This is a genomic window from Streptomyces sp. NBC_00207 (genome assembly GCF_045160965.1).
Taxonomy (GTDB): Bacteria; Actinomycetota; Actinomycetes; order Streptomycetales; family Streptomycetaceae; genus Streptomyces.
Genome location: NZ_CP130715.1, coordinates 8,649,329 through 8,705,193 on the forward strand (window position 1 = coordinate 8,649,329; position 55,865 = coordinate 8,705,193).

54 protein-coding genes and 1 pseudogene (1 of these 55 cut by a window edge) are annotated in these 55,865 nt (G+C 73.1%); 35 read left to right on the top strand and 20 right to left on the bottom strand.

All coding sequences use genetic code 11. From position 1 onward, the window contains the following. The 6 genes from OG472_RS39925 to OG472_RS39950 all read left to right on the top strand — a co-directional run. Positions 1–801, top strand: the 3' portion of a protein-coding gene (locus tag OG472_RS39925) for a hypothetical protein (RefSeq protein WP_401610721.1). 93 nt of this gene lie to the left of the window's left edge; the window shows 801 of its 894 coding nt (coding positions 94–894); its start codon lies beyond the left edge, outside the window; the stop codon is at positions 799–801. 128 nt (positions 802–929) lie between these two features. Further along, complete coding sequence (locus tag OG472_RS39930; protein ID WP_361768580.1) at positions 930–1,196, top strand: GlsB/YeaQ/YmgE family stress response membrane protein; 267 nt, start codon at positions 930–932, stop codon at positions 1,194–1,196. A 174-nt stretch (positions 1,197–1,370) separates the two neighbouring features. Next, a complete protein-coding gene (rraA, locus tag OG472_RS39935; RefSeq protein WP_405834079.1) occupies positions 1,371–1,850 on the top strand; it encodes a ribonuclease E activity regulator RraA in 480 nt (159 codons plus the stop codon). Positions 1,851–1,922: 72 nt separating this feature from the next. Continuing rightward, the gene (locus OG472_RS39940; protein ID WP_405942854.1) at positions 1,923–3,578 is read left to right on the top strand and encodes a peptide-N4-asparagine amidase; all 1,656 of its coding nucleotides are present in this window, start codon (positions 1,923–1,925) and stop codon (positions 3,576–3,578) included. 27 nt (positions 3,579–3,605) lie between these two features. Beyond that, on the top strand, positions 3,606–5,306 hold the full coding sequence (locus tag OG472_RS39945) for a protein kinase domain-containing protein (protein WP_401610727.1): 1,701 nt from the start codon (positions 3,606–3,608) through the stop codon (positions 5,304–5,306). Between the two features lie 97 nt (positions 5,307–5,403). Further along, positions 5,404–6,342, top strand: coding sequence for a phytoene/squalene synthase family protein (locus OG472_RS39950; protein ID WP_405834084.1), 939 nt, complete (start codon positions 5,404–5,406; stop codon positions 6,340–6,342). Here the strand turns inward: OG472_RS39950 and OG472_RS39955 are convergent. Continuing rightward, the gene (locus OG472_RS39955; protein WP_401610730.1) at positions 6,326–7,078 is read right to left on the bottom strand and encodes a transglycosylase SLT domain-containing protein; all 753 of its coding nucleotides are present in this window, start codon (positions 7,076–7,078) and stop codon (positions 6,326–6,328) included. The genes OG472_RS39950 and OG472_RS39955 overlap by 17 nt on opposite strands. Positions 7,079–7,434: 356 nt before the next feature. After that, on the bottom strand, positions 7,435–8,412 hold the full coding sequence (locus OG472_RS39960) for a dihydrodipicolinate synthase family protein (RefSeq protein WP_405834087.1): 978 nt from the start codon (positions 8,410–8,412) through the stop codon (positions 7,435–7,437). A 71-nt stretch (positions 8,413–8,483) separates the two neighbouring features. On the opposite strand from OG472_RS39960, the gene OG472_RS39965 reads away from it, so the two are divergent. The 5 genes from OG472_RS39965 to OG472_RS39985 all read left to right on the top strand — a co-directional run bounded on the left by OG472_RS39965 (position 8,484) and on the right by OG472_RS39985 (position 13,807). Continuing rightward, positions 8,484–9,416: a LysR family transcriptional regulator gene (locus tag OG472_RS39965; RefSeq protein WP_401610733.1), complete on the top strand. Its 933-nt coding sequence runs from the start codon at positions 8,484–8,486 to the stop codon at positions 9,414–9,416. A gap of 73 nt (positions 9,417–9,489) precedes the next feature. After that, positions 9,490–10,575, top strand: coding sequence for an S-(hydroxymethyl)mycothiol dehydrogenase (locus OG472_RS39970; RefSeq protein WP_383577714.1), 1,086 nt, complete (start codon positions 9,490–9,492; stop codon positions 10,573–10,575). Between the two features lie 153 nt (positions 10,576–10,728). Next, complete coding sequence (locus OG472_RS39975; RefSeq protein WP_405943244.1) at positions 10,729–12,033, top strand: alpha/beta fold hydrolase; 1,305 nt, start codon at positions 10,729–10,731, stop codon at positions 12,031–12,033. Positions 12,034–12,148: 115 nt separating this feature from the next. Beyond that, entirely contained in the window at positions 12,149–12,910 is a 762-nt protein-coding gene (locus OG472_RS39980; RefSeq protein ID WP_401610736.1) for a PIG-L deacetylase family protein, read from the top strand. Between the two features lie 63 nt (positions 12,911–12,973). Next, a complete protein-coding gene (locus OG472_RS39985; RefSeq protein ID WP_405942855.1) occupies positions 12,974–13,807 on the top strand; it encodes an enoyl-CoA hydratase/isomerase family protein in 834 nt (277 codons plus the stop codon). On the opposite strand, the gene OG472_RS39990 is transcribed toward OG472_RS39985, so the two are convergent. Genes OG472_RS39990 through OG472_RS40000 form a run of 3 tightly spaced genes read right to left on the bottom strand, consistent with a single transcriptional unit; the run spans position 13,794 to position 16,730 of the window. After that, positions 13,794–14,597 (bottom strand): hypothetical protein, encoded by an 804-nt coding sequence (locus tag OG472_RS39990; protein ID WP_401610739.1) that lies wholly within the window; start codon positions 14,595–14,597, stop codon positions 13,794–13,796. The two genes, OG472_RS39985 and OG472_RS39990, sit on opposite strands and share 14 nt — an antisense overlap. A gap of 35 nt (positions 14,598–14,632) precedes the next feature. Beyond that, positions 14,633–15,532: an SDR family oxidoreductase gene (locus OG472_RS39995; protein ID WP_405942856.1), complete on the bottom strand. Its 900-nt coding sequence runs from the start codon at positions 15,530–15,532 to the stop codon at positions 14,633–14,635. 49 nt (positions 15,533–15,581) lie between these two features. Next, positions 15,582–16,730, bottom strand: a complete 1,149-nt coding sequence (locus tag OG472_RS40000; protein ID WP_405942857.1) for a hypothetical protein — start codon at positions 16,728–16,730, stop codon at positions 15,582–15,584. Positions 16,731–16,953: 223 nt separating this feature from the next. On the opposite strand from OG472_RS40000, the gene OG472_RS40005 reads away from it, so the two are divergent. The 10 genes from OG472_RS40005 to OG472_RS40050 all read left to right on the top strand — a co-directional run bounded on the left by OG472_RS40005 (position 16,954) and on the right by OG472_RS40050 (position 25,568). Continuing rightward, entirely contained in the window at positions 16,954–17,928 is a 975-nt protein-coding gene (locus OG472_RS40005; protein ID WP_405942858.1) for an NADPH:quinone oxidoreductase family protein, read from the top strand. Further along, the gene (locus OG472_RS40010; RefSeq protein WP_405942859.1) at positions 17,925–19,127 is read left to right on the top strand and encodes an acyl-CoA dehydrogenase family protein; all 1,203 of its coding nucleotides are present in this window, start codon (positions 17,925–17,927) and stop codon (positions 19,125–19,127) included. The genes OG472_RS40005 and OG472_RS40010 overlap by 4 nt, the downstream gene beginning before the upstream one ends. Beyond that, on the top strand, positions 19,124–20,278 hold the full coding sequence (locus tag OG472_RS40015; protein ID WP_405834102.1) for an acyl-CoA dehydrogenase family protein: 1,155 nt from the start codon (positions 19,124–19,126) through the stop codon (positions 20,276–20,278). Before OG472_RS40010 ends, OG472_RS40015 begins: the two co-directional genes overlap by 4 nt. 212 nt (positions 20,279–20,490) lie before the next feature. Further along, on the top strand, positions 20,491–21,114 hold the full coding sequence (locus OG472_RS40020) for a hypothetical protein (RefSeq protein ID WP_405834104.1): 624 nt from the start codon (positions 20,491–20,493) through the stop codon (positions 21,112–21,114). Positions 21,115–21,189: 75 nt separating this feature from the next. Further along, positions 21,190–22,212, top strand: a complete 1,023-nt coding sequence (locus OG472_RS40025; protein WP_405942860.1) for an alpha/beta fold hydrolase — start codon at positions 21,190–21,192, stop codon at positions 22,210–22,212. Between the two features lie 169 nt (positions 22,213–22,381). Continuing rightward, entirely contained in the window at positions 22,382–22,978 is a 597-nt protein-coding gene (locus OG472_RS40030; RefSeq protein ID WP_405942861.1) for a trimeric intracellular cation channel family protein, read from the top strand. 16 nt (positions 22,979–22,994) lie between these two features. Further along, positions 22,995–23,534, top strand: a complete 540-nt coding sequence (locus tag OG472_RS40035; RefSeq protein WP_405942862.1) for a GNAT family N-acetyltransferase — start codon at positions 22,995–22,997, stop codon at positions 23,532–23,534. Between the two features lie 59 nt (positions 23,535–23,593). Further along, entirely contained in the window at positions 23,594–23,965 is a 372-nt protein-coding gene (locus OG472_RS40040; protein ID WP_401610756.1) for a tyrosinase family oxidase copper chaperone, read from the top strand. 30 nt (positions 23,966–23,995) lie between these two features. Beyond that, a complete protein-coding gene (locus OG472_RS40045; protein WP_405942863.1) occupies positions 23,996–24,859 on the top strand; it encodes a tyrosinase family protein in 864 nt (287 codons plus the stop codon). A gap of 88 nt (positions 24,860–24,947) precedes the next feature. Further along, the gene (locus OG472_RS40050) at positions 24,948–25,568 is read left to right on the top strand and encodes an HAD family hydrolase (protein ID WP_405942864.1); all 621 of its coding nucleotides are present in this window, start codon (positions 24,948–24,950) and stop codon (positions 25,566–25,568) included. Positions 25,569–25,622: 54 nt separating this feature from the next. Here the strand turns inward: OG472_RS40050 and OG472_RS40055 are convergent, their stop codons facing one another. Together OG472_RS40055 and OG472_RS40060 are read right to left on the bottom strand one after the other, a co-directional pair. Beyond that, the gene (locus OG472_RS40055; RefSeq protein WP_405942865.1) at positions 25,623–25,910 is read right to left on the bottom strand and encodes a chaplin; all 288 of its coding nucleotides are present in this window, start codon (positions 25,908–25,910) and stop codon (positions 25,623–25,625) included. A gap of 95 nt (positions 25,911–26,005) precedes the next feature. Next, positions 26,006–26,332, bottom strand: coding sequence for a hypothetical protein (locus OG472_RS40060; RefSeq protein WP_401610761.1), 327 nt, complete (start codon positions 26,330–26,332; stop codon positions 26,006–26,008). Positions 26,333–26,430: 98 nt separating this feature from the next. On the opposite strand from OG472_RS40060, the gene OG472_RS40065 reads away from it, so the two are divergent. Beyond that, positions 26,431–27,930, top strand: coding sequence for a carboxylesterase/lipase family protein (locus tag OG472_RS40065; protein WP_405942866.1), 1,500 nt, complete (start codon positions 26,431–26,433; stop codon positions 27,928–27,930). Here the strand turns inward: OG472_RS40065 and OG472_RS40070 are convergent. Then, entirely contained in the window at positions 27,908–29,194 is a 1,287-nt protein-coding gene (locus OG472_RS40070; RefSeq protein ID WP_405834117.1) for an alpha/beta hydrolase, read from the bottom strand. The genes OG472_RS40065 and OG472_RS40070 overlap by 23 nt on opposite strands. A gap of 265 nt (positions 29,195–29,459) precedes the next feature. Between OG472_RS40070 and OG472_RS40075 the strand changes: the two genes are divergently transcribed. After that, on the top strand, positions 29,460–30,488 hold the full coding sequence (locus OG472_RS40075) for a TolB family protein (RefSeq protein ID WP_405942867.1): 1,029 nt from the start codon (positions 29,460–29,462) through the stop codon (positions 30,486–30,488). A 108-nt stretch (positions 30,489–30,596) separates the two neighbouring features. Here OG472_RS40075 and OG472_RS40080 read toward each other — a convergent pair whose 3' ends face one another. After that, entirely contained in the window at positions 30,597–31,283 is a 687-nt protein-coding gene (locus OG472_RS40080; RefSeq protein ID WP_326478024.1) for a GNAT family protein, read from the bottom strand. A gap of 140 nt (positions 31,284–31,423) precedes the next feature. Between OG472_RS40080 and OG472_RS40085 the strand changes: the two genes are divergently transcribed. From OG472_RS40085 to OG472_RS40095, 3 genes are all read left to right on the top strand, one after another. Continuing rightward, positions 31,424–32,224, top strand: coding sequence for an alpha/beta fold hydrolase (locus OG472_RS40085; RefSeq protein ID WP_405834121.1), 801 nt, complete (start codon positions 31,424–31,426; stop codon positions 32,222–32,224). Positions 32,225–32,302: 78 nt separating this feature from the next. Beyond that, positions 32,303–32,971 (top strand): (2Fe-2S)-binding protein, encoded by a 669-nt coding sequence (locus OG472_RS40090; RefSeq protein WP_405942868.1) that lies wholly within the window; start codon positions 32,303–32,305, stop codon positions 32,969–32,971. A 74-nt stretch (positions 32,972–33,045) separates the two neighbouring features. Continuing rightward, positions 33,046–34,458 (top strand): alpha/beta hydrolase family protein, encoded by a 1,413-nt coding sequence (locus OG472_RS40095; protein WP_405834125.1) that lies wholly within the window; start codon positions 33,046–33,048, stop codon positions 34,456–34,458. A gap of 10 nt (positions 34,459–34,468) precedes the next feature. Here OG472_RS40095 and OG472_RS40100 read toward each other — a convergent pair whose 3' ends face one another. Together OG472_RS40100 and OG472_RS40105 are read right to left on the bottom strand one after the other, a co-directional pair. Next, entirely contained in the window at positions 34,469–36,241 is a 1,773-nt protein-coding gene (locus OG472_RS40100) for a S8 family peptidase (protein WP_401610770.1), read from the bottom strand. 265 nt (positions 36,242–36,506) lie between these two features. Then, positions 36,507–37,883, bottom strand: a complete 1,377-nt coding sequence (locus OG472_RS40105; protein ID WP_405942869.1) for a cation:dicarboxylate symporter family transporter — start codon at positions 37,881–37,883, stop codon at positions 36,507–36,509. 156 nt (positions 37,884–38,039) lie between these two features. Here OG472_RS40105 and OG472_RS40110 point away from each other — a divergent pair, with 156 nt between their 5' ends. Beyond that, positions 38,040–39,704: an ATP-binding protein gene (locus OG472_RS40110; RefSeq protein WP_405835019.1), complete on the top strand. Its 1,665-nt coding sequence runs from the start codon at positions 38,040–38,042 to the stop codon at positions 39,702–39,704. Next, a complete protein-coding gene (locus OG472_RS40115; RefSeq protein WP_327411939.1) occupies positions 39,701–40,402 on the top strand; it encodes a response regulator in 702 nt (233 codons plus the stop codon). Before OG472_RS40110 ends, OG472_RS40115 begins: the two co-directional genes overlap by 4 nt. On the opposite strand, the gene melC2 is transcribed toward OG472_RS40115, so the two are convergent. Next, entirely contained in the window at positions 40,360–41,205 is an 846-nt protein-coding gene (gene melC2, locus OG472_RS40120; RefSeq protein WP_401610773.1) for a tyrosinase MelC2, read from the bottom strand. The genes OG472_RS40115 and melC2 overlap by 43 nt on opposite strands. Next, complete coding sequence (melC1, locus tag OG472_RS40125) at positions 41,202–41,591, bottom strand: apotyrosinase chaperone MelC1 (RefSeq protein WP_383577963.1); 390 nt, start codon at positions 41,589–41,591, stop codon at positions 41,202–41,204. The genes melC2 and melC1 overlap by 4 nt, the downstream gene beginning before the upstream one ends. Positions 41,592–41,878: 287 nt before the next feature. Here melC1 and OG472_RS40130 point away from each other — a divergent pair, with 287 nt between their 5' ends. From OG472_RS40130 to OG472_RS40145, 4 genes are all read left to right on the top strand, one after another. Next, positions 41,879–43,270 (top strand): glutamate decarboxylase, encoded by a 1,392-nt coding sequence (locus tag OG472_RS40130; RefSeq protein WP_405942870.1) that lies wholly within the window; start codon positions 41,879–41,881, stop codon positions 43,268–43,270. A 7-nt stretch (positions 43,271–43,277) separates the two neighbouring features. Then, positions 43,278–44,075 (top strand): class I SAM-dependent methyltransferase, encoded by a 798-nt coding sequence (locus OG472_RS40135; protein ID WP_405942871.1) that lies wholly within the window; start codon positions 43,278–43,280, stop codon positions 44,073–44,075. A gap of 88 nt (positions 44,076–44,163) precedes the next feature. Next, positions 44,164–45,072 carry an NAD-dependent epimerase/dehydratase family protein gene (locus OG472_RS40140; RefSeq protein ID WP_405942872.1) on the top strand — a complete coding sequence of 303 codons (909 nt, stop codon included), beginning with the start codon at positions 44,164–44,166 and terminating at the stop codon, positions 45,070–45,072. A 42-nt stretch (positions 45,073–45,114) separates the two neighbouring features. Next, positions 45,115–45,975, top strand: coding sequence for an RNA polymerase sigma-70 factor (locus OG472_RS40145; protein ID WP_405942873.1), 861 nt, complete (start codon positions 45,115–45,117; stop codon positions 45,973–45,975). Positions 45,976–46,037: 62 nt separating this feature from the next. Here OG472_RS40145 and OG472_RS40150 read toward each other — a convergent pair whose 3' ends face one another. The 3 genes from OG472_RS40150 to OG472_RS40160 form a co-directional block, all read right to left on the bottom strand. Next, complete coding sequence (locus tag OG472_RS40150) at positions 46,038–47,666, bottom strand: sigma-70 family RNA polymerase sigma factor (RefSeq protein WP_401610782.1); 1,629 nt, start codon at positions 47,664–47,666, stop codon at positions 46,038–46,040. Between the two features lie 273 nt (positions 47,667–47,939). Next, positions 47,940–48,212 carry a hypothetical protein gene (locus OG472_RS40155; RefSeq protein ID WP_401610784.1) on the bottom strand — a complete coding sequence of 91 codons (273 nt, stop codon included), beginning with the start codon at positions 48,210–48,212 and terminating at the stop codon, positions 47,940–47,942. Positions 48,213–48,468: 256 nt separating this feature from the next. After that, on the bottom strand, positions 48,469–49,257 hold the full coding sequence (locus OG472_RS40160) for an IclR family transcriptional regulator (RefSeq protein WP_405942874.1): 789 nt from the start codon (positions 49,255–49,257) through the stop codon (positions 48,469–48,471). Between the two features lie 89 nt (positions 49,258–49,346). On the opposite strand from OG472_RS40160, the gene OG472_RS40165 reads away from it, so the two are divergent. The 3 genes from OG472_RS40165 (at position 49,347) to OG472_RS40175 (ending at position 51,676) form a co-directional block, all read left to right on the top strand. Further along, positions 49,347–50,042, top strand: a complete 696-nt coding sequence (locus OG472_RS40165) for a bifunctional 4-hydroxy-2-oxoglutarate aldolase/2-dehydro-3-deoxy-phosphogluconate aldolase (protein WP_401610786.1) — start codon at positions 49,347–49,349, stop codon at positions 50,040–50,042. Positions 50,043–50,044: 2 nt separating this feature from the next. Further along, on the top strand, positions 50,045–51,022 hold the full coding sequence (locus OG472_RS40170; protein WP_405942875.1) for a PfkB family carbohydrate kinase: 978 nt from the start codon (positions 50,045–50,047) through the stop codon (positions 51,020–51,022). Positions 51,023–51,178: 156 nt separating this feature from the next. After that, complete coding sequence (locus tag OG472_RS40175; RefSeq protein ID WP_405942876.1) at positions 51,179–51,676, top strand: GNAT family N-acetyltransferase; 498 nt, start codon at positions 51,179–51,181, stop codon at positions 51,674–51,676. A gap of 57 nt (positions 51,677–51,733) precedes the next feature. Here the strand turns inward: OG472_RS40175 and OG472_RS40180 are convergent. The 4 genes and pseudogenes from OG472_RS40180 to OG472_RS40195 all read right to left on the bottom strand — a co-directional run. Further along, positions 51,734–52,516 (bottom strand): annotated as a pseudogene (locus OG472_RS40180) (helix-turn-helix domain-containing protein); the annotation flags it as partial. A gap of 76 nt (positions 52,517–52,592) precedes the next feature. Next, entirely contained in the window at positions 52,593–53,102 is a 510-nt protein-coding gene (locus tag OG472_RS40185; protein WP_405942877.1) for a GNAT family N-acetyltransferase, read from the bottom strand. Between the two features lie 82 nt (positions 53,103–53,184). Beyond that, positions 53,185–54,360, bottom strand: a complete 1,176-nt coding sequence (locus tag OG472_RS40190; protein ID WP_405942878.1) for a serpin family protein — start codon at positions 54,358–54,360, stop codon at positions 53,185–53,187. 116 nt (positions 54,361–54,476) lie between these two features. Next, entirely contained in the window at positions 54,477–55,814 is a 1,338-nt protein-coding gene (locus tag OG472_RS40195; protein ID WP_405942879.1) for a glycoside hydrolase family 18 protein, read from the bottom strand. Positions 55,815–55,865: the final 51 nt, after the last annotated feature.

Genomic DNA, 55,865 nt, shown 5'->3' on the forward strand with positions numbered 1-55,865 from the left:
GCCGTCGCGCGCAGTGCCAAGGCCCTGATGGGCTCCGGCGCCTGGTGGTGGTCGGCCGGGCTGAACGCGTCCGCCGCACTCCTGCACGCGGCCGCCCTGCGGTACGGCCCCCTCACCCTGGTGCAGCCGCTCGGCGCGCTCACCCTGGTCGCCGCCGTCCCGCTGGGCGCGCGCCGGGCCGGACGCCGGGTGGCGGCCACCGAATGGCGGGGCACCCTGGCCACCGTCGCCGGGCTCGGCCTGCTGCTCCTGCCCGCCTCCGGGCCGGCCCCCGACGACACCCTCACCCTGGCCGAGGCGCTGGCCGTCTCCGGGGCGACGGCCGCGGTGATCCTGGTGCTGACCGCGGCCAAGGACCCGCGCTCGGGGCTGCGGCACGCGACGGCCTCCGGGCTGGCCTCCGCTGCGGCCTCCGCACTGACCCAGACCGTGGCCGTGGCGGGCGGCCGCGGCGGGGCCCTGCTCAGCTTCCGGGTCGTCGCGGTGGCCCTGCTCGTCATGTTCTTCGCGGTCGGCGGGATGCTCCTGTCGCAGCGGGCCTACCGCGGCGGGCTCGGCGCCCCGCTCGCCGTGGTGAACCTGGCCAACCCGCTCGCCGCGGCCGCCATCGGGATGGTCCTGCTCGGCGAACGCCTCCAGGGCGGAGCGCCGGGGATGCTGCTGGCCGCGGCCGGAGCCCTCCTGGCGGCCCGCGGGGTGGTCCTGCTGACCCGGACGCCCGCCTCCGGGGCGGTTCCCCCGCGGGCGGTGCCCGGCGCGGCTCCGGCCGCCGCCGAGCCCGTCGGCCGCGTGGCGGTCTGAGCGGGAGAGAACCGTTTCGCCCGCGGCCGCGTCCTCCCTGGTGAACGTCCGGGCGCACGGAACGACCGGACGGCGACCGAACGACCGAAGCACCGAACGACCGAACCACCGAAGCGGAGTGACTGGGCATGGGGATCGTCAGCTGGATCATCCTGGGACTGCTGGCCGGCGGCATCGCCAAGGTCCTGTTGCCCGGCCGGGACCCCGGCGGCCTGATCGGCACCACCCTCATCGGCGTCGCCGGAGCCTTCATCGGCGGCTGGCTCTCGGCGAAGGTCCTGGACAAGCCGATCCAGACGGAGTTCTTCGACCTGGCGACCTGGGGCTCCGCCATCGCGGGCTCGCTGGTCCTGCTCGTCGGCTACCGCATCCTGTTCGGCAACTCCCGGGACTGACCCGGCTCCGCGGGCCGGCGCCCGCACCACGACCCGTCAGGTTCCGGCCGATGTCCGGGGTCCGGGCCGGGCCGGCACCCGCAAGGGGCGGCCCGCCGCGTCGGACGAGGGCCCCACTACCCTGGCCGGACCAGGCGATGTGCGCGAACGAGCAGCGAGGAAACCGGTACCGGCATGAGCGTCACCCCCGTCCCCACGGCCGACCTGTACGACGAGTACGGCGAATCCCTCGGCATCTGTGCCACCGCGTTCCGCCAGTTCGGCGGCCGCCGCCTGTTCGCCGGTCCCGTACGGACCGTCCGCTGCCACGAGGACAACGCCCTGCTGCGCGCCCTCGTCCACACACCCGGCGAAGGCGCCGTGCTCGTCGTGGACGGTGGCGGCTCGCCCCGGACCGCCCTGGTCGGCGACCTGCTCGCCGGCGCGGCCGAGAGCAACGGCTGGGCGGGCCTGATCATCAACGGCTCGGTCCGCGACAGCGTCGCCCTCGGCGGGCTCGACCTCGGCATCAAGGCGCTGGGAACGGTCCCGCGCAAGAGCGGCAAGACCGGCGAGGGCGCGGTGGACGAACCCGTCACCATCGGGGACGTCACCTTCCGCCCCGGGGACACGGTCCACGCGGACGACGACGGCGTGGTCGTCCTGCGCGGCTGACGGCGAGAACAGGCCAGGGCCCGCGCACCGGCCCTGGCACGGCCGGGCCGGCCCGGGTTTCACTGCGGGTCCATGAGACGACACAGGATCACGGGCCTGCTCGGCGCGATCGCGCTGGCCGCCGGCACCCTGGCCGCCGCGGGACCCGCGCACGGCCTCACCCCGGCCGACGCGCCGCCCGCGCACGGCCTCACCCCGGCCGACCCGCCGCCCGCCGAGTTCGGCACCGACTGGCACGACCCGCTCACCCCCGCCCCGCCCGTCACCCGGCCCGCGACCCGGTCCTGCGAGGTGACCCTCGCCGAGGCGCAGTTCCGCGACTTCACCCCGTACAAGGGCAGCTATGCGCCGCCCGCCGGCTGTGGCACCGGCCCCTGGGCGAAGGTGGTCCTCCGCCTCGACGGCAAGGTCAAGGGCCGCCAGTACGACCGGCTCGGCCACCTCTCCCTCGGCGGCGTCGAGATCCTGCGCACCTCCACCCCGCAGCCCTCGCCCGACGGCATCACCTGGTCCGTGGAGAAGGACGTCACCCGCTACCGCGACACCCTCGCCCGCCCGCAGCCGGTCGAGATGCTCATCGGCAACGTCGTGAACGACACGTACACCGGTGTCATCGACGTCAAGGTGACCCTGACCTTCTACGCCGCCGACGGCCGCAACCCGGCCCCGGACACCCCCGACCGGGTCCTGCCCCTCACCTCCCCCTCGGTCACCACCCCGCGCAACACGGAGCGCCTCCTCGCCGAGGTGTACGCCACCGGCTCGGGCGGCGGCTGCGAGGAGTACTGGTACATGACCACCCCGGACGCGGCCCCGTACTCCTGCAAGGCCGCCGACGGCCCGTACCGCGAGGTTCAGGTCTCGGTCGACGGACAGCTCGCCGGCATCGCCGCGCCGTTCCCCACCGTCTGGACGGGAGGCTGGTCCAACCCCTTCCTCTGGTATGTCACCCCAGGCCCGCGCGCCTTCGACGTGCAGCCGATCCGCTACGACCTGACCCCCTACGCCGCCCTCCTCAACGACGGCCGCCCGCACCGCATCGAGGTGTCCGTCGCCGGGGTGCCGGCAGGCCAGAGCGGCTGGAGCACCCCCACCAACCTGCTGCTGTGGCAGGACGAGGCCCGGCAGGTCGTCACCGGCGCCCTGACCCGGCACGAGCAGAGCGCTCCGGCGGGCCACTCCCGCTGGACTCCCGCCGAACCCGGCGGACAGCACCGCCTCGACACCGAGGGAGGCCGCCGGCTGACCGTCGCCGGGTACCTGAACACCTCCCACGGCCGCGTGGCCACCACCGTCACACGCGCCGTACGGGGCACCTCCGTGCACCGCTGGACCGACGGCGAGAACCAGGACGCGCTCACCGCCACCTGGACCGACGAGGAGAGCGTGACGCGAGGGCCGGCCACCACGCGGACCGAACGCACCTACACGATGGACGGCGAGACCACCCTCGGCGCCGGCGACCGGCTGCGTACCGTCATCTCCCTCGGCGACCGCGCCGAGACCGTCACCCTGCGCGGCGGCAAGGCCGTCGACCGCTCCCGGCTCGACGACCGGTACACGGGCGACGCCACCTACACCGCGAACGTCCCCCGCGACCAGCGGCACGCGGTCGCCACCACCTCCGCCCACTACCGGCTGTACGGGTCGCAAGCACCCGGCGGGTGCTACGACCGTGCGGTGGACACCGTCCAGGGAACGGTCACGGTGGACCGCCGACACTGCTGACGGTGGCGGCGCCTACGATGATCCGCCATGGACACGAGTGAGGCCGGCAGACAGCTGATCGACGGGCGCTTCGAATTGGTCGCGCCCCTGGGCAGCGGCGGCATGGGTACCGTTTGGCGGGCGCGCGACATCGCCCTGCACCGAGAGGTGGCGCTCAAGGAGGTGCGCCCGCCGGACCCGGCGACCGCCGCAGCCCAGCCCGGCCTCGCGGACCAGATGCGCGAACGCGCCGTCCGCGAGGCACGCGCCCTCGCCCGTCTCGCCCACCCCCACGTCGTGACCATCCACCACATCGTCGAGCCCGCGGAGGGCACGGACGGGCACCCGTGGATCGTCATGGAGATGGTCCGGGGCGGCTCCCTGTACGACCGCCTGGAGTCCGGCCCCATGCCTCCCGCAGAGGTGGTGCGGCTCGGCCTCGACGTGCTGTCCGCGCTGCGCGCTGCGCACGCCGAGGGGATCCTCCACCGTGACGTGAAGCCGGCCAACGTGCTGCTGCGCCCCGACGGGTCGGCCGTCCTGACCGACTTCGGCATCGCCGCGCTGCACGACTCCACCGGGCTCACCGCGACCGGAGTGCTGATCGGCTCACCGGAGTACATCGCACCCGAGCGGGTCCGCGGGGAGGAGGGGCTGGCCGCCTCGGACCTGTGGTCGCTCGGCATGCTCCTGTACGTGGCCGCCGAGGGAGCCAATCCGCTGCGCCGGGCCACGAGCCTCGCCACGGTCGTCGCCGTGCTCGACGAGCCGATCCCGGCGCCGGTTCGCTCCGGCCCGCTGGGGCCCGTACTGGAACGGCTGCTCGTACGGGACCCGGCCGCGCGGCCCGACGGAGCGCAACTGGAACAACTGCTCCGCGACGCGAGCGCTGCTCTCGGTTCCGGTACCGGCCCCGGCCCCGCGCCCGTCGTCCCGCCGCCCGTCGCCTCCCCGGTCGTCCCGGGCCCGTACGGGCAGTTCGGTCCGTACGCGCCGGCCGGCACCCCGCACACCCCACCGCCGTACAGCTCCGGTGGCTCCCCTTACGCGGCGGCCACGACGCACGTTCCGGTGGCATCCGCCCCGCGCAGGCGCCCGGCCCTGATCGGCGCCGCGATCACCGCGGTCCTGGCGGCCGGCATCGTCGGCATCGTGCAGCTGCTGCCCGACGGGAACTCCGGCGACGACGACGCGAAGGGCGGCGCCGCGACCCGCCCGGCCGTCGCCAGCTCCGTCACCCCGCCCGGGCGGGACGCCTCCTCCGTCCCGGCCCCCAAGGCGAGCGCGCAGAAGGCGGACGCCCCCAAGGGCAGCATGATGACGCCGGAGAACGTCCGCACCGCCCTGGAGGCGTTCAAGAAGGAGACGGGGACGACCACCTTCGTCGACATGACGCTCTACGACGGCTACATCCTCGCCTCCATCCCCACCGCCGCCGGCGCCGAGACCGTCGACTCCTGGCAGTACCGGGACGGCGCGGCCTCGCGCACGGGCCCGGACGGCACGGTCGAGGAGGGGAAGCCGCTCATCGACATGGCCACGGTCAACTGGGACGCGCTGCCCGGCATGCTGGAGCAGTCCAAGAAGGACCTGAAGGTCGAGAAGCCGACCTCGCGCCACGTCATCATCGACCCGTGGATGATGGACCAGGTCCCCTCCATCCGCACCTACCTCAGCGACGAGTACGGGCGCGGCGGCTACATCCTGTGGAAGACCGACGGCAGCCTCAGGAAGGTCACCGTCACCTGACCCCGTGCGCCTGCACAGGGCCGTACGGAGCCGAGCGAGGGCGCTCACGCGCGCGCCCTCCCATCCACCCACGCGTACACCGAGGAGTCCGACCACCATGCCCAGCTGGCGCACCACCCTCAAGGGGGCCGGCATATCCGGCCCCCGGCTGCGCGACGACTACACCCACGCCGCCCGCCGGGTGCTCCGCCGCGAGCCCGCCCCGTACCTGGCGCTGCGGCTGCTCGCCGCGCCGCCGCTGGTGCCCGCCCTCGCCGCGGGACTCGCCTTCATGAACCTGGTCGACGACGTCGCCGAGACCGGTACCCCGCAGCAGCGGGCCGCCGGTCTGGCCGCGTTGTCCGAGCGGGTGGAGGCGGCCCTGGCGTCCGGGGACAGCCCCGACCCCCTGCTGCGGGCCTACGCGCACGCGGTGAACTCCCGCGGCCTGCCCGTGCACTGGGTCTCCCGCTTCCTTGAGGGCGCCGCCACCGCCGAGGCCGGCTTCGACGGCTTCGCCGCGGAGGAGGACTTCCAGGCGTACCTCGACGCCTACGCGTGGCCCGGGGTCCTGGTCTTCACCGGACTGCAGTACCAGGGCGGCCCCGACCCCGAACAGGCCGCCGGCTGGCGGCGGTTCGTCGACGCCGCCCAGCGCGTGGACTTCCTCGCCGACCTCTGCGGGGACCTCGCGGACGGCCGGCTCTGCATCCCGCGCGCCCGGCTCGACGAGCACTCCGTGACCCGCGCCGACCTGGAACAGGCCCGCGACACCCCGGCCGTGCGCGCCCTCCTCGCCGCCGAGAGCCGGCGTGCGCGCACGGCCCTCGACGCCACCCACGGCATCCTCGGTCTCGCCGAACCCGGACTGCGTCCTGTCGTCGAGACCATGAGGGAGCTCATGGAGCACCAGCTGACCCGCGTGGAGCGGGCGGGCGTGGGTGCCCTGCGCCGGGACGTCGGCTACGGCCTGGCGGCGCCCCTGCGGATCCTCGTCCGCGCCGCCCGTCGGTCCGCGCCGCCCGTCACCGAAGCGGGTTCTAGTAGGGCCCGTTGACGTTGTCGATCGAGCCGTAGCGGGCTGCCGCGTAGTTGCAGGCGGCGGTGATGTTGGCGACCGGGTCGTAGGAGTTCAGCGAGGTGCCGGGCACGTGGTAGGCCTTGAAGGTCGGGTCGATGACCTGGAGCAGGCCCTTGGACGGGATCCCGTTCTGGGCGTTGATGTCCCAGTTGTTGATCGCCAGCGGGTTGCCGGAGGACTCCCGCATCACATTGCGGTGAATTCCGTTGTAGCTGCCGGGAATACCGTGCTTGGCCATCACGTCGAGGGACTCGCGGATCCACCCGTCGAGGTTGTTCGGGTAGGCGGTGACGGGCTTCGCGGCGGGCTTGGCGGCGGGCTTGAGGGCGGTCCGGGCGGCGGACCTGCTCGCACGCTCGGTCTCCGCCTGGGCGCCGAGCTGCAGTTTGATGCCGGGCCGGATGATCGACGGGTTGTCGCCGATGACGCTCCGGTTCGCCGCATAGAGCTGCTTCCAGCCGCCGCTCACGGAATGCTCCGCCGCGATCTCGGAAAGAGTGTCGCCGGCGACCACGGAATACGTCGTGGGAGTGGCGGCGAGGGCCGCGGGGGCGGCGGTCTGAGCCGCGGGGGCGGTGACCGTCTGCACCGCCCCGGCGGTGGTCGCGCTGATCAGAGGCAGAGTGAGGGCCGCCCCACCGGTGCCGGCCAGGGCCAGCTTGCGGGTGATCGGGTGGTGCTTCGGCCGGCGGTGCTTACCCTTTGCAGGCATGGCGGAATTCCTCGCGTGGGGGGACGGGAGAGCCCGGGCGGCGGCCTATTCGGCGAGCGGACCACCTGGAGTGAGGTGACCGTAAGTGAGCCCCGAGGGCGGGAACAAGCCCCGAATTCCACCCATAGATCGACATCCCGCTATCGGCCCGTTAAATGACCATGAAGGCCCCTCGATGAAATAGCCGATTCCCTTTCCGGGAAAAGGGAACCGGCTGTTCTGTGGAAATGATGTTGGCCTCTCCGGCGTGACTCACATCACGGGCCGGACCCCTTTGCTCAATACGGGCAAGTCCGGCCTCCATCCTGCCTATTCGGGCTACAGGAGCTTAGGCGGCGAATCGCCCATCACGGACTTTATCCGGCATGCGCCGCCTGCTGCGGAGAGCCGGCGGGGAGCTCGCCCAGCCGCTCCAGGGTGGCCGTCACCGCCGCCTCCGAAGCGGGCAGCAGCGGGAGCCGTACGCAGGGGCTCGGAATGCGGCCCTGCGCGTGGAGCACGCCCTTGACGACCGCCGGATTGGGCTCGGCGAAGGCCGCGGCCGACATCCGGGCCAGCGCGTGCCCCAGTGGCCGCGCCAGGGCGACGTCACCGGACCGCCAGGCCGCCACGAGCTCCGTGAACCGCTCCGTCGCCAGATGCGCCGAGGCGAGGATCCCGCCCGCCGCGCCCAGCGCCAGCAGCGGAGACAGGTACGCGTCGTCGCCCGCCAGCACCTCGAACCCGGCCGGCAGGTCCCCGAGCAGATCCACCGCGTCCTGGTCGATGCCGCCGCCCGCGTACTTCATCCCGGCCACCCCGGGGAGTGCCCCGAGGGCCCGCAGTGCGGCCGCATCCAGCGGCTGCCCGGTGCGATAGGGGATGTGGTAGACGATCAGCGGTACGGGACTCACCTGCGCCAGCCGCTCGAAGTGCGCCAACACCCCCGGCGCCGAAGGCCGTACGAACGCGGGCACCGTCACCAGCGCCGCCCGCGCCTGAGGCCACCGGGCCAGCCGGGTCAGCGAGGCCTCGGCGGCCCGGGTGCCGCCCGCCCCGGCGCCCACCGTCAGCAGCACCCCCCGCTCCCGGCAGACCTCGGCGCACACTCCGGTGACGAGGTCGCGCTCCGCCTCGTCGAGGGAGGCCGTCTCCGCGGTGGTGCCGAGCGCGACGATCCCGGTGGCGCCCGCGTCGAGCACCTCGTGGGCGAGCGCCTCCAGGGCCCCGGCGTCGATGTCCCCGGCGGGGGTGAAAGGGGTGACGAGCGGTACGTGGATCCCGTGCAGGGGGAGGTCCTCCGCGATGTGCAGTGTCGTGTCCGGTGTCGCGTGCTGTGCCGTGTCCTGTCGCATGACGAAGAGCCTCACCCGCCCGGAGCGTCAAATCCAGTTCGCGTTTCTTACTCGAACCGTAAGCTGAGCCGATGCTCGATGTACGACGCCTGCGCCTGCTGCGCGAACTCGCCCGCCGCGGCACCATCGCCGCCGTGGCCGAAGCCCTCGCCTTCAGCCCTTCGGCGGTCTCCCAGCAGCTCAGCGTGCTGGAACGGGAGGCCGGACTGCCCCTGCTGGAGCGCACCGGCCGCCGGGTGCGGCTCACTCCGGCGGGGGAGAACCTGGTCCGGCACGCCGAGGCCGTCCTCGAACGGCTCGAACAGGCCGACGCCGACCTCGCCCGGGCTCGCGGCGGCCTGGCCGGAGCCCTGCGGATCGGCGCCTTCCCCACCGCCACCCGGGCCATCGTCCCGGCCGCCCTGGCCGCCCTCGCCCGGCACCACCCCGCCCTGGAACCGATGGTCTCCGAGACCGACCCGGCCGCGGTGGCGCACGCCCTGCGGGCAGGCGACCTGGACGTGGCCCTGGTCCACGAGTACGACTTCGTCCCCGCCCCGCAGGAGCCGGGCCTGGCCGTCGAGCCCCTCTTCGCCGAGGCGATGTACCTGGCCGCGCCCGCCGCGGAGGCCCCCGAGCCGTCCGGGGGGCACGACCAGGGTGCGTCCCTGCGCACCCACGCACGGGCGCCCTGGATCACCGCCACGCCCGGGACCCTCTGCCACGCCATGACCGTACGGGCGTGCCAGGCCGCCGGTTTCACGCCGCGGGTCCGCCACCAGGTCGACGAGTTCGCCACCGTGCTCGCGCTGGTCGCGGCCGGCCAGGGCGTGGCCCTCGTACCGCAGCTCGGGGTCACCGGCCCCGCGGATCCGGCCGTGCGCCTCACCCGTCTTCCCGTGCGGCGCCGTACCGGCCTCGCCTTCCGCAGCGGGGCCGGCGCCCATCCCGCCGTGGCCGCCTTCGGCGCGGCGCTCCGGGCCGCCGTACCACCGGATCTGGTCGGGTCGCGTGCCGAAACGTGACACAACTCCCGTACCGCGTGCCGCCCGTGTACGTTCGTTGATCCAGACCGATTCGATCAGAGCGGGGTACGACGTGACGCATCGCGTACGAGGGGTCATCGCCCGGAGCAAGGGCGCACCGGTGGAGACGACGACGATCCTCGTGCCCGACCCGGGGCCCGGCGAGGCGCTCGTCAGAGTCCAGGCCTGCGGGGTCTGCCACACCGACCTGCACTACCGCGAGGGCGGGATCAACGACGAGTTCCCCTTCCTGCTCGGCCACGAGGCCGCCGGGATCGTCGAATCCGTCGGCCCGGACGTCACCTCCGTGGCGCCCGGAGACTTCGTCGTCCTCAACTGGCGCGCGGTGTGCGGCACCTGCCGCGCCTGCAAGCGCGGACGCCCCTGGTACTGCTTCGCCACCCACAACGCCACCCAGCCCATGACCCTGGAGGACGGCACCCCGCTGTCCCCGGCCCTGGGTATCGGCGCCTTCGCCGAGAAGACCCTGGTGGCGGCCGGCCAGTGCACCAAGGTGGACCCGGCCGCGGCCCCGGCCGCCGCCGGACTCCTCGGCTGCGGGGTGATGGCCGGCCTCGGCGCCGCCCTGAACACCGGCAACGTGGGCCGGGGCGACTCCGTCGCCGTCATCGGCTGCGGGGGAGTGGGCAACGCGGCCGTGGCCGGTGCCCGGCTCGCGGGTGCGTCGAAGATCATCGCGGTGGACCTGGACGACCGGAAGCTGGAGTGGGCGCGCGGCCTGGGCGCCACCCACACCGTCAACGGCCGTACGGAGGACGTGGTCAAGGCCGTCCAGGGCCTGACCGAAGGAAACGGCGCGGACGTGGTCATCGACGCCGTGGGCCGCCCCGAGACCTACCGGCAGGCCTTCTACGCGCGCGACCTCGCCGGGACCGTGGTCCTGGTCGGCGTGCCGACCCCGGAGATGAAGCTCGAACTCCCGCTCCTCGACGTCTTCGGCCGCGGCGGCGCCCTCAAGTCCTCCTGGTACGGGGACTGTCTGCCCGAGCGCGACTTCCCGCTGCTCATCGACCTCTACCTGCAGGGCCGGCTCGACCTGGACGCCTTCGTCTCCGAGACCATCCCGCTCGACGGGGTCGAGGACGCCTTCGCCCGGATGGAACGCGGCGAGGTGCTCCGCTCGGTCGTCGAGTTCTGACACCCCGCCCTGCCGCCGGGCCGGGTCCACCGGGCCCGGCCCGGCCGGCAGGGCACCCCATAGACTCGGCGGACCGCCACCACCGCGCCCCCGCCGCCACTCGGCCGGGGCGCGGAATTCCGCACCTCGTACCCCAGGGGGCCGCCCGTGACCATCGCCCACAGCTACCGCCAGCCCGGCACGGTCCTCACCGACCACCGGTTCACCGTCCCCCTGGACCACGCCCGCCCGGACGGGGAGCGGATCGAGCTGTACGCCCGCGAGGTCGTCGCCACCGGCAAGGACCCCGAGACGCTTCCGTGGCTGCTGTACCTGGAGGGCGGTCCGGGCTTCGGCGCCCGCCGCTTCATCGGCCGGCAGGCCTGGCTGGCGCGGGCCCTCACCGAGTACCGGGTGCTCCTTCTCGACCAGCGCGGAACCGGCCGGTCCACCCCGGTGAACCGGCAGACCCTGCCCCTGCGCGGCACCCCCGCCCAGCAGGCGGAGTACCTCTCCCACTTCCGCTCCGACTCCATCGTGCGCGACGCCGAGACCATCCGCCCCGGCCTGACCGGCGGCGCGCCCTGGACCGTGCTCGGCCAGAGCTTCGGCGGCTTCTGCGCGACCCACTACCTCTCCACCGCGCCCGAGGGCCTCAGCGCCGCCCTGATCACGGGCGGCCTGCCGTCGCTGACCGCCACCGCCGACGAGGTGTACGAGGCCGCGTTCCCCCGCATCGAGCGCAAGAACCTGGCCCACTACGCCCGTTACCCCATGGACGTCGAGCGCGCCCGCCGGATCGCCGCCCACCTCGCGGACCACCCGGCCGAACTCCCCGGCGGACACACCCTCACCGTCGAGGGCTTCCAGTCCCTCGGCATCCTCCTCGGCGGCGGCGACGGCAGCCACCAGCTCCACTACCTGCTGGAGGACGCCTTCGTGCCGACCCCGGCAGGCCCCGCCCTCTCCGACGCCTTCCTGGAGGGCGCCCGCGCCCTGCTCTCCTTCGCCGGCCACCCCCTCTACGCGCTGGTCCACGAGGCGATCTACGCCCAGGACCCGGCCACGCCCACCGCATGGGCCGCCGAGCGGGTCCGCGCGGGCCACCCCCGTTTCGACGCGGCCAAGGCCCTCGCGGGCGACGAGCCCGTGCTCTTCAGCGGCGAGACCATCCACCCCTGGCACTTCACCACGGACCCGTCCCTCGTCCCGCTCCGCGAGACCGCCGAGCTGCTCGCCGCGCGTACCGGCTGGCAGCCGCTCTACGACCCGGCGCGCCTCGCCGCCAACGAGGTACCGGTGGCGGCCGCCGTCTACCACGACGACATGTACGTGGACACCGCCGACTCCCTGGCCACCGCCCGCGCCGTACGCGGCCTGCGGACCTGGGTGACGGACGAGTTCGAGCACGACGGCGTCCGCGCGGGCGGCCCCCGCGTCCTGGACCGACTGCTGTCCCTCGTACGCGACGAGGCCTGAGACCGCCCCGGCGCCGCCGTCCGCGGGATCGGGCGCCGCCTCGACGGGCGGCGCCGCATCGCTGTCCGCGGCGCCGTCACCTGCGCATGCGGGCCGGGTCGCTTAGGGTGCCCTCATGACCGAACAACCTGATCAGCAGCCCGCATTGCAGCCCATGCCCACCGACTGGACGCGTGCACTCGCGGTGGTCGCGCACCCCGACGACCTGGAGTACGGGTGCGCGGCGGCCATCGCGGACTGGACGGACGGGGGCCGGGAGGTCGTCTATCTCCTCGCCACGCGCGGCGAGGCCGGCATCGACAGCCTCGCCCCCGCCGACTGCGGTCCCCTGCGGGAGGCGGAGCAGCGGGCCAGTGCCGCGGTCGTCGGCGTGTCCGAGGTGGAGTTCCTGGACTACCGCGACGGCGTCGTCGAGTACGGCCTCGATCTGCGCCGGGACATCGCCGCGGCCGTCCGGCGGCACCGGCCCGAGCTGATCGTCACCCTCAACCACCGTGACACGTGGGGCGGCGCGCAGGGCGGCGGCTTCTGGAACACCCCCGACCACAAGGCCGTCGGCCGGGCGGTCCTGGACGCGGCCGGGGACGCCGGGAACCGCTGGATCTTCCCCGAGCTCATCGAGCAGGGCCTGGAGCCGTGGAACGGCGTGCGCTGGGTCGCGGTGGCCGGATCCACCACGCCGACGCACGCGGCCGACGCCGGTCCCGGGCTGGAGCGCTCCGTGAAGTCCCTGCTGGAGCACAAGGCGTACATCGAAGTGCTCACGGACCAGGACCCGGAGGAGTACGTCCGTACCTTCCTCACGGGGAACGCCCAGCAGGCTGCGGCCCGCTTCGGCGGCCGTCCGGCCGTGCCGTTCGAGGTCTTCCCCCGCTGACGGGCCACCCCTAGTCTGACGGTTCGTCAATTCACGGGCCATCGGGCGGGGGTGCGGGACACGGTGATCGACACCATCTCCACGGAGATCGCGGAGGGTGAGGAGCGGATCCGGCTGCAGGTCGCGGACGGCCTCGCGGTCCTCACCCTGTGCCGCCCGGACAAGCTCAACGGCTGGAGCTGGGAGTCCACCCGCCAGCTCGGCCTGCTCGCGGACCGGATCCGCTTCGACGCGTCCGTCCGGGCGGTGCTGCTGAAGGCCGAGGGCCGGGCCTTCTGCGCGGGCATCGACGTGACCGCCCCCGGCGGCGGCATCACGGGGGGATCCGCCGCCGAGCGCACCCGCAACTACTACGAGGGCATCCGCTGGGTGCACGAGCGCTTCGCGGTCCTCGCCCGCCTCCCGCAGCCGGTGGTGGCCGCCGTCCAGGGCTACTGCCTCGGCTTCGGCTTCGAGCTGGCCCTGATGGCCGATGTCCGGGTCGCGGCGGAGGACGCCATCTTCGCCCTGCCGGAAGCCGGGTTGGGCGTGGCGGTGGACGCGGGCGGCGACCTCCGCATCGCCCGCGAGGCGGGCGCGGGCTGGGCCAAGTACCTGGCCCTCACGGGCCGCCGCATCGACGCCGCGACGGCGCAGCGACTCAACCTGGTCCAGCTCGTCGTCCCCGGCGAGGACCTGGACCGCGCCTCCCGAGCCGTGGCACGGGAGATCGCCGCGAACGCACCCCTCGCGGTCCAGGGCATCAAGCGGGCGGTCGACGCCTACGCCGACGCCGCCCTTCCCGCGGCCCTCGACCGGGTGGCGATGACCGCGGCCCTCACCCTCACCTCGGAGGACTGCCGGGAGGGCTACACGGCCAAGGCGGCCCGCCGCCCCCCGCGCTTCAGTGGAGGCTGAGCACGGGCCGGGTCGAGAACTCCTCGTACATGCCCTCGCCCTCCGGCCCGTACACGAACTCGGCCATGTACGGGTTGCGGTTGGAGGTGGCCAGCGGCAGCCAGGCGAGCAGGTCGCCGTATCCACCGCAGACGGCCTCGCCGCCGTCGCCGCCGTGCACCGCGGTCGGGTCCCCGCTCAGCTCCGTGGCGTAGCTGTCGTAGGCGATGTGCAGCCCGAAGGCGTTCGGTTCGTGCCGCACGCCGCCGCTGCGCCCGTACGGCGCCTCGTCCAGGGGGCACTCGTTCCCCCACCGGAACAGGGTGGCCGCCCCGGCCCCGCACGCGTGCTCCCACTCGTCGGCGCCGGGCATCCGCAGCCCGCGAGCCGCGAGGGCGTCCGGCATGTCGGCCGGGTCGTCGCTCAGGGCCTCGTTCTCCACGGCCATCAGGACGGTGGGCAGATCCGCGGTGCGCCGAGGGCTGAGCACGTCGGCGAGATAGGCCTTGAGGTCCTCGTGCCCGTACCCGTACCCCTCGTCCACGCTCGCCGCGTAGTCGGCGGCCTGGGCGGGGGTCGGAGCCCAGGCGTCCAGGTCGAACCCCAGCCGCACCGTCCCGCCGGGTATGAGGGCGAACTCCTGCCCCGCGCGCTGGATGCGGACGCGGTGCAGGGGCCCGCCCAGGTGCCGGGCGGTGTCGAGCAGCACCACCCGGCCGCCCACCTGCGCGGCGGCCTCGTGTGCGATGCGTCCGGCGGCGGCCGGGTCGAGCGCACGCCAGCGGTCAAGGGTCAGATCGGCGAGAGACATGGTGCGATCCTCGCACCGGCCACTGACAACCGGCCTCAGGGGATGAACGGGCCCCGGCCCAGCTGGGTGCGGACCGGGACCACTTCGGGGTTGACCAGCGACCGGCGCTGCCAGTTCGCCCCGTCGACCACGAGGGTGTGGCCGGTGACGAAGCGGGCGTAGGGCGAGGCCAGGAAGGTGGCGGCCCAGCCCAGTTCACGCGGAGCGCCGACCCGCAGGGCGGGCTGCCGGGCGTCCTTGGAGTCGGGCGCGGCATGCTCCAGGCCGCCACGGATGTCCTCGGTCATGTCGGCGTGCGGGAACAGCCCGGGCACCAGCCCGTTGATCTGGATGCCGTAGGGGCCCCACTCGACGGCGAGCGTCTCCACCAGGTTCTTCACCCCGGCCTTGGCGGCGGCGCTGTGGGCGAAGCCGGGCCCGCCCGTCCAGGCGTACGAGGCGCCGATGTTCACGATCGAGCCGGGGGTGCCCGCGGCGAGGTGGCGGCGCCCGAACTCGCGCGTCACGAACCAGGTCCCGGTCAGCGTGATGTCGACGACCGCCCGCCAGGCGTTCGGCGACAGGTCCTCCGCGGGGGAGGGGAAGTTCGCGGCCGCGTTGTTGACCAGGACGTCCGGGAGCCCGAGCGCCGCCCCGGCCGCGTCGAAGACCTCCGCGACCCGCTCGGGATCCCTGATGTCGCAGACCGCGGCCGTCACCCGGCCCGCGCCGGGTACGGCCGCCAGCTCCTCCTGCGCCGCCTTGAGCTGCTCGCAGCGCCGGCCGGCGATCACCAGATCGGCGCCGAGCCGTGCGAACTCGGCGGCGATGGCCTTGCCCAGCCCGGTGCCGCCGCCGGTCACGAGGACCACCTGCCCCGTGTACGTACCGGGGGGCAGGGCGGCGGCGCCGAGCGGCGGGGGCGCGGGCAGGCCGCGCGGAATCTCGTCCGTCATGGGGCATCGATAGCGCGCGGGCGCCGAGATCGCCATGCCCCGGACGGGATCAGCCCTTCGGCGCGTACGCCTGCTTGCTCGCGCAGGTCCAGATCACGGCGCTGTTCGCCCCGGTCTCACGGTCGCTCACGGTGCCGCCGACCCGGTCGTCGTCGGTGGCGGCGAAGGCGCGGCTGAGCGGCACGGCGCCCGGGGCGCCCGCCGGGAAGGGGAGCGCCAGCGGAGCGCCCTTCCCGGGCCAGTAGACGGCCTGGAAGTAGCTGGGCCAGCTCTCCTCGAAGTTGGTGGCGGTGCCGACGGCCACGTTCGTGGTGGGGCTGGTACCCGAGAGCTCCAGGTCGTGGTAGCCGTTCAGCCGGCCCGGGTCGGCGGGCAGGGCGTCGTACGGCTTCTTCCAGACGGCCGGGGTCAGCTTCGGGTCGTTGCGGTAGTAGTAGTCCTCCAGGCCGACGACGCGGCCGCGGTCGTCGATGTCCCTGCCGATCGTGGAGAACGAGTGGTGGTAGCCGTTCCACACCTGGAGGCTGTAGGGCGGGTAGCCGCCGCCGGCGGGCCAGACCACCGGGAAGGTCTTGGTGACCTGGATGTCGTTGTCGGCGTCGAAGTAGGAGCCGGTGGCCGTGCCGACGATGTCGCCGCGCTTGTTGATGCCGTTCAGCGAGGTGATCCTGGTGCCGGGGATCTCGCCCGCGGGAACCGGCAGTTCGCGCACGACCTTGCCGTTCACCCACTCCTTGGCGACGCCGTTGTCCACGGCGACGACCCGGCCCGACGCGTTGACGTCGACGCCGACGTCCTGCCACTCGGGCAGGGGCGCGGACAGCGCCTCGGAGGTCGCGGCGCCCAGCTGGTGGGTGAAGGCGATGCCGGCCCGGTCCGAGTCGCGGGTGGCCGTGCCCACCATCAGTCCCGTGGCGCTGACGGCCTTGACGCGGCCCCGGTCGAAGCCGGCGGGCAGCGGGACGGCGTGGACCGTGTGCTCCGCGCCGGTCCAGTAGGCGGGCCGGCTGCCGCTCTCGCCCACCACGAGCCCGCCGGTGCCGAAGCCCGCCACGGTGCCCCCGCTCAGCCCCGGCAGGGCGGGCAGCAGCTCGATGGCGGGGCTGCACGCCGCGGCGGCGGCCGAGGCCGGTCCGGCGGCGGTGATCAGCCCTGCGAGGACGGCGGCGGCCCCCGCCGCGGCCGTCACGCTTCTCATCCCGATTCCGTTCACGATGTGAGTCCCCCCGATGGTGCGGGTCATATGCCCTTCGGCATCTGCTTGTTGACCGATGTCGATCACTGTTGATCTACGGGACACATGCTGCACGACAAACAGGCCCTCTGCACACACCTTCGGAGGCGATGGGTTCACAGAAGGGCAAGCGACCGCTTAGTATGCGCGCGGAGCGTGAATCCTCGACGGCGGCTGGAGGCCCCGGATGCAGGCATGGCGAGTACATACCCCCGGTGAGCCCCGTGAGGCCATGCGCCTCGAAGAGGTTCCCGAGCCGGTGCCCGGCGAGGGCGAGGTGAGGCTCAAAGTGCTCGCGGCGAACGTCAACTTCCCCGACGCGCTGCTCGTCCGCGGGCAGTACCAGATCCGGCCCCCGCTGCCCTTCACCCCCGGCGTCGAGATCTGCGGCGAGACCGAGGACGGCCGCCGCGTCATCGCCAACCCGAGCCTGCCGCACGGCGGTTTCGCCGAGTACGTCACCGCGCCGGCGCGGGCCCTGCTCCCGGCGCCGGACACCCTCGACGACGCCGAGGCCGCCGCCCTGCACATCGGCTACCAGACCGGCTGGTTCGGCCTGCACCGCCGCGCCCGCCTCCAGAGCGGCGAGACCCTCCTCGTGCACGCGGCCGCCGGCGGCGTCGGCAGCGCCGCCGTCCAGCTCGGCAAGGCCGCCGGGGCCACCGTCATCGGGGTCGTCGGAGGCAAGGCCAAGGCGCGCACCGCCGAGGAGCTCGGCTGCGACCTGGTGATCGACCGTACGACGGAGGACCTCGTCTCCCGCGTCAAGGAGTTCACCGGCGGGCGCGGCGCCGACGTCGTCTACGACCCGGTAGGCGGCGACTCCTACACGGCCTCCGCCAAGTGCGTGGCCTTCGAGGGCCGGATCGTCGTCGTCGGCTTCGCGAGCGGCACCATCCCGGCCCCCGCCCTCAACCACGCACTGGTGAAGAACTACGCCATCCTCGGCCTGCACTGGGGGCTCTACGCCGCCAAGGAGCCCGCCGCCATCCTCGCCTGCCACACCGAGCTCACCCGGCTCGCCGCCGGAGGCGCCGTCAAACCGCTGGTCAGCGAACGGGTCCCGCTCGCCGCGGCCGCCGACGCCGTGCAGCGCCTCGCCGACGGGACCACCACCGGCCGGCTGGTCGTCGTACCGGCACAGGACGGAGGCCCGCGATGACCGCCACCGCCGCCACCACCGCCGAGGAGCTGCGCGCCCGGGTACGGGAGCTGCTCGCCGCGCACCCGCCGCGGGACACCGCCCGCACCGACTTCCTGCGCGCCCGCTTCGACGCCGGACTCGCCTGGGTCCACTACCCCGAGGGCCTCGGCGGACTCGGCGCGTCCCGCACCCTCCAGGCCGTCGTCGACGCCGAGCTGGAGGCCGCCGGCGCCCCCGACAACGACCCGCGCCGCATCGGCATCGGCCTCGGCATGGCCGCGCCCACGATCCTCGCCTACGGCACCGAGGAGCAGAAGAACCGCTTCCTGCGCCCCCTGTGGGTCGGCGAGGAGGTCTGGTGCCAGCTCTTCAGCGAGCCCGGCGCCGGATCCGACCTCGCCGCGCTCGGCACCCGCGCGGTCCGCGAGACGGGCTCCGGCGACTGGATCGTGGACGGCCAGAAGGTGTGGACCTCCAGCGCACACACCGCCCGCTGGGCCATCCTGATCGCCCGCACCGACCCCGGACTCCCCAAACACCAGGGCATCACCTACTTCCTCTGCGACATGCACGCCCCCGGCGTCGAGGTCCGGCCGCTGCGCCAGATCACCGGCGAGGCCGAGTTCAACGAGGTCTTCCTCACCGGCGTCCGCATCCCCGACAGCCACCGCCTGGGCGCGGTGGGCGAGGGCTGGGCGGTCGCCCGCACCACCCTGATGAACGAGCGGGTCTCCATCGGCGGCATGCGCATCCCGCGCGAGGGCGGCATGATCGCGCCGGTCGCCGCCGCCTGGCGCGAGCGCCCCGAGCTGCGCACCCACGCCCTCCACCAGCGGCTGCTGGAACTGTGGGTCGAGGCCGAGGTCGCCCGCCTCACCGGGGAACGGCTGCGCCAGCAGCTCGCCGCCGGCCAGCCCGGCCCCGAGGGATCGGGCATGAAGCTCACCTTCGCCCGGCTCAACCAGGAGATCAGCGGACTGGAGGTCGAACTCCTCGCCGAGGAGGGCCTCCTGTACGAGGACTGGACGATGCGCCGGCCCGAACTGGTCGACTTCACCGGCCGCGACGCCGGCTACCGCTACCTGCGCGCCAAGGGCAACAGCATCGAGGGCGGCACCAGCGAAATCCTCCTCAACATCGTCGCCGAACGGGTCCTCGGCCTGCCCCCCGAGCCGCGTGACGACAAGGACCTCGCGTGGAAGGACCTCTCCCGATGACAGCACGGACAGCACGGACAGCGCCGACGACACCGCCGACCCTGCCGACGGCACCGACCGACCTGCTCTACTCCGAAACCGAGGAGGAGCTCCGCTCCGCCGTACGCGCCCTCCTCGCCGACCGCTGCGACGCGAAGAGCGTCCTCGCCCGGGCCGAGACCGGCCGGCCGCACGACCCGGCGCTGTGGCGCACCCTCGCCGTCGAGATCGGCGCCGCCGGTCTCCTCGTACCCGAGAAGCTCGGGGGACAGGGCGCGAGCCACCGCGAGGCCGCCGTGGTCCTGGAGGAGCTGGGCCGGGCGGTGGCGCCCGTCCCCTACCTGACCAGTGCCGTGCTGGCCACGGAGATCCTGCTCGGCTGCGACACCCCGGAAGCCGCCCCACTGCTGCGGGAGCTGGCCTCCGGCCACACGGTGTGCGCACCTGCCGTGCCGCTGACCCTCGCGCCCGGGGCACCCCTCCCGCCCGCGGTCCGGGACTCCGGTGACGGGGCGCTGACCGGCACCGTCACCTCCGTCGCGGACGCGGTGGCCGCCGACGTCCTGCTCGTCCTCGCCGACACCGGGCTGTACGCCGTCCCGGCCGCCTCCGCCGAGCTGACCCCGCAGGTCCCGCTGGACCTGACCCGCCCGCTCGCCACCGTCACCCTGCGGGCCGCCGCCGGCACCCGCCTCGCCGACCCCGCGACAGCCCGGGCGGCCGTGGCCGGAGCCCTGCTCTCCGGGGCCGGACTGCTCGCCTCCGAGCAGCTCGGGCTCGCCGAATGGTGCCTGACGGAGACCGTCGGGCACGTCCGCACCCGTCACCAGTTCAACCGGCCCGTCGGATCCTTCCAGGCCCTCAAGCACCGCCTCGCCCGGCTCTGGCTCGACGTGGCCTCCGCGCGTGCGGCGGCCAGGGCCGCGGCCGACGCCCTCGCCACCGAGGCCCCCGACGCGCCGCTCACGGTCGCCGTCGCCCAGGCCTACTGCTCGGGCGTGGCCGTCCGAGCCGCAGAGGAGTGCGTACAGCTCCACGGCGGCATCGGCATGACCTGGGAGCATCCCGCCCACCTCTACCTCAAGCGGGCCAAGGCCGACTCCCTGGCCCTCGGCACGGCGGGCCACCACCGCGGCCTGGTCGCGGACTTCGCCGAGCTTCCGGCGCCCTAGACCCACCAGAGGCGGCGTACGGGTGCGCCCGACCGGGGGCGCCTGCCGGAGGGAAAGGTTCCCTGTTGGGGTGTTTGTCTTTTCCGGACAGTCCGGCGGGAATTCAGGTCATCGTCGCCGAAGGGCCTCCGTGACCGGGGCGGCCTTGCGCAGGCTGGGCGTATCCGCGTCCCGGCCGGGGCGGGGACACCGGTAGGCACAGGGGGAACGTGATGGGAGTACGTGCGGGGATGCGCGGATCGGCCGCCGCGGCGGCGGCCGCGGTGCTGGCCTTCGTGACGTCGGGGCCCGCCGCGGGCGCCGAGCAGTGGCGGCCGCGGCCGGGGACCCTGTACATCTCGGACATCCGCCTCGGGGACGGCGTCGGGTGGTCCGCCCCGCCGGTCCAGCGGGGCTGGGGCTCGCGGTACAACTGCCTGCAGGACTGGACGTGGCAGCCGCCCGAGGTGAACGTCTGGCACCGGGACTTCTCCACCGCGGAGACCGCCTCGGCCCAGCAGAAGGTGGTGGTCTTCACGACCGAGGCCGAGGCGGCCGAGTTCGCGGACGCGGCCCGGCGGAACTTCGCCGACTGCCCGCGCCGCCAGAACGAGCGGCCCGGCATCACCGCGACGGGATACGACCACGGCGCGGTGAACGTCGAGGAGGGAGCCACCCTCCAGGGGATGGGGACCGTCGACAGCGGTGCCCACGAGCGCCCCTACTTCAACTACCTGTGGGGCGTGGGCCGCGACGGGGACACCGTCACCCTCGTCGAATGGTCCAGCTACTGGGGCGCCCCGCCGGTGGAGCCGTGGAAGAACGTCCTGCGCACCGCGGTGAACAAGCTGTACTGACCGGGGGAGGAGAGGCCGGCCGGCCCGGGGACCGCTGCCGCTGCGCGCCCGATACACGGGTGCCAGACTGGACGCATGCCCTCACGACGCGGGCCCCTGGCACCGCGCATCGCGGCACGTCGACCCCGCCGGCTCGCCGTTTCCCTCGTGGTCGTGGTCGTGGTCGTGTTCGGCCTCTCGCCGGCCGTCACGGCGTCGGCCTCTGCCGGCCCGCCCGTGGCCCCCGGTGGAACGGCGGCACCCACCGGTGAGCCCACCCCCGGGGACTTCGCGGGCACGGTGACCCTGGAGGGTGGCCGCCGCGTCTACGTGGAGTGCCGGGGAAGCGGCTCGCCGACGGTCGTGCTCGTGTCCGGGACGGGAGGCGCCGCGGACGAGTGGACCCACGCGGTCGACCCCGCCGATCCGGCCGCCGCCCCGGTGCCGAGCGCTTCGGCGGTGCTCCCGACCGTCGCCACCTTCACGAGGGTGTGCGCCTACGACCGTCCCGGTACCACGCGCCTCGACGACAGGCCGAGTCCGTCGACCCCGGTGCCGCAGCCCACGACGGCGGCGGAAGGCGCAGCCGATCTGCGGGCCGTGCTCTCGGCGGCGGGCGAACACGGCCCCTATGTGCTGGTCGGGGCCTCATGGGGTGCGATGATCACCGCCCTGGCCGCGCGCACGGGCGTCCCCAGGGCCGCCGCTCTGGTCACCGTCGACGGCGCCTCGACCCACCTGCGGGACACGCTGACACCGGCTCAGTGGTCGGACTGGATGCACAAAATCGACGGGATGAAGGGGCCGAACGGGCTGGAGGTACCCGACTACACGGCCAGTGTCGCCGAGATCCGGGCCGCACCCCCGCCGTCCGTCCCCCTGCCGGCCGTCGTGCTCACCTCCGACAAGCCGTGGGACCTGCAGGTGGGAGACAGCGGTTCGACCTGGCCGGCCTGGCTGGCCGCCCAGAACCGCCTCGCCGCCGAACTGCACGCCCGGCACGTCACCGACACCGACAGCGGACACGCGATCGCCGTGGAGCAGCCTCAAGTGGTGTCGCAGGCCGTCCGTGACGTGGTCGGCCACGTGCGGAACGGGATGCGCAACCAGTCGCGTTGACCCGGCCGCACCACCGCACGCCGCCGAACCGCACGCCGCCGAAGGGGCACGCGATGCGTACCTTCGGCGAACGTGGGCCACGGCTGAACGGCCGATGCGGCCGCAGCACAAGGTGCGGCAGGCTCGACGGGTCTCCCCGACGCCCCGCCCGCCCCGTGAAGGAGGCGTCATGCTGCACGCCCTCTACCTCCTCGGCACAGCCTCCTTCGCCGCCTCCGGCGTGCTCGCCGCGCACCGCGCCCGCATGGACCCCTTCGGCGGGCTGGTCCTCGCCTTCGCGGCGGCCGTCTCCGGCGGCACCCCGCGCGACCTCGTCCTCGACCGGCACCCGCTCTACTGGACGCACGACCGGGTGCTGCTCGTCCTCATCGCCACCGTGGCAGTCCTGACCATGGTCTACCTGCGCTGCCGGGAGCTCCCGCACCGTGCCCTCATGGCCGTCGACGCCGTCGGGCTCGCCGTCGTCACCGTCATCGGAGCCCGCGCCGCCATGGACGCCCAGGTCACCCCCGTCGCCGTCCTCACCGGAGTCACCGGCGAGGTCGTCCGCGACGTGCTCCGCGGGGAGTTCCCGCCGCTGCTGCTGCGCGAGGAGGTGTACGCGACAGCCGCCCTCGCCGGCGCCGCCGCCCACCTCGGCCTGCACCGGGCCGGAGCCCCGGACACGGCCAACACCGCCGTCTGCGCCGCCCTCGTGTTCGCCCTGCGCCTGGCCGCGGTCTTCCGCGACCTCGACCTGCCCCGCCTGCAGGGCGCCCCCAGGTGATCCCTACGCTCACCGCATGACGAAGACCATCACCGCGCTCGACGCGGCCGGACTCCGCGCCCACCGCGACGAACTCGCCGCCCTCCTCCTCGAGGTGGTCGAGGACGGCTCCTCGCTCGGCTTCCTCGCCGGCCTCGACCACGAAGGCGCCGCCGCCTGGTGGGACTCCCTGTTGCCCGCCGTCGAGGAGGGTTCCCTCGCCCTGTGGGTCTCCCGCACGGGCGACGACGGCCGCATCGACGGCACGGTCAGCTGGTACCGGGAGTCCAAGCCCAACGGCCGCCACCGCGCCGAGCTGCGCAAGCTCATGGTCCACCCGGCTGCCCGCGGCCGGGGCACCGCCCGCTCGCTGCTCGCCGAGGCCGAGACCGCCGCCGCCCGCGCCGGGGTGGTGCTGCTGTTCCTGGACACCGAGACCGGCAGCGGAGCCGAGCGCGTCTACCGCGCCGCGGGCTGGACGGAGGTCGGCACCATCCCCGACTACGCCACCGATCCGGCCGGCCGCCTGCACCCCACCACCCTGTACTACAAGCGGCCGTGTAGCACTCACGGGTGACCTCGTCCGCCGCGCGGCGTTAGACCCGTAGCCGCCTGCCACCGAGCGAGGGAGACCGTATGTCCGCTGCATCCGCCGCCGCACCACTGACCCGCCGCGCGGTCCTCCGTACGGCCTTCACCGCGGCCGTGCTCGCCGGTACGGCCGCGGCGCTGGCCCCCGTCCTGCGCGCCCGGCGCCCCCGGCAGACGCTCACCCCGGCGCCGCTCGCCGAGGAGGAGACGTACCGCGGCCGGCACATCGCCGTCGACGTCGCCGGGGTCCGCATCGACGGCCGCCCGCTGCACGTCATGCGCCGGGCCGACGGCAGCTACCTCAGCGGGATCAACCACTTCCAGTCCTATGCGACGCCGCTGGAGCTGGCCCGTGCCGCCGTCGACGAACTCGGCACGGCGCAGCTGGCGTTCGCGGCCGCGCCGCACCACGGCTGACACACCCACGGGAACGGGAGGAGCCCCGCATTGCACACCCGGCAGAACCAGAAGAACCTGACCAGTGCCCAGAAGAAGCGGTTCACGACGGCGGTGCTGGAGCTCAAACGCAACGGCGCCTACGACGCGCTGGTGCGCACGCACGACAAGTACTTCGTGCCCGACCGCGACCGCAAGCTGCGCGTCGGGCACATGTCACCCTCCTTCTTCCCGTGGCACCGGCTGTACCTGCTCGAATTCGAGCGCAAGCTGCAGGAGATCGACCCGGCCGTGTCCATCCCGTACTGGGACTGGACCACCGACACCAGCCCGGTCTCCTCCCTCTGGGCCGACGACTTCCTCGGCGGCACCGGCCGGGCGAGCGACCGCAAGGTGATGACCGGGCCGTTCGCCTACGACAAGGGCAACTGGACGGTGACCGTGGGCATCACGGAGTCCGCTTTCCTCACCCGCAACCTCGGCCGGCCGCAGAACCCGATCAAGCTGCCCACCGCGGCCGAACTGCAGTGGGCGATCGACGACCCGGTCTACGACAGCTCGCCGTGGGACTCCACCGCCGGCGCGGGCGGCTTCCGCAACAAGCTGGAGGGCTGGGCCGCGCCCAAGAGCGAGCGCTGGCGCAACCACAACAAGGTCCACCAGTGGATCGGCGGCCACATGACGGGCGGCACGGCACCCAACGACCCGGCCTTCTGGCTGCACCACGCCTTCGTGGACCTGGTCTGGGACCGCTGGCAGCAGAAGCACCCCACCGCCGGCTACCTGCCCGCCACCCCCCTCGCCCGCGGCGACCTCCAGCAGGGCCGGGTGATCTCCCTCGACGAGCCCATGCCGCCGTGGAACATCCCCCCGCGCGAGATCCTCGGCCACCAGAACCTCTACCGCTACGAGTGAGACGACGGGGGGCGGCCTGCGAGGATGCCTTGGGCACCTGACCCGTGGCGATCCGCCACGGGCGGAACACCACCAAGGAGTCCCGATCATGACGGTCCGCCCCTACGACGCCGTGCTCTGCGACATCGACGGCGTGCTCCGGCACTGGCCCGCTCCCGGCCCCACCGACCTCGACCACGTGCACGGACTTCCCGCGGGCACGATCGCGGCGGCCGCCTTCGCGCCGTCCCGCCTGCAGCCCGCGATCACGGGGGAGGTCACCGATGAGCAGTGGCGCGCCGCGGTGGCCGTGGACCTCGCCGACGTATGCGGATCGGCGGACCGCGCCCGACGCATCGTCACCGCGTGGTCCGAACTCGTGCCACGTATCGATCAGAAGGTCGTCTCTCTCCTCACCCGGGTCCGCGAAGTCGTGGCCGTCGCCCTGGTTTCCAACGCGACCACTCGATTGGAGTCGGATCTCGCCCGGCAGGGCCTTGACGGCCTCGCCGACGCCGTGGTGAACACCTCCCGCATCGGTGTCGCGAAGCCCGATGCGCGGGTCTACCGGATGGCCGCCGAACGGGTCGGAGTCCCGCTCCACCGCTGCCTGTTCATCGACGACACCGCCGACAACGTCGCCGCGGCCCGCGCAGTGGGGATGGCCGCCGTCCAATACCGCCGGATAGAAGACCTCGAGGACGCGCTGTCCGCTCTCCTCCGCACGTGAAGGGGCCCCCGCCGGTGCGGCGGGGGCCCCTTCGTCGATCAGCTGATCAGGTGATCAGTGGCCGTAGCCCTCGCCGTCGGTGTGGTGCTTGTCGCCGTGGCCCGACGCGTTGACGCAGGTGTTGCCGAACGCGGGGTTCAGCAGACCGACAATGTTCACCGTGTTGCCGCAGACGTTGACCGGGACGTGCACCGGGACCTGGAGCAGGTTGCCCGACAGGACACCGGGGGAGCCGACCGCCGCACCGTGCGCTCCGGCATCGGCGACGGCCAGACCGGCACCGGCGACTACGGCGCTACCGGTGACAGCGGTGATGGCGAATGCCTTCGCGATACGCGACATCAAGATCTCCTCGTGAGATAAGGGGCGCCGCAGAATCTGCGGCATTTGACATGGCATACAACGCAGGGGCGGCCGAGGGGTCACGGCCGCTGGGCCTACCCGGTGACGGGAAAACGCACCGAGGCGAAGTACGGCCGTACCTGACTGATGTCGCCGGGCCGCAGCACCCCGACCACCCGGCCCGAGCAGCCCGGGTCCCGGTAGAGGGTCGCCGAGCCCCGGGTCCCGTTCGTGACCGGCCGGGCGCCGCCGCCCTCTGCCTCTACGCAGCCCTTCGGCGAGGTGAGCCCGTGGACCCGGTCGTCCTGGCCGACGTACTGGAAGTCCGGCCCGGTGGCGGCCAGGGCCGGGCCGCCGAGGAGCGTGGCGCCCGCGAGCAGCAAGGCGGGCACCGTGGTGTGGTGGATACGCACGAATCGCATGCCCGTCCAACCTGGGCGGGCCCGGGCACGGTCACGCCTTGTCACCCGTTGGACGGCTGTGCGACCGTGCGCCCAGCACCAGGGTTCAGGAGGACGGGATGAGCACAGTGGGCGACGCCGGAGCCGCAGTCGGCGGCCGGCCGAGGGTCAGGACCGCGGCCGGCGTGGTCGAGGGCCGCGGCGCCGCCGACGGCACCGCCGTCTTCCGGGGCATCCCGTACGCCGCCCCGCCCGTCGGCGCCCTCCGCTTCGCTGCGCCCCGGCCCCCGGCCGCCTGGGACGGCGTGCGCGACGCCACCGCCTTCGGCCCGACCGCGCCCAAGGTTCCGTACCCGGACACCTTCGCGGCCCTGCTGCCCGACCCTGAGATCCCCGGGGACGACTGCCTGAGCGTGAACGTGTGGACCCCCGATCCGACCCCCGGAGCCCGGCTGCCCGTCATGGTGTGGATCCACGGCGGGGCGCACACCCGCGGCTCCTCGGCCGTCCCCGTGTACGACGGCTCGGCCTTCGCCCGCGACGGGGTCGTGCTCGTCTCCTGCAACTTCCGCCTCGGCGTCCTCGGCTACGGACCCTTCCCCGACGCCCCCGCCAACCGCGGCCTGCTCGACCAGATCGCCGTCCTGGAGTGGGTCCGCGACAACATCGGGGCCTTCGGCGGGGACCCCGCCCGCGTCACGGTCTTCGGCGAATCCGCCGGAGCCATCAGCATCGGCGCCCTCCTGGCCGCCCCGCGCGCGGCCGGCCTCTTCGCCCGGGCCGTGCTGCAGAGCGGAGCCCCCGAGATCCTGCCGCGGGACAAGGCGCGCACGATGGTCCGGCGGATGGCCTCGCTGCTCAAGGTGGACGCCACCGCCGAGGCCTTCGCGGCCACCGCCCTGCCCACCCTGCTCGCCGCCCAGGCGGCCGTGCTGCGCCGCTCGGGTCCGCTCCTCGGCGGCCCGGCCTTCGGCCTGGTCGCCGATCCCGCCACCGTCCCGGGGGACCCGCTCGACGCCCTGGTCGGCTCCGGAGCCTCCGGCGACGTGCCCCTGCTCCTCGGATGGACCAGTGACGAGTACCGGCTCTGGCTCGCCCCCACCGGCGGGATGCGGCTGCTGGACCGGATGGGCCCGCTCGCCGTGGTGCTGGCCCGGGCCCGCGCCGGCAAGGGCCGGGCGGACGTACGGGCGCTGCGCGCCGCGCTGCCCGCGGCGGGCCCGGCCGAACTCGCCGGCCAGCTGATCACCGACCGGCTGCTGCGCGACCCGCTGCGCAGGCTTGCCGGGGCGCGGCGGGCGGCGCCGAGCTACCTGTACGAGTTCGGCTGGCCCTCCGGGGTCCCGGGCCTCGGCGCCTGCCACGCCCTGGAGATCGGCTTCGTGTTCGACACGCTCGGGGCGCCGGAGGCCTCCTGGCTGGCCGGGCCGGACGCCCCGCAGGCCCTGGCCGACGAGATGCACGCGGCCTGGGTGCGGTTCGCGGTGACGGGCGACCCGGGCTGGGCGGCCTGGGACGGCAACGGCCCGCCGAAGGTCTTCGGCGGGCCGGAGCCGGAACCGGAGTCGGTGCCGGAAGGGACGAGGGCGGCGACGCTTACTCGACGGGTCCTTCCATGACCTTGCTGATGAACTGGACCGGTCCTTCACCCATGTTGGGGACGTAGGTCTTGGCGTTGTGCTGGCCGCCCTTGATGACCCTCAACTCGGCGTGGACGGGGCCCTTGTTGCCGTAGGTGGCGATGAACTTCTGCACGTCCGGCAGGGTCTTCTTGTTGTTCTCGCTGTCGCCGACCTGGAAGGCGAGGTAGACGTCCGGACCCTTGCTGTCGATGAGCTGCTTCGCCAGCACCTCCGGGTTGTTCTCGGCCTTCTCCTTCTCGTGGCCCTTCCACAGGGAGGAGTCCGGGACGACGTCCGGGCCGGACGCGATCACGGCCTTGAACTTGTCCGGGTGCTTCAGGACGGCCTTCAGACCCGCGAACCCGCCGGTGGAGGAGCCCATGAAGGCCCAGCCGTCACGGGACTTGACGGTGCGGAAGTTCGCCTTCATCAGGTCCGGGACGTCCTCGGTCAGCCAGGTGCCCATCTTGGGCTGGCCGGGTATGTCGGAGCCGTCCCAGTAGATGCCCTTGTCGTCCGGCGCCGGGTTCAGCACCGGCATGGCCAGGATGAAGGGCTTGCTCTTCCCCTCGGCGTACCACTTGCTGATGCTGGTCTGCAGACCGAGGTCGGTGCCCATCCAGTAGTTGCTGGGGTAACCGGCACCGCCCGGGAGGGCGATCATGACCGGGAAGCCGCTCTTGGCGAACTTCGGGTCGTTGTACTCCTTGGGCGCCCAGACCCAGACCTTGCCCTTGAAGCCGGACTTCTTGCCGTCCAGCGTGGTGACGGCCACGTGGGTGCCGTCGGGCAGGGTCATCGAATTCTTGAAGTCGGCGGCCGGGCCGGTCGGCATCAGCATCTTGGAGTTCGCCGGCTGCTGCGGTGCGTCGTTCTTCTTGCCGCCCCCGCCCGCGGGCTGCTGCCCGAAGGACACGGCGGAGCCCTTGTCGGTGAAGGGGGGTATCTCGAAGTGGTTCATCACGAGCGCGGCTATGCCCGCGAGCGCGAGGACGGTGGCCCCCGCGATCACCCAGCGCCGGCCCCGTGACTTCCGGCGCGGGGGCTCGGGCTGCTCGTGGTGGTCCTGCGGTTCGTACTCGTACTGCGGCTGTTGCCCGTACGGAGGCTGCGGCCGGCCGTGGGGCGGCTGCTGCGCGCCGCCGGCCTCGTACGGCTGCTGTCCGTACGGCTGGCCGTACTGGTCGCCGTAGGGCGGCTGCGGGGTCTGCCCTTGCGGCCGGTACGGCTGGTACTGCTGCCCGTCGGGTGCGTACGACATGTGCGGTGGCTCTCCGGCTGGTGCTGCCCCAGAGGGGCGGGGTGGTCTGGAAGCTGGATCCTTCCGTTCGAAGGATGAACGAAAGCATGTCAGGGTTCCGCATTTTGACTTTTCTTGGGGTGCCCTGGGGGAGGCCATTGCCTGCCGCGCGTACGACACATGGAGTTCCCCTGCCCGCCGCCGTACATCCCTGGCTCATGCAGGGGCCGCTGGGTAAGGTGCCCCCGCCCAGCCCCCGGACCCCCACCCCGCCCGGAGTCCCTCCATGACCTTCCAGCGCCGGATCCTGCTGCTCGCCACCGCTGTGCTCCTGCTCACCGCCGTGGGCGTGCTCGCCGTCGTGCGGGCGTCGTCCCGGGCCGAGGAGAAGGACCACGCGCAGGCGGGCGGACCGCCGGTCTCCGAGGGCGCGGTCTCACTGGACCCGGACCGGGGCGGGCGCCGGATCGTGTTCCGGAACATGGCGTGGGGCCCGCACCGCGACGAGCTCGCCACCGTCCCGGCGGGCGCGCCGGAAGGGGCCCGCACCGCGTCCGGGGTGAGCTGCCTGCGCTTCCACGCGGCCGGGGGCACCGGGATCTGCCTCCAGGCCGACCGCAGCGGGGTCCGGGACGGCTACAAGGCCGTGGTCCTCGACGCCCGCCTGAAGGAGGTGTCCGCGCATCCGCTCGACGGCGTCCCCACCCGCGCCAGGGTCTCGCCCGGCGGACACCTCGCCGCATGGACCGTCTTCGTCGGCGGGGACTCGTACGCAGGTACGAATTTCTCGACGCGCACCTCGGTGCTCGACCTGCGCACCGGCAGGCTCGACGCCTCGCTCGAGGACTTCGAGATCATCAAGGACGGCAAGCCGTACCGCGCCGCCGACGTGAATTTCTGGGGTGTCACCTTCGCCGCCGACGAGCGGACCTTCTACGCGACGCTGGCGACCGGCGGCCTGACCCATCTGGTCCGGGGGGACCTGGCCGGGCGCACGGTGACCACCCTGCGCGAGAACGTCGAGTGCCCGTCGCTGTCGCCCGACGGGACCCGGCTGGTGTTCAAGAAGCGGGTGCCGGGCCTGCCGGCCGAGGCGCCGTGGCGGCTCTACGCGCTGGACCTGGCCTCCGGGGCGCAGACCCCGCTCGGCGAGGAGCGGAGCGTGGACGACCAGGTGGTGTGGACGGACGACCGGACCGTCGTCTACGCCCTGCCGGGGGATTTCGGAGCGGACCTGTACTCCGTACCGGCCGACGGGAGCGGCGCCCCCACCCGTCTCATGGCCTCGGCCCTCGCCCCGGCCCTCCTCGGATGAGGATGCCGCGGCGAGGGCCGGGAACGCCCGCCCCCGGCGTCCGGCCGAGGGCAGGCCGGAGCCGGGGAGGACCGTTTTTCCGTTTGTCGTTTCCGGTGCCGGTTCCGGCTAGGCCGGGATCAGCGTCTTGCGGCGCCGCTTGCGCTGCGCGCCGGCCGACAGCCTCAGCTCGATGATCGACCGCACGGCCGGCCACTCCTCGTCGAGGATCGAGTAGAAGGCGGTACTGCGGACGGCGCCGTCCAGCCCCCGCGAATGGGCCCGGCGGACCCCCTCGCAGGTGAAGCCGAGACGTTCCATCGCGGCTCGCGACCGGCCGTTGCGCGCATCGGCGCGCAACGAGATGCGCCTCACACCCCAGGTCTCGAAGGCATGGCGGAGCATGAGCAGCTTCGCCTCGGTGTTGATGCCGGTTCCCTGGGCGGCGGGGGACAGCCAGGTATTGCCGATCTCGGCGGCATCGGGGATCGCCGTCGCCGGATCGCCGAACGGGACGCCCGGCACGGCGGGCCACACCAGTGGCCCCTGCCAGTAGTCGAGTTCCAGGAACCGGGTCGAACCGACGACACGCCCGTCAGTGGCTCTGACGATGGCGAAGGGGAGCGATCGACCCGCCGCCTGATCGGCGAGGGCACGGTCGATGTACTCGTGGGACGCCTGCACCCCATGGGGTACGGGGGTGAAGGCGTAAGTCGTACGATCCTCGGCCCCGGCCACGGCCAGAGCCTCGGTGTGGTGGGGGGCGAGGGGCTCGAGCCGCACGGTGCGGCCCGCGAGGTGTACGGGTACGGGCACGGAGCCTTCGGTCCTTCTGGGCGGTGGGGTGGTTGCACAGTCTGCGTCCATGACGTCGCCCCCCGTGCAAAACACGAGTGAAAGGCAACCGGCTGTCAGGTGAACGCGAGTGGCTCAATGTAGCCCCTTAATGTCCTCTCATGAACCCCCAATTTGGCAATGGTGTGACGCTGATTTTCGATGACTTGGGTCCCCGCGGCGGAGCGCCCGTAATCCTCATCCACGGACATCCCTTCAACCGCACGATGTGGGCCCCCCAGACGGCCGCGCTCACGGCCGCCGGATACCGTGTGATCGCCCCTGACCTGCGGGGATACGGGGAGAGCCCGGTACTGCCGGGCAAGGCCCTGCTCGCCGATCTCGCGGACGATCTCGCCTCCCTCCTCGCCTCGCTGGGCGTCGAACAGGTGGTCGTCGGTGGTGTGTCCATGGGCGGTCAGATCGCGATGGAGCTGCGACTGCGCCACCCGGGTCTGGTACGGGCCCTCGTGCTCTCCGACACCTCCCCGGTTCCGGAGACCGACGACGGCAGGAAGCTCCGCTTGGAGACGGCCGAACGGCTGATCGCCGAGGGCCTGCGGCCCTACGCCGAGGAGGTCATTGACAAGATGCTGGCGCCCTACAACGTGACCGGCATGCCGGAGACCGCCGCACGGGTGAGCGCCATGATGTGCGCGACCGACCCGCAGGGCGCGGCCGCCGCACTGCGCGGCCGGGCCGAGCGCCCCGACTACCGGCCCGTGCTCGCCGAGACCACGGAGCCCTGCCTGGTGCTGGTCGGCGCGGACGACGTCTACACCCCGGTCGCCGAGGCCGAGGCCCTGCACGCGCTGCTGCCGAACGCGGTGCTCACCGTCATCGAGGGAGCCGGGCACCTGCCCGGGGTGGAGCAGCCGGAAGCCTTCAACCGGGCGCTGCTGGAGTTCCTCGCCGGGCTCTGAGCCGTCCGCCGCAGTACGGCCGCACGCGGCCGGGCCCGGCCGGGGGATCCCCCGGCCGGGCCTGAGATCATTGCCGCCATGGACGACGTACTGCGGCGACTGGCCGCCGTGGGGCCCTTCTTCACCGTCCCGTACGGGACGGAGCCGCCAGGGCCCGGCTTCCGGCCGCTGACGGCGCTGTACGGGGAGCGGCTCGGGCCGTACGTGACCGAGGTGGGCCGGCGGATCGGCAGCGGCCCGGGCCGGGTGGCCGCCTCGACCGCGCAGCTCGGCATCGCCTCCCGGCTGTGGTCGCTCGGGCTGGGGTGCGCGGCGCTGGCCGGGCGGGTGCCGGACCTGGCCGCCGACCGGGTGTGGTGGCGGCTGCCGGCCGCTGGATCGCTGGAGCTGTGGCTGCCCGAGCCCGCGGACCTGCCGGCCGAGACGCTCGGGGAGACGGTCCTCGGGAACCTGGCCGTGCTCGACGCGGGCCTTCGGGAGCGGTTCGGGGTCTCGCAGAAGGTGCTGCGGGGGAACGCGGCGTCCGGCCTGGTCGGGGCGCTGCGGGTGCTGATCGACCGGGTTCCGGGCGGCGCGGCCGTGGCGCTGGCGGGCGCCCTGCTGGCCGAGGGCGGGGCCCTGGCGGGGACCGGCTCCTTCATCCACGAGGAGGGGCTCGGGGTGGCCTTCGTACGGCGCAGCTGCTGCCTGTACTACCAGGTGCCCGGCGGCGGGCTCTGCGGGGACTGCGTGCTGCGCACCCGGTAGCTGCGCGGCCGTTCGGATGAGCGCAGGGTGTGGCGAACTGCGGCGCCCCCGGGGCTCCTCCTACGGTCCGCTGCATGACCGCCCCCTCATCGCACCAGCCGTCCGAGCTGTCCCGCCGCGCCGCGCTCGCCGGACTCGCCGTCGGTGCCGGCTCCCTCGCCCTGGCGGGCGGCGCTCCGGCCGCCGCCGCCGAGCCCCGGCCGTCCGGCTCGGCCGAACCGTCCGCCGCGGACCCGGACCCCGCGCCGGGGGCGATGAAGCTCTTCGCCGACCCGGGCTTCAACTTCGCCGGCCTGCTCGCCCTCGGCGGGGCCGGCATGCACGCCTCCGAGGTCGGCGAGGTGCTCACCGCGGTCAACGCGATCAACGCCGCCGGGCTGTCGGAGCAGACCTTCAGCGACACCTTCCGCTCCTGGGGCGACAAGCTCGCCGCGCCGCCGGCCGCCGGCCGGGGCGGCCACGAGGCCCCCGACCAGACCCGGCGCTTCCGCTCCCTGCGCGCCGCCCAGTACTACGCCCAGGCGCTGTTCTACGTCCTCGGCACCGACCACCCCGGGGACGAGAAGGCGGTGTACCAGGCCGGACGCGCGGCATGGGACACGTTCGCCCGGCTCTGCAGCCCGGCTGCCGTGCGCGCGAAGGTCCCGTACGCCAGCACGCACCTGCCGGTCTGGTTCTTCCGCCCCGACGGCCCGGAGACCCCCCGCCCGACCGTGATCCTCACCAACGGCAGCGACGGGCAGAACCTCGACATGTGGACCTACGGCGTGTCCGCGGCCCTCGACCGCGGATGGAACGCCCTCGTCTACGACGGTCCGGGCCAGGGGCAGCTGCTCTTCGTGGAGGAGATGCCCTTCACCACCCGGTGGGAGAAGGTCGTCGGCCCGATCGTCGACTGGCTGGACGCGCGCAAGGACGTGGACAGCGAACGCATCGCGCTCACCGGCCTCAGCATGGGCGGCAACCTCGTGGCCCGCGCCGCCGCCTTCGAGCACCGGCTCGCGGCCGTGGCCTGCCAGCCGGGCTGTGTGAGCCCCTGGCTCGGCTTCGACAAGGAGCTGCGCGACATCGTCACGGCCGACAAGGAGGAGACCAACCGGATCTGGAACGAGGAGGTGGTGCCGGAGCTGACCCCGCAGCTGGCCTTCACGGTCAAGAAGCGCTTCGAGATCTTCGACCGCCAGGCCCTGCTCCAGGCCCGCGCCGGCAAGGTCCTCACCGACGTCTGGACCCCGTCCCAGGTGGCCATCGGACTCGACGTCACCAAGGTGGTCCCGCGGATCAAGGCACCCGTGCTCGTCCTGGACTACGACTTCGAGACGTTCTACCCGGGCCAGCCGCGGCAGATGTACGACCTGCTGACCTCGCGCAAGGAGTACGTGAAGATGACGGAGGCCACCGGGGCGCAGTTGCACTGCTCCCCGATGGCCCCCCAGCAGCACTGCGAGGTCGTCTTCGACTGGCTCGCGGACGTGCTCAGGTCCTAGGACCGCCTTCTCAGAAGGTCAGGTTCCAGGAGTCGATCTTGCCGGTGTCGCCGCCTGCGTTGTCGTTCACACGGAGCTTCCAGGTGCCGTTCGCGACCTCGGAGGAGGCGTTGACGGTGAAGACCTGGTTGATGTTGTCCGTGCTGCCGCCGGCCCGGTTGTGGACCGTGTAGACGCTGCCGTCGGGAGCGATCAGGTCGACCTTCAGGTCACCGATGTAGGTGTGCACGATGTTCACGCCCACCTTGAGGGTGGCCGGGGCGTTGCCGGTGACACCGCTGACGGTGATCGGGCTCTCCACGGTGGTGTTGTCGCCGATGGCGAAGTCACCGGTGTTCTCGAAGTACTTGCCGGGCGGCGGGGTGGAACCGACCGCCTTGAGGGCGTCGACCTGGCCCTCGCCGAAGAAGCCGTTCTTCGCCGTGGTGCCCTTGCAGCGGCTGTCCGACGGGCAGGCGACGTCGTTGGCCTGGGTGGCCAGCTTGTCGCGCAGCTGCGCCGGGGTGATGCCCGGGTTGGTGCTGGCCAGCAGGGCCGCCACACCGGCGACGTGCGGGGACGCCATCGACGTGCCGCTCATGGTCCCGTACTTGCCGCCCGGCTGGGTGCTGTAGATGCCGACGGTGTCGCCGCCGGGGGCCGTCACGTCGACGACGTTCAGGCCGTAGTTGGAGTACGAGGCCTTCGCGGTGGTGCCCATCGCCGAGACCGTGACCACGCCCGGGAGCTCGGTCGGGATGTCCAGGCAGGCGTTGGTGATGGTGCGGGTGACCGGGGTCGAGTCGTTCGGGGACTCGGTGTCCGTCGTCTTGTTGGCCAGGTCGATGTTGGAGTTGCCGGCCGCCGCGACCTGCAGCGAGCCCTTGCCCTCGGCGTACTCCTGGGCGCGCTTGACGCCCTCGATGATCGCGGCCTGGTCGGCGTTGTCCGGGCAGTTGAACTGCCACGGGTCCGTGTAGTAGCTGTTGTTGGTGACCTTGAAGCCGTGGTCACCGGCCCACATGAAGCCGCAGACGGTGTTCTCGGCGAAGAAGAGCGAGGAGCCCGGCTCGGCGATGCGCACCGAGGAGATCTTCACGCCCGGGGCCACGCCGATGACGCCCTTGCCGTTCTTGGCGGCCGCGACCGTACCGGCCACGTGCGTGCCGTGGGTGCCGACGTCCCGCCAGGCGCCCGTACGGGTGTCCGGCTTGCCGTAGGCGCAGGACGCGGAGTCCGCCGCGTTGAAGTTCGGGGCCAGGTCCTGGTGCTGGTCGTCCACACCGGTGTCCAGGATGCCGACCTTGACGGAGGCGGAACCGGTGGTGACGGCCCAGGCCTGGTCGGCCTTGATCTGCGTCATGTCGGCGCGGACCGGCTCGCCCGAGGGCGTCGTGGCCTGCGCCGGGTTGGCGGGCAGCGCCGGGTTGTAGGCGTCCGCCGGCACGTCCGAGGTGCGGGTGGCGCCGACCTGCTGGACCCCGCTCACACCGCGCATGGTGGTGGCGAAGGTGCCGGACGCGGAGTGGGCGACGATCACGCCGATCGCGTCGTAGTACTGGAAGACCGTACCGCCGTTGGAGGTGACGGCGGTACGCACCGCCGTGGTGTCACCGGGAGCGGTGATCACGAGGTAGGCACGGGTGCCGGCAACCCAGGTCGCACTCTGGGAAGCCGGGGCCGCAGCCTTGGGGGCCGCCGCGGGGGCGGTGGCCGGGGTTCCGGAAGGAGAGACCGGGGCGGTGCCGGCGAGCGCGGCGGGGGCCCCGAAGGCGAGTGCCGCGCCGAGCGTGGCGGCCAGCACGAGGGTACGTCGAGGTCGGCTGGATATGTGGGGTATCAATGCGTCCTCCGAAGACCCGGTGGTCAGGCCGGGTCGTACGAAACAAGTGGTGGACGCAAGATGTCATGCACACGGCCTGCTGCGGAAGTACCTTTTGCAGCATGGGGGTTCGTTTATCGGTGGCCGAATTCCGACTATGGGTGCAACTGTGCAGAATGCGGCGGGCCGGCCGGGCTGGGCACCGTGGGGGCGAGCCCTGCCCGGCCGGCCCGTGCGGGCGGACCGGCTAGACCGGTACACCGTCCTTGGGGGCGTGCGAGGGGACCGGCATGGCGGTCGGCTCAGGCTCAGGCCCGGCCGGATCCGTCCGGTGCCCGTCGTCGACCAGCGTGCTCTCGTCGAACGGCATCCGGCCGGCGAGGACTTCGGCGGCCCGCGCGTGGTCGAACTCCTTCGTCCAGGTGCCGATGAGCACCGTCGCGACCGCGTTGCCCGCGAAGTTGGTCAGGGCCCGGGCCTCGCTCATGAACCGGTCGATGCCCACGATCAGGCCGACCCCGTCCACCAGTTCCGGCCGGTGCGACTGCAGTCCGCCGGCGAGGGTGGCCAGACCCGCGCCGGTCACCCCGGCCGCGCCCTTCGAGGCGATGATCATGAACAGCAGCAGTGAGATCTGCTCGCCCAGGGCGAGCGGCTTGCCCATCGCCTCGGCGACGAACAGCGAGGACATCGTCAGGTAGATCGCCGTCCCGTCGAGGTTGAAGGAGTACCCGGTGGGCACCGTGATCCCGGTGACCGGCCGCGACACCCCCAGGTGTTCCATCTTCGCGATCAGCCGCGGCAGCGCCGACTCCGACGAGGAGGTCGACAGGATCAGCAGGAACTCCCGGCCCAGATAGCGCAGCAGCGCGAAGACGCTGACGCCCGTGCACACCCGCAGCAGCGTGCCCAGGACCACGAACACGAACAGCAGACAGGTCGTGTAGAAGCCGATCATGATGACGGCGAGGGACTTCAGCGCGTCGATGCCCGTGGCCCCGACCACCGCCGCGATCGCCCCGAAGGCGCCCACCGGCGCCGCCCACATGATCATCGCGAGGACCCGGAACACCAGCTTCTGGATGTGCCCGATGCCCCGCAGCACCGGCTCTCCCGCCGCGCCCATCGCCTGCAGTGCGAACCCGCAGAGCAGCGCCACCAGCAGCGTCTGGAGCACCTCGCCCCCGGTGAAGGCGGACACCAGCGTCGTCGGGATGATCCCGAGCAGGAACTCCGGCGTGCTCTCGGCGCCGCCCGCCTTGGCCTGCGCCTCGCCGGCGCTGCGCGCCGCCTCGGTCAGGTGCAGTCCGCTGCCGGGGTCCAGCAGGTTCCCGACCAGCAGGCCGATGGCCAGTGCGACCGTGGACATGACCATGAAGTAGCCGAGGGCGAGCCCGCCCACGGCGCCCACCTTGGCGGCCTTGCGGACGGATCCGATGCCCAGCACGATCGTGCAGAAGATGACGGGCGAGATCATCATCTTGATGAGGTTGACGAAGCCGGTGCCCAGTGGCTTGAGCTCCACGGCCACGCCGGGTGCGGCGAAGCCGACGGCGATGCCGAGCAGCACCGCGCCGATCACCGCGATGTAGAGATAGTGCGTTCTGTCGCGTCTGGCGGCCACGATGCCTCCCGGTGGTGAATACGTTCGGGGAGACCATCGCCCAGGGCTGTGACCCCGGTCACCCTTGCGTTCATTGAGTTCACGAGCCGGTGCACACTGAGCGGCATGTTCCGCTTCCCCCGGCCACCGCGCAGCCTCGCCGGACAGCTCTTCGCCATGCAGGTGCTGCTGGTCGCGCTGGTCGTCGCGGGCTGCGCCGTCTACGCGTACGTCACCGCCCGAGGCCAGGCCGAGGACGCCGCCCGGAGACAGGCCGGCGCCGTGGCCCACGCGGTCGCAGACTCACCCTCCGTGCGCGAGGCCGTTCGGGGAGCGGCCCGCGGCAGCGACCCGTCCGTCGAGCTCCAGCCCTACGCGCAGAAGGTCCGCGCGGACTCCGGGGTGGACTTCGTGACGATCATGGACCTCGACGGGCGGCGCTGGACCCACCCCGACCCGCGCCGGATCGGCGAGCCCTTCATGGGCAACACCGCCCCCGCGCTGCGCGGCGAGACCTTCAGCGAGACCTACACCGGCACGCTCGGCCCCTCCATCCGCGTGGTCACCCCGCTGGAGGACGACGGCCGGATCGTCGGCCTCGTCAGCTCCGGGATCACGGTCCGCGCGATCAGCGACCGGCTCGGGGCGCAGCTCTCCGCCCTCGCCTGGGTCGCGGCCGCCGCCCTCGCCCTCGGCGGGGTCGGCACGTACGTCGTCAACGCCCGGCTGCGCCGCCACACTCATGGCATGAACGCGGCCGAGCTCAGCCGGATGTACGACTACCACCAGGCGGCCCTGCACGGGGTCCGCGAGGGGCTGCTCATGCTCGACGGGCAGCGCAGGATCACCCTGATCAACGACGCCGGACGGGAACTCCTGGGCCTGCCGGGCGGCGAGATCACCGGCACCGGGGTCGCCGACCTCGGTCTGCCGGCCCCCCTCACCGGAGCCCTGCTCGCGGACCGGCCGCGGGTGGACGAGGTGCACCTGACCGCAGACCGGGTGCTGGTCGTGAACAGTTCGCCGGTCGCGGGCGGCGGCCGCCGGGGCACCGTGGTCACCCTGCGCGACCACACCGAGCTGCAGGCGCTGACGGGCGAACTGGATCACGAGCGGGGTTTCACGCAGGCCCTGCGCTCCCAGGCCCACGAGGCGGCCAACCGGCTGCACACCGTGGTCTCGCTCATCGAACTCGGCCGTGCGGACGAGGCGGTGGACTTCGCCACCGCCGAGCTGGAACTGGCCCAGGCCCTCACCGACGAGGTGGTCACCGCGGTCGGGGAGCCGGTCCTGGTGGCGCTGCTGCTGGGCAAGGCCGCCCAGGCGCACGAGCGGGGCGTGGAGCTGGTCGTCACCGCGGACAGCCGCAGCCTCGCCGACGGGGGCGGGCTGCCGCCGGCCCGTGACCTGGTCACGGTGCTGGGCAACCTCATCGACAACGCGGTCGACGCCGTGACCGCCGTACCGGGTGCCCGGATCGCGGTGACGCTGCGGCCGGAACGGGACGAGCTGCTGCTGCGGGTCGCCGACAACGGACCCGGGCTGCCCGAGGGGGTGGACGTGTTCCGCCGGGGCTGGTCCGGCAAGGGGGAGGGGCGCGGCCTCGGTCTCGCCCTGGTCCAGCAGGTGGCCCAGCGCTACGGCGGCACCGTGACCGCCGCGCAGGGGCCGGGCGGCGGAGCGGAGTTCACGGTCCGCCTGCCGCTGGCGTCCCCGCAGGGCGCGGCGACCCCGGACCCGGTCGCCTTGCCGCCGGTCGCTTCCCCGCCGGTCGCCTCCCCGCCCGTCGCCTCCGCGCGGGGCGAGGCGGCCCCGGATCCGGCCGCCGGGGGTCAGCGGTGAGCGGGGGCGACGTACGCGTCCTGGTGGTCGAGGACGATCCGGTCGCCGCCGACGCCCACGCGCTCTACGTGGGCCGGGTGCCCGGCTTCAGCGCCGTCGGAGCCGTCCACTCCCTCGCCGAGGCCACCCGGGTCCTGGAGCGGACCCGCGTCGACCTGCTGCTGCTCGACCTCGGCCTGCCCGACGGGCACGGCCTGCGCTACGCACGCGGGCTGCGCGCCGCCGGACACCCCGTCGACGTGATCGTGGTGACCTCCGCGCGGGACCTGGCCGTGGTGCGCGAGAGCGTCTCCCTCGGCGTGGTCCAGTACGTACTGAAGCCCTTCGCCTTCCCGACGCTGCGCGAACGGCTCCTGCGCTACGCAGAGTTCCGCGCGACCGCCGGCGAGGCGGCCGGCCAGGACGACGTGGACCGGGCGATGGCCGCCCTGCGCGCACCCCGCCCGGCCGAGCTGCCCAAGGGCCTGAGCGCGCCGACCCTGGACCGGGTCGCCGCGCTGCTGCGGGCGGCGCCCGAGGGGCTGACCGCAGCAGGGGCGGCCGAGGCGGCCGGGATATCCCGGATCACCGCACGCCGCTACCTGGAGCACCTGGTGGACACCGGCCGCGCGGACCGCACGCCCCGGTACGGCCAGGTCGGCCGCCCCGAACTGCACTACCGCTGGCTGGCGGCTGCCGGTTCGGTGTCGAACGTGTAGAACTTCCGGTGGTCCAGCATGTCCGCCGGCGTCACGTCGTTCCACGGCCGCATCGTGTCGTTCAGGTCCACGACGTTCGCCGTGCCGGCGGCCGGCAGGTAGGTGGACTGCGGATGCCGCGCCTGCCAGTCGGCCCAGAGCTTGTCGATGAAGGCGTGGTGCATCCAGAACACCGGGTCGTTCGGGGAGACGCCGGTGGCCATCTGCCCGCCGACCCACACGTGCACCCGGTTGTGCAGGTTGGCGCCGCGCCAGCCCTCCAGGTGGTTGCGGAAGCCGTTGGAGGAGCTGTTCCAGGGGGCCATGTCGTAGACCGGCATGGCGAGCACGGAGTCCACCTCGGCCTTGGTCGGCAGCTGGGCGACGCCCGTGCCGAGTGCGCGCCGCAGGTACGCGCGCCCGTCCACGCGGACGTCTATGTTCCACTTGCCCGTCGCGTAGGCGAAGGGACCGTCGAGGACCTGTCCGTCGCGGGCCCGTCCGGTGCCGCCGAGGAAGTCGGGGGCCCAGAGCGAGGAGCGGGAGGTGCGGTCCACGGTCCAGTCCCAGTAGGGAAGCGAGACGTTCGCGTCCACTTTCTGCAGAGCCGCCTCGAATTCCAGCAGGAACCGGCGGTGCCAGGGCAGGAAGGACGGGGAGCGGTGGCCGACCCGGTCGCCCGAGTCGGTGTCGCTCATGATGAAGCCGTTGTGGGTGGTGACGAAGCGGTCGTAGCTGCCGGTGCGCTTGAGCTCCAGCAGGGCCGAGGTGAAGGCGCGCTTCTCGTCGGCGGTCAGCGTGGCCTGGTTCTTGCGGACGGTCATGCCGCACCACCGAAGGGGGCGAGGGTGGCGCCCTGGAGGTCGCGCACCGCGGCGCGGGCGAGCAGGGTGGGGTCGGAGAACGTCTCGTAGTGGTTGATCACGCTGATCCAGGTTCCGTCGGCGTTGCGCATCACGTGCAGTTCGCGGCCGTCTATTCGTACGGTCGGCTGGCCGGGGGAGTGGTGGCCGCCGTGGTGGCCGCCCTCGCCCGGGGTGATCTGAATGCGGCGGCCCTTGTAGACCTCGTCGACCGTGCCCGGGGGTGTGGACGCGGTGGGGGTCGCGGCGGCGCTTGTGGCGACGCTCGCGGCGGCAGCGGTGAGGCCAAGGACGGTGAGTGCACCGGCAGTTGTACCCAAGGCCTGACGGCGGGTGATCTTGTTCATGGCCCGAGAGGTATCAGGGCAAATGAAACGGCAGGCCGGTATCCGGACATCAGCAGATAAGTTGCCCGTAGAACAAGTTGGATGATCTTCCCGTCCGGACCGTCTCCTGAGGTTCGGACGGGAAGATCTGCGGAATCGAGTCTACTGGGCGGTAATTTCTTCGGAGCGCAGGGGTCCGTATGTGGAGGATCACACCACAGAGTCGGCTGGAAGCAGAGCGTTATCTGCCACTCGCGTCGCTTCGCTCTCATCCCAGATCGATGGGCTTTGTCACCTATAGTCCCGATATGGCTCTTCATGAGACGAAGGACACGCGCTCCCGTGACGCCGATACGGACGTGTTCGCGTCCGCGCTGAGCGGCGAGGTCCTCCCCAAGTACCGGATGCCCGAGGACCACTCGCCCACCGAGGTCGTCTACGAACTGCTCCGCAACGAACTCCTCCTCGACGGCAACGCCGCCCAGAACCTCGCCACCTTCTGCACCACCTGGTCGGACGAGGGCGTCCACCGGCTGATGAACGACTGCCTCGACAAGAACATGATCGACAAGGACGAGTACCCGCAGACCGCCGAGATCGAGTCCCGCTGCATCAACATCCTGGCCGACCTGTGGAACGCCCCCGCCGGCACCACCGCGACCGGTTGCTCCACCACCGGTTCCAGCGAGGCCGCGATGCTCGGCGGCCTCGCCCTCAAATGGCGCTGGCGCGAGCGCCGCCGCGCCGCCGGTCTCCCCACGGACCGCCCCAACCTGGTGTGCGGCCCCGTCCAGGTCTGCTGGGAGAAGTTCGCCCGCTACTTCGACGTCGAGCTGCGCCAGGTCCCGCTGGAGCCCGGCGCCAACGGCCTGCTGCCCCATCAGCTCGCCGAGTACGTAGACGAGAACACCATCGGCGTCGTCGCCATCCTCGGCGTCACCTACACCTGCGTCTACGAGCCCGTCGCCGAGATCTCCGCCGAACTCGACCGGATCCAGGCCGAGCACGGCTGGGACGTCCCCGTCCACGTGGACGGCGCCAGCGGCGGCTTCGTCGCGCCCTTCCTCCACCCCGACGTGGTGTGGGACTTCCGGCTGCCGCGCGTCGCCTCCGTGAACACCTCAGGCCACAAGTACGGGCTCGCGCCCCTCGGAGTGGGCTGGATCGTCTGGCGCTCCGCCGACCTGCTGCCCGCGGACCTCGTCTTCGACGTCGACTACCTGGGCGGCGACATGCCGACCTTCGCCCTCAACTTCTCCCGCCCCGGCGGCGAGATCATCGCCCAGTACTACCTCTTCCTGCGCCTGGGCCGCGGCGGCTACCGGCGCGTCCAGCTCGCCTGCGCCGAGACCGCCCAGTACCTGGCCCGGGAGATCGCCCAGATGGGCCCCTTCACCCTGCTCTACGACGGCGAGGGCGGCCTCCCGGCGGTCTCCTACAAGCTCGCCGACCCGGAAGCGGCCGGGTTCACCCTCTACGACCTCTCCGACCGGTTGCGCATGAGGGGCTGGCAGGTGCCCTCGTACCCGCTGCCCGCCGACCGCGAGGACACGGTCATCCAGCGGGTCCTCGTCCGGCACGGGGTGACCCGCGATCAGATCGCCCTGCTCGTCGCCGACCTGCGCCGGGCCGTGGAGCACCTGCAGGCCTCACCCCCGCCCGTACCGGCGACCGCGCCCCGGTCCGGCTTCCACCACTAGCCGACGCATGGAGGAACGGCCGCCCGACGTGTGGGCGGAGGCGGACGCCTACGAGCGGTACATGGGCCGGTGGAGCCGCCAGGTCGCCGAGGTGTTCCTGGCGCGGCTCGGCATCCGGAACGGTCTGCGCTGGCTGGACGTCGGCTGCGGCACCGGAGCGCTGACCGCGGCCGTGGCGGCCCGGTGCCGGCCGGGCGCCGTGGTGGGCCTGGACCGGTCGCCCGCGTTCCTGCGCGCGGCCCGGGCCGCCGCGCCCGCGCCGGCCCGCTTCGCGGTGGCCGACGCGTCGGCGCTGCCCTTCCGCGATGCGGTGTTCGACGCGGTCGTCAGCGGGCTGGCCCTCAACTTCCTGGAACCGCCCGCGGCGGCGGCCGCCGAAGCCGCCCGGGTGGTCCGGCCGGGCGGGCTCGTCGCGGCGTACGTGTGGGACTACGCCGAGGGCATGGCCTTCCTGCGCCGCTTCTGGGACGCCGCGGCCTCGGTCGATCCGGCGGCTTCCATGCGCGACGAGGGCCGGCGCTTCCCGCTGTGCCGCCCGGGTCCGCTGCGCGCGCTCTGGACCGGCGCGGGGCTGGTCGACGTGACGGTCGACCCGATCGAGGTGCCCACCGTCTTCAACGGGTTCGCGGACCTGTGGGAGCCCTTCCTGTCCGGCCAGGGACCGGCTCCCGGCTACGTCGCGACCCTCGCCCCCGCCGCCCGGGACCGGCTGCGAACCCGACTCGCCACGACCCTCCCCGCCGAACCGGACGGCACGATCTCCCTCGCCGCCCGCGCCTGGGCGGTCCGGGGCCGACGGCCGTGAGGCGCGAACGCCGCGACCGCCGGAGAAGGGGTGACCCGGGTCACACGCAGGGGTGTCACGTTCCGCGCCGGCCGTTTGTCCCATGGGTATGAACGAGACGAAGAACGTACTGCTGGCCGGCGCGAGCGGGGTCCTGGGACGCCACGTCACCGAGGCGCTCACCCGCGCCGGCCACACCGTGATCGGCCTCGGCCGCGGCGCCGGCGCCGGTGTGCGGGCCGACCTGATGGACCGCGACGGGCTGCTGCGCGCGGTCGACGGGCTGGCGGTCGACACGGTGGTGCACGCGGCGACCGCCCTGCGCAAGGCGCCCGCGCGGCACCGGGACATGTTCGCCACCGACGACCTCCGCGTCACCGGGACCAGGAACCTGATGGAGGCCGCCCGCGCGGTCGGCGCCCGCCGCGTCATCGCCGAGTCGATGGTCTTCGGCTACGGCTACCGGGACTTCGGCGACCACGTGATCACCGAGGAAACCGACCTGTTCGGCCCGACCGGCGACCCCGCCGTGGAGCGCCACCTCGAAGGCATGCGGGTCAAGGAGGCGCTGATGCTCGGCGCCGGTGACATCGAGGGGATCGCGCTGCGGTTCGGGCTCTTCTACGGCGCCGGGGCCACCGAGACCCTCGTCGAGATGCTGCGGGGGCGCAGGCTCCCGGCCGTCGCCGACCAGGGGCGGGTCCTGCCGTGGGTCGATCTCGCGGACGCCGGGCGCGCCGTCGCGCTCGCCGTCGAGGGCGGCCGCCCGGGGCACGCGTACAACATCGTCGACGACACGCCCATGGGCTTCGGCGCCCATGTCCGGACGACCGCCGAGGCCTTCGCAACCCCGAAGCCGATGAGCGTCCCCGCCTGGCTGATGCGCCCCGCCTCGTACGCGTACCGGATGGTCAGGACGAACATGCGGGTGTCCAACGCCAAGGCGAAGACCGGGCTGGGGTGGACTCCGACCCGTCAGGGCTGCGCCGAAGGACTGCGCGTGCTCGCCGCGAGGTGACCGCTCTTGATCGATCGGCAGGCCGATGTCACGGTGGCGATCATGAACGATCATTTCGAGGAGCACCGGCGCGTGCTGTTCGCCGCCGCTTACCGCATGCTGGGCAGCGTCGCCGACGCCGAGGACATCGTGCAGGACGCCTGGCTCGCCTGGAACCGCACCGACCGGACGGCCGTCGAGCACCCCAGGGCCTACCTGGTGCGCACCGTCACCAACCTGAGCCTGAACCGGCTGAGGTCGGCCCAGGCCGTCCGGGAGGCGTACGTCGGGCCCTGGCTCCCCGAACCCCTCCTCACCTCGCCCGACATCGCCGAGGAGGCCGAACTGACCGACACGGTCTCCATGGCGGTCCTGGTCGTACTGGAGACCCTGACCCCGACCGAGCGCGCGGTGTTCATGCTCCGCGAGGTGTTCGGGTACCCCTACGCGGAGATCGCGGAGGTCGTCGGGAAGTCCGAGGCGAACGTCCGCCAGTGCGCGCACCGGGCCCGCGAGCACGTCCAGGCCCGGCGCCCCCGCTTCACCGCCGGCGCGGCCGAACAGCGGGAGATCGCCGAGAAGTTCCGCGCGGCCTGCTCGGGCGGAAACCTGGGCGAGGTGCTCGAACTCCTCGCCCCCGACGTCGTCACCTGGTCGGACGGCGGCGGTGTCGTCACCGCCGCCCGCCGCCCGCTGTACGGCGCCGACCACGTCGCTCGCTGGTGGCTCGGAGTCCTGGCCAAACCGCGGGCCGGCGAGGGGGAGATGCGCGTCGCCGAGATCAACGGCGAGCCCGGCCTCCTGCTCGTGCTCGACGGCGCGAACGTCGGCGCGATGACCTTCGAGGCCGTCGAGGGCCGGATCACCGCCCTGCGCATCACCGTCAACCCGGAGAAGCTGCGCGGCATCCAGGCCCGCCCCTGAACGGAGGCGGCGCCCCGCGGGGCGCCGCACCCGGTGGCCGCCGTGGCCGGTGGCCCCCGGGGTTACCGGGCGCCGAAGTTCTGCGTCCACCAAGGGCCGCCGGCGCCCTGGTGGATGCCCACGCCGAGGTCCTTGAAGGAGCAGTTGAGGATGTTCGCGCGGTGGCCGGGGCTCTTCATCCAGGAGTCCATGACCGATTGCGCGGTCTGCTGGCCCTTGGCGATGTTCTCGCCGTACGTCGACCAGCGGTATCCGGCCGAGGTGGTCCGCTGCCCCGGGTCCGCACCGTCGGGGTTGGTGTGCGAGAAGAAGTCCCGCGCCGCCATGTCGTCCGAGTGCCCCTGAGCGGCCGCACGCAGCTGCGGGTCCTCCTTGAGGGGACCACAGCCGGCGGCCGCCCGCTCGGTGTTGACCAAGGCCAGGACCTGGCCGGCCATCCCCGGCGGGGCGGGTGCCGGCTTGGGCGCCGAGGGCCGCGGGCTGGGCGAGGTGCTGCGGCTCTGCGTCGGACTCGGGCTGGCGGACGGGCTCGGCGAGGCGGAGGCCGACGCAGAGGGCGAGGGGGACGCCGAGGGCGATGGGGAGGCCGACTCCGACGGGAGCGCGGACTCGGTGGCCGACAGCGCGGCCAGCGGGGCGGCGGGCGTGGCGCCGCCGTCCCCAGGCTCACCGGAACCGGGGAGTCCGCCGAGGTACACCAGGCCGCCGCCCGCGACACAGGCGGCCAGCACCGCGCCGCCGACCACCCGACGGCGGCTGCTGCGCCGGCGCTTGCGCAGCTCGCCCCGGCCACCGCCCGCGCTGTCGACCGGAGTGAGCTGGGTCGCCGTGTCGGCGAAGGCCCCCTCGGCCCCCTCGGCTCCGTCGGCGAAGGCCGCGGCGACGGGGGCGAAGCCTGCCGCCCCGGCCGCCCGTACCCCTGCCAGCAGGGCCGCCGAGACCGGCACGAGGGCCAGACCGGCCAGCAGTCCCTCCGCCGGAACCAGCCCGCTCCACAGGCCGGAGCACCGTACGCATTCACGCGCGTGCCGGGCTATTCGCTTGCGCCACAGTGCCGAGGGCCGGCCGTCCCAGCCCGCCATCACGGCCCGCAGTTCCTCGCACGGCGGATTGGCCTCCAGCGCACGCTCCACCACCCGGGCCGACTCCAGCTGCGCCTTCATCCGCTGGACCCGGACCGCCGTGTGCTGCGGGGACAGCTCCAGCGCGGAAGCCACCTCGGCGCGCGTCAGCTCGCCGGCGCACTCCAGCCACCACAGCGACAGCAGCGCCCGGTCCTCGGGCTCCAGCCAGCGCGTGGCCCGGGCCGTCTCGCGCCGCTGGCCCGCCAGGTTCAGGCGCACGACGGTCAGGTCGACGAAGTCGGCCCCCGGGTCGGCGACGTCGTAGGCCGCATCCAGCGTGCTCTCGCCGAAGCCGCTCTGCCGGGCCTGCCAGTGCGCCCGCACGCGGTTCATCGCGATCGCCACGAGCCAGGACCGGAAGCTCTCGTCCGCGCGCAGGCCGCCCAGCCCGTCGAGCGCCCGCAGCATCGTGTCCTGCACCACGTCGTCCACGTCGCAGGAGCCGTCCAGGGCCCGACCGACGATGTTGTAGACGAGCGGGAGGTGGGTGCTGACGAGCTCGTCCTGCGCGCGGGGGTCGCCCGCGCGAGCCGCTGCCACCAGCGCTGCCGTGTGCTGAGTACTCATGTGATGTTCCCTGTCCGTACCGGCGGTCGATGATGCCCGATACCTGGGAGACCGTCGACCGTGGCCCCGATAACACTTATCCCGAAAGTTTTTCGGGAAGTCGTTTCCCCGGCCTCCGGAGCGGGCCGTGCGGGCGAAGGGACGCGGAACCACATGGAAGCACGGCCGGGTGCGCAGGCCGGACCCGGGGTACGGGGCCGGAGCCGGGCGTGACTGAGCGCCGCCCCCGGCCCGTTCGGGCCGGGGGCGGCGCTCGGTGCGCGTACGGAGCTGCTAGTTGGGAGCCACCTTGCAGGCGCTCACCGCGGTCCCGTTGGACACACTGCTCTTGGTCAGCCCGGTCACACACTTCTTTTGGTCGCCGGTCTGGGCGTCGTAGCACGCCGTCCGGATGGCGGCCGAGGCTTCACCGCCCTGCAACTCGCGTTCGACCTTGTTGATGCAGGCCGAGACGTCCGCGTGGGCGGCGGGGGCCGCGAGGGCCGCGCCACCGAGGGCGAGGGTCAGGCCGGTGAGGACACCTGCGATACGGGTAGACGTGCGCATGGAATGCACCTGCTCTCCGGGATCGTCGCGCGGCCCGGGACTTGGTGTGTCGGATCCGCGCGGGAAACGGCGCCGAGCGCACACGGCCCGTGTACGGCCGCTGTGCCCGGGCCCCCGCACCGGACCGGCTCGGCAAAGCCTCCCCTTCCACCTTCGACGCTAGAGCAGCCCCCTGCCGCACGCACCCGCTGGCGCCCTCTTCCGGACCGGCCGCGAGGGGGTTTGCGGTAACGATCGCCCTGCGCGTCACAGCAGGTCACAGCAGCGGAGTCAGGGCCTCGGTGGCCGCGCGCAGGGCGGGTGCGTACGCCTCGATCTCCTCGCGGGAGACCAGGAAGGTGACGGTGGTGACGCTGACCCCGCCGACCGGCCGGCCCGACGGGCCCAGGACCGCGGCGCCGATGCAGCGGATGGTCGGCTCGTTCTCCTCGTCGTCCACCGCGTAGCCCCGGGCGCGGACTTCCGCCAGCTGAGCGTGCAGCGCCCGCGCGGTGGTGAGTGTCCGCGGTGTCCGGCGCGGCAGGCCGGCGGCGGCGATCAGGTCCCGCACCTCGTCGGCGGGCAGGCGGGCCAGGATGCTCTTGCCGATCGCGGTCGTGTGCAGCGGCATGCGCATGCCGATGCGCGAGGCCGTCCGGAAGGGCTGGTCGCCCTCCAGCTTGCGGATGTAGGTGATGGTCTCCCCGCTGTGCAGGGCGAGATGGACCGTCTGGCCGGTGTTCTCCCGGAGTTCGCCCAGGATGCGCCCGATGCTCGGCGGCTCCCCGCCGCCGACGAGGGCGGACAGTCCGCGCAGCCGCGGCCCCACCCCGTACCGGCTCTCGGCCTCTTGTCGTACGAAGCCCTGCTCGACCAGCGAGGCCAGGATGCGGAAGGTGCTCGACTTGGGCACCGCGGCCGCCGTCGCCACATCGGTCAGCCGGTGCGGTCCGCCGGGCGCCGCGACCGCCTCCAGGACGCGCAGGGACTTCTCCAGCGCGGAACCGGCCGCGGAGGTCCGCCCGGAGCGCACGCCGTCCGGGACTTCGTCCACATCCGTTGACACGGGAACTCCCAGCGTGGGTAGGGTCTAGACCAAACAGTTCCGTCACACGGTACGCCGTTCCACTACATGGAACAAACGGGAGGTCTTCCTTGTCCAGCCACCCGTACGAGGTGCTGGCGGCCCAGCGGCTGCTGCCGGTGCTGCGCGACGCCGACGCCGACGAGGCCGTCCGCCGCACCACCGTCCTGCTCGCCGCCGGCTGCCGCGCCGTCGAACTGACCACCTCCACCCCCGGCTGGGCCGAGGCCCTCACCCGTACCGTCCCCCTCGACGACGCGTACGGCCGCCCCGCCCTCATCGGCGTCGGCACGGTCACCACCGCCGCGCAGGCCGGGACCGCCCTGGACGCGGGCGCCGCCTTCCTGATCTCCCCGTACCCGGCCCCCGAGGTCCGGGAGGTCGCCCGGCGCCGGCGAGCCGTCTTCATCGAGGGCGGGTTCACCCCCGGCGAGATCGCCGCCGCCGTCCGGGCCGCCGGCGCGGCCAAGGTCTTCCCGGCCCACGTGGGCGGCCCCGGATTCGTCCGCTCCCTCCGGGCGGTCCTGCCCGGGGCGGTGATCATCCCGACCGGCGGCATCCGGCCCGCCGAGGTCCCGGACTGGCTGGCCGCGGGCGCGACGGCCGTCGGCATCGGCAACGGCCTGCCGGCCGACCCGGTCGAACTGGCCGCCGTATTCGCCGGGCTGGCCCGTCCGCACCCCGCGCACGGCGACGGCGGCACCGGTGCGGATGCGGATGCGGGTGCCGACGCCGACGCCGGCTCGGACGCGGCCGGGAGGCGCTGACCGTGCACCGGCGATCCGCCCCGGCCTACGACGTCCTCGTACTCGGCGAGGTCCTCGTCGAGATCCACGCGGACACCGCCCTGCGCGAGGCCGCCGACGGCACCCCGGCCCGCATCTCCTACTCCGGGGACGCACTCAACGCGGCGGCTGCCGCAGCCGCGGCAGGGGCCCGGACCGCCCTGCTCGCCGTGGTCGGCGACGACGAGCTCAGCACCCCGCTCCTGCGCCGGGCCGCCGAACTCGGCGTCGACGTCTCCCACGTGCGCCGTGCCCCGCACCCCAACGGCGCCTACCTGCTCTCCGCCGACACCGACGGCGACCGCGAGTTCGTCTACTGGCGCGCCCACAGCGCCGGTTCCACCCTCGCGCCCGCACACGTCGAATCCTGGCGCGAGCTGCTGACCCGCTGCCGGGCGCTCGTCACCAGCGGCATCACCGGCGCCCTGTCGCCGAGCAGCCGGAGCGCCGTGCTGGCCGCAGCCCAGCTCGTGCACGGGGCGGGCGGGCACCTCTCGTACGACCCCAACTTCCGCTCCCGGCTGACTTCCCGGGCCGAGGCCCGGGAACTGCTCGCCCGGATCGCCCCGCTGACCGGGCTGCTCAAGACCTCCTGCCCGGCCGACGCGCGGGCCCTCGTCGGCACCGCCGATCCGCACACCGCCGCGGCCCGCCTCCGCGCGCTCGGCGCCCGTACCGTCGCGGTCACCGCCGGCGCGGACCGGCTGCTGCTGGACGACGGCACGCGGGCGGCCTACCACCCCGTGCCAGTGAACCCCGCGCCGGTCGACGCGACCGGCGCGGGCGACTGCTTCACCGGCACCACCACCGCCCGGCTCGCCCTCGGCGACACCCTCGCGGACGCCGTGACGTACGGCACGGCCGCGGCCTCCCTCTCGGTCTCCGGCCGCGGCGGCACCGGGCACGTCCCCTCCTTCGAGGAGACGGCGGCCCTGGCCGCCGCCCACCGGGCCGGACCCTAGTGCCGTGACCGGATGGGTTCACCGAGGCCTCGTGGTCTGCGGCTGCGCGAGTCACCGTTGCTCCCCGGTTTCGGTTGGTCGCAGGGCTGACCGACCTCGTTTGCACGGTGGTAATCGACTTGCTGCCCGCCCCGGCGGGCGGGCAGGGTCTGGATCATGCTTGAACTACGTACTGTGGAATCAGACGACTGGCCCCTTTGGCGGGAGTTGCGACTGGCCGCGCTTGCTGAGGCGCCCTATGCGTTCGGATCGACACTGGCCCAGTGGCAGGGCTCCGGCGACCGAGAGGAACGCTGGCGTGCCCGCCTGTCGATTCCCGGCGCGCACGATCTCGTCGCGCTCCTCGACGGCCTTCCGGTGGGCATGGCCAGCGGAGTGCCGGGCGAGGGAGCGGAGAACGTGGAGTTGATCTCGATGTGGGTCAGCCCCACGGCTCGGGGCAAGGGCGTGGGTGACTTCCTGATCCACGCGGTCGAGCGGTGGGCGGTGGAGCGCGGTGCCGCGACGCTGCGGTTGTCCGTCATGCCGGACAACCGCGAGGCGACTGCGCTCTATGAGCGGCGCGGTTTCACGGACACGGGTGAGCCCGGCGATCTTCTGCCCGATGGCGTCGGCAGGGAGCGGGTCATGGCGAAGAGCCTGGCCGCTGTCTGATCTCCACATCCGGGCACGGCGGGATCTCTCACTTGGTCAGGCTGCGGGCGCGTTCGCGGCGCCGTCCGGGCGGGCCGCCCGGATGCTCTTGGGTGAGGCCCAGGTCGGGCCGATGCCCTTGCGGCGTCTGTTGACGCCCCACAGGGTGTCGTCGCCGACCGAGTAGCAGCCATGGAAGCAGCGGGTGCCGTGAGTGCGGTGACAGGTCGCCGGCAACCGGTCCGGCCCGCCCTGCTCGGCCCAGCAGGCCCCGGCGGTCGGGCCGATGCCCAGCGGCCCGAACTCGTCGAAGGCGACGGTCCGGTCCGGGCACTCGTGGAGCATGTACTCGATGCGGTCCAGCTTGGCGTCGAAGTCCGGGTCGGTGGACTCCTTCCAGGTCTTGGCGCGCTGGAAGGTGATCCCGCGGCGGGCGAGTAGGCAGCGCAGGGCCTCGCGGCCGATCCGTATCGGGCGGGCGGGGTCGTGGCGCAGGTGATCGGCGAGTTTCCGGATCGACCAGCGGGTGAAGGGCTTGCCGAGCTTGGCCGGGCGGGTGGCGGCCGTCTGGATGACGAAGTCCTCGTCGTCATCGCTGAGCAGGCGGGGACGGCCTCCCGCCCACCGAGGGTCCAGGCAGGCCAACCCGATCTCGTTGAGCTTGTGGATCACGTCCCGGACGGTGTCCTCGTCCGCCTGCACGAGCCGCAGGTCACGCCAGGGAACCCCGGTCCGAATCTTGTAGACCATCGAGTTGAGGATCTGACGGCCCTTCACCCGAGGGCGGCCAGCCGTAGCGTGTGGCAGCGGCGGCGCGGGTAACTTCCACTCGTGATCGGCAAGTTCGTGACGATGGTGCACGGGATCATGATCCCGGAAGCGTCAAGCGGCGCTTGGAAGGCGCCTGCCCCACCCCAGGAGAGCCCGCCGTGCTTGCCTACGCAGGAGAGGCGACAGGCCAGGTGTATTCGAGCTCGGGCAGCTCAAAGCCCTGCTCGAACCGGCAGACGCGCTCGTCGGTACGGAGGGCGCCATGCCGCTCGTAGAAGGCGATGGCGCGAGCATTGGCGCGCAGCACTTCCAGGTAGACCGAGCTGCCCGGGTGTTCATCGGCCGCCCACGCCAAGACGTGCGCCAGCAGCCGGCCTCCGATCCCGGACCCGGTGCGGCCCGGCCTGGCGTGCAGGTTGTCCAGCAAGAGCCGGCCATCAGATTGAGGGATCACATACGCGAAGCCTTCTATTTCGGCCGCTCCCACCATCACGAACAGCGCCGCCCCCGGGTGCGGCTCGTCAAGTCGGCCGAGCCAAAGCTCCAGGCGATTTTCGAGGAGAGGGCCGGTCAAGAAGCTGCTGGGCATGATTCCCGCATAGGCCGTACGCCAACTCTCGGCATGCAGTGCCGCAACCTCGGCCGCATCGCTCCTGCGGCCCGTTCTGATCTCCATGGGTTCCAGCCTCGCCCATGAGCAAGAGCGATGCCACATCAGGGCAGGTGAAACGGCTAACAGTGCCACTTGAAGACGGACCCTAGGGGGAGTCGGGATCGGCGACCCACCCGGCCGCCAGTACCAGGCGCGAGGTCCGGTGGACGGTCAGGAACCCGAACGGCCGGTCGAAGCGCACCTCGGCCCGGCGCGCCCGGTACCGGGGCCCCGGCCCCGCGCAGCCGACCGCGACCCCGGTGACGGCCGCGGCCTCGAAGCCCTCGGCGTGGAACCGGGCAAGGGCGGACTGCCGGGCCGAAGCGATGGCCAGCGGCTTGGAGCTGATGCCGGGGAAGTGGCCGTGGGACCCGTCAGCGGCGGTTTCCAGTCCGAACAGCCGGGCGTGGTCCAGGAGGTCGTGCTCGGACCGCACCTCGAAAGCCACCGTCTCGATGTCCAGACGGGGTTCGGGCGAGTAGGCGGCCACACTGCCGACGGCCAGTCCCGGACCGGGGCTCCCGTCCGGGAGCAGGCTCGCTCCGGTGGCGGGGAGGGCCTTGGTGACGGCGGCGATCGCGGTGGCGAGCGTGTCACCGACGGGTGCTCCGGGCTCGCCCAGCACGAGGTGGACGTCCACTCCCGCGGCGCCGACGACCTCCAGCAGGGTGATCGCACCGGACGGGCCGTGTCCCACCCGGACCCGGTCGAGCAGGGAGGTGCTCCGGACCAGCCTGCGCACGGGCCGGCCGGCCCACGGGCCCGCGGACGGCTCTCCGCAGGACTCGTGGAACGGCTGGATCCACCTCAGCCGCAGCGCGAGTGCGGAGGCGAGGACCAGCAGGGTCTCCTGGTCGAGGAGTACCGGCATGCGCTCGATCAGCCCGCCCGTCCGGTCCGACGCCCACGCGTCGAGCGTCTCGGCGTCGGCGTCCAGGTCCCCGGTCAGCGTGCCCCGGGCGCCGGCCGGGAGCCCCGCCGACCAGTCTTCCTCCAGCGGGAGTCCGGCCTTGGCCCACAGCCCGGTCGCCGCCTGCAGCCCCCGTACGCCGGCCAGTGCGGCCAGCAGCTCCCGGGCGGCCCCGGCCGCGGCCTCGGCGGGTATGCCCAGGGCGTGCGCCAGTTCGGCGCGGGCCGGACCGCCCGAGCCGTCCGCGAGCAGGGCGAGCAGCGGCCAGACCCCGGCCGCGGTGAACACGGTGCCCGTGTCCCCCGCCGGGGCCTGGGCGGCGGCCCAGCGCGTCGTCAGGCGGTTGACTGCCCGTACCGTCGAGTTCCTCATGCGGGGGAGCGTACGTGGAGGGACACCGCCGGGCCGGATGGATTTCCGCGGCCCGGCGGCGCCGGTCAGTGGCGCCGGTCAGAGGCGTCGGCGGTGACGACGTTCCGGGGTGCCGGTCAGCGCCCGCGCAGCCCGCGGTCGACGGCCGTCATCAGCTCACCGTCGGAGGTGTCCGCGTCGAGCGACCAGAACATCGCGCCGCCCAGGCCGTGTTCGCGGACGTAGGCGGTCTTGGTGCGCAGCACCTGCGGGTCGTCGTACGTCCACAGGGTGGTGCCGTCGAACAGCCAGGCATGGCCCCCGCGCCGGTCCCGGTGGACCTGGTAGGTGCCGGAGCCGGCCAGTTTCTTCAGTGCCTTGTAGTCCTCGTACCCGGCGGACCAGGTGGCGGGCGCCGGGCCCGTGGCGGGCTGTCCCATGCCGTCCCCGCCGCCGCTGACGCCGGTCCAGCCCTGCCCGTAGAAGGGCATGCCCATCACCAGCTTGTGCGCGGGCGCCCCGCGCAGCCGCCAGGCGTCCACCGTGCCGTCGACGCTGAAGTCGCCCCTGGCGTAGAGCGCGGACTGCTGGGCGGTCTTCGACTCGCCCGAGACGTGGAAGTCGTAGCCCTGGAGGGTGACGAAGTCGAGGTCGCGCATGATCCGGCGGACGTCGAAGCCCGCGTCGATCTTGGCGGGCGCGGTCGGGACGAAGGCGGTCAGCTCGTACTTCGTCTTCTTCTGCCGGCTCTTCGCGTACGCGTCGAGCTGGGTGCGGAACTCCTTGACGAGCTCCGTGAAGTTGCGCTTGTCCTCCGGCCGGAACTTCGTGTCGGTGTCGCCCGCGGAACCGGGCCACTCCCAGTCGAGGTCGATCCCGTCGAACACGCCGGCCGCCGCTCCCGCGCCGCCGCGGCTGCCGTCCTGCGGGAGATTGCCCTTGATGTAGAGGTCGATGCAGGACTCGACCAAGGCCTTGCGGGAGGCCGGCGTGAGCGCGGCGTCCGAGAAGTGGGTCGACCAGCTCCAACCCCCCAGCGAGATCAGCACCTTGAGGCCGGGGTGCCTGGCCTTGAGCTCGCGCAGCTGGTTGAAGTTGCCGGCGAGGGGCTGCTCCGGGGTGTCGGCGACCCCGTCGACGGAGTTCTCGGCGTCCAGCGGGCGGACGTAGTCGGCCCATGCGTCGGCCTCGCCGGGCACGTTCCCGGTGAAGCACGTGCCCTGCGGGCTGACGTTGCCGAACGCGTAGTTGATGTGGGTGAGCTTGCCGGCGGAACCGTTCGCCTCGAGGTCCTGGACCTGGAAGTCCCGCCCGTAGACGCCCCATTGGGTGAAGTAGCCGACCTTCTTGTACGAGCGGCCGGGTCCGCTCGCCCCGCCGCCGTCCGCACCGGCGGCGGCCGCGGGCGCGAAGGCGGTGAGCAGGGAGAGGGAGCAGGCGGCGACGGCCAGCCTGCCGAGCATGCTGCGGCGCATGGGCTTCCTTTGCGGAGGCGGGGAGTGGGCGTGAGCGCGTGCGCGGTGCAT

Coding starts and splice junctions, on each gene's coding strand:
- OG472_RS40095 (WP_405834125.1), top strand. CDS start 33,046: ATGACCGCCCCCTCATCGCACCAGCCGTCCGAGCTGTCCCGCCGCGCC.
- OG472_RS40070 (WP_405834117.1), bottom strand. CDS start 29,194: ATGTCGTACGCACCCGACGGGCAGCAGTACCAGCCGTACCGGCCGCAA.
- OG472_RS40020 (WP_405834104.1), top strand. CDS start 20,491: ATGGGAGTACGTGCGGGGATGCGCGGATCGGCCGCCGCGGCGGCGGCC.
- OG472_RS40055 (WP_405942865.1), bottom strand. CDS start 25,910: ATGTCGCGTATCGCGAAGGCATTCGCCATCACCGCTGTCACCGGTAGC.
- melC1 (WP_383577963.1), bottom strand. CDS start 41,591: ATGAACAAGATCACCCGCCGTCAGGCCTTGGGTACAACTGCCGGTGCA.
- OG472_RS40060 (WP_401610761.1), bottom strand. CDS start 26,332: ATGCGATTCGTGCGTATCCACCACACCACGGTGCCCGCCTTGCTGCTC.
- OG472_RS39930 (WP_361768580.1), top strand. CDS start 930: ATGGGGATCGTCAGCTGGATCATCCTGGGACTGCTGGCCGGCGGCATC.
- OG472_RS40195 (WP_405942879.1), bottom strand. CDS start 55,814: ATGCGCCGCAGCATGCTCGGCAGGCTGGCCGTCGCCGCCTGCTCCCTC.
- OG472_RS40085 (WP_405834121.1), top strand. CDS start 31,424: ATGAACCCCCAATTTGGCAATGGTGTGACGCTGATTTTCGATGACTTG.
- OG472_RS40065 (WP_405942866.1), top strand. CDS start 26,431: ATGAGCACAGTGGGCGACGCCGGAGCCGCAGTCGGCGGCCGGCCGAGG.
- OG472_RS39950 (WP_405834084.1), top strand. CDS start 5,404: ATGCCCAGCTGGCGCACCACCCTCAAGGGGGCCGGCATATCCGGCCCC.
- OG472_RS39955 (WP_401610730.1), bottom strand. CDS start 7,078: ATGCCTGCAAAGGGTAAGCACCGCCGGCCGAAGCACCACCCGATCACC.
- OG472_RS40000 (WP_405942857.1), bottom strand. CDS start 16,730: ATGAGAAGCGTGACGGCCGCGGCGGGGGCCGCCGCCGTCCTCGCAGGG.
- OG472_RS40110 (WP_405835019.1), top strand. CDS start 38,040: ATGCAGGTGCTGCTGGTCGCGCTGGTCGTCGCGGGCTGCGCCGTCTAC.
- OG472_RS40050 (WP_405942864.1), top strand. CDS start 24,948: ATGACGGTCCGCCCCTACGACGCCGTGCTCTGCGACATCGACGGCGTG.
- OG472_RS40075 (WP_405942867.1), top strand. CDS start 29,460: ATGACCTTCCAGCGCCGGATCCTGCTGCTCGCCACCGCTGTGCTCCTG.
- OG472_RS40040 (WP_401610756.1), top strand. CDS start 23,594: ATGTCCGCTGCATCCGCCGCCGCACCACTGACCCGCCGCGCGGTCCTC.
- OG472_RS40130 (WP_405942870.1), top strand. CDS start 41,879: ATGGCTCTTCATGAGACGAAGGACACGCGCTCCCGTGACGCCGATACG.
- OG472_RS40010 (WP_405942859.1), top strand. CDS start 17,925: ATGACCGCCACCGCCGCCACCACCGCCGAGGAGCTGCGCGCCCGGGTA.
- OG472_RS40155 (WP_401610784.1), bottom strand. CDS start 48,212: ATGCGCACGTCTACCCGTATCGCAGGTGTCCTCACCGGCCTGACCCTC.
- OG472_RS40185 (WP_405942877.1), bottom strand. CDS start 53,102: ATGGAGATCAGAACGGGCCGCAGGAGCGATGCGGCCGAGGTTGCGGCA.
- OG472_RS39940 (WP_405942854.1), top strand. CDS start 1,923: ATGAGACGACACAGGATCACGGGCCTGCTCGGCGCGATCGCGCTGGCC.
- OG472_RS40090 (WP_405942868.1), top strand. CDS start 32,303: ATGGACGACGTACTGCGGCGACTGGCCGCCGTGGGGCCCTTCTTCACC.
- OG472_RS40005 (WP_405942858.1), top strand. CDS start 16,954: ATGCAGGCATGGCGAGTACATACCCCCGGTGAGCCCCGTGAGGCCATG.
- OG472_RS39965 (WP_401610733.1), top strand. CDS start 8,484: ATGCTCGATGTACGACGCCTGCGCCTGCTGCGCGAACTCGCCCGCCGC.
- OG472_RS39995 (WP_405942856.1), bottom strand. CDS start 15,532: ATGACGGACGAGATTCCGCGCGGCCTGCCCGCGCCCCCGCCGCTCGGC.
- OG472_RS39960 (WP_405834087.1), bottom strand. CDS start 8,412: ATGCGACAGGACACGGCACAGCACGCGACACCGGACACGACACTGCAC.
- OG472_RS40140 (WP_405942872.1), top strand. CDS start 44,164: ATGAACGAGACGAAGAACGTACTGCTGGCCGGCGCGAGCGGGGTCCTG.
- OG472_RS40190 (WP_405942878.1), bottom strand. CDS start 54,360: ATGAGGAACTCGACGGTACGGGCAGTCAACCGCCTGACGACGCGCTGG.
- OG472_RS40145 (WP_405942873.1), top strand. CDS start 45,115: ATGAACGATCATTTCGAGGAGCACCGGCGCGTGCTGTTCGCCGCCGCT.
- OG472_RS40025 (WP_405942860.1), top strand. CDS start 21,190: ATGCCCTCACGACGCGGGCCCCTGGCACCGCGCATCGCGGCACGTCGA.
- rraA (WP_405834079.1), top strand. CDS start 1,371: ATGAGCGTCACCCCCGTCCCCACGGCCGACCTGTACGACGAGTACGGC.
- OG472_RS39990 (WP_401610739.1), bottom strand. CDS start 14,597: ATGTCTCTCGCCGATCTGACCCTTGACCGCTGGCGTGCGCTCGACCCG.
- OG472_RS40135 (WP_405942871.1), top strand. CDS start 43,278: ATGGAGGAACGGCCGCCCGACGTGTGGGCGGAGGCGGACGCCTACGAG.
- OG472_RS40015 (WP_405834102.1), top strand. CDS start 19,124: ATGACAGCACGGACAGCACGGACAGCGCCGACGACACCGCCGACCCTG.
- melC2 (WP_401610773.1), bottom strand. CDS start 41,205: ATGACCGTCCGCAAGAACCAGGCCACGCTGACCGCCGACGAGAAGCGC.
- OG472_RS39980 (WP_401610736.1), top strand. CDS start 12,149: ATGACCGAACAACCTGATCAGCAGCCCGCATTGCAGCCCATGCCCACC.
- OG472_RS40035 (WP_405942862.1), top strand. CDS start 22,995: ATGACGAAGACCATCACCGCGCTCGACGCGGCCGGACTCCGCGCCCAC.
- OG472_RS39945 (WP_401610727.1), top strand. CDS start 3,606: ATGGACACGAGTGAGGCCGGCAGACAGCTGATCGACGGGCGCTTCGAA.
- OG472_RS40030 (WP_405942861.1), top strand. CDS start 22,382: ATGCTGCACGCCCTCTACCTCCTCGGCACAGCCTCCTTCGCCGCCTCC.
- OG472_RS40150 (WP_401610782.1), bottom strand. CDS start 47,666: ATGAGTACTCAGCACACGGCAGCGCTGGTGGCAGCGGCTCGCGCGGGC.
- OG472_RS40175 (WP_405942876.1), top strand. CDS start 51,179: ATGCTTGAACTACGTACTGTGGAATCAGACGACTGGCCCCTTTGGCGG.